The following is a 57,346-nucleotide window of genomic DNA, read 5'->3' as shown; positions in this document are numbered from 1 at the left end:
CAGCGTCGCCAGCGGGTCGCGGTCGAACACCGAGAAGTGGTCCTCGGGCAGGTCGAGCGACAGCGCGACGCCGCGCATCAGCCGTGCCCCGAGATCCAGCATGGCGGCGAAATAGGCCTGCATGGTCGGGCGGAAGCCGGGCAGGTCGGTCGGCCACTGGTTGGGGCCGCGGTTGAACCGCCGCGCCACGACGCGCGGATCGTCGAGCGGCAGGTCGGGGCCGATGTAGAAGCCTTCCTTGAGGTCGGGCGGGGCGCCGGGCTCGAGCGTCTGCCCCTTCAGCGGCTCGTAGCCGCGGTTGCAGAAGGAGAGCGCCTTGTCGATCGCCTGCTTGCGCGCCATCGGCTGGTCGAAGAACGCCTTGGATTCGGCCAGCACGGCGGTGATCAGGCCCTGCGGCACGCCGTGGCCGGTCACGTAGAAGAACCCCTTGTCGAGGCAGGCGGCCCGCAGCGCCGCGCCGACGGCGGCGCGGGCTTCCGGCCGCGATGCGCTGAGACCGGAGACGTCGATGATCGGCAGGTGCGCTTCGGCGATGCGCACGGCGTCGAGGGTAGCCGCCATGGTCAGGTCCTCCGTGACTATGGAAAAAACCCTAGGCAGCGGTGCCGTGTTCGCGAAAGAAGAGAATATGGCTCGGGCCGATGCCGAAACGGCATCAGTCTCGCGCGTTCTCCAGCTGCTCGCGGTCGGCGAGCGCCGCGGCGAGGATCTGGAGGAACACGTCGAGCACGGCCGGCAGCGACCGGCCGGCCCGCACATAGACGCCGAGGTCGCTCCACACCGGCCCGCCGCTGTCGAGCGGCACATGGACGAGCCGGCCCTCGTCGAGCTGGCGCTCCAGGCCGACCCGGGTCTGGAACGCGATGCCGGCGCCGCGCTCGGCGAGCTCGCGCATCAGCTCGATCGACGAGGCGGTGACCGACGGCTCGAACGAGCGCGGCAGGCGGGCGAGCGCCGGCCCGAGGAGCTGGTTGATCGAGAGGTCGGGCGTCGCCAGGATGATCGGGTGGTCGAGGCAGGCGGCGAGGCTGACGGTCTTTCGCCCCGCCAGCGGATGGCCCGGCGGCATGATGGCGCCGAGCTTGAAGCGGCTCACCGCCACCTGGCGCAGCTCCGGCGACCGGCGCAGCGCGAAGGCGACCCCGACATCGGCGTCGCCGGCCGCGATCGCGTCGGGAATCGCGAACGACCCCATGGTCGACACCGCGACCGTGACGCGCGGGGCGCGCGCCCTCAGCGTGCCGATCACCTCCGGCAGCAGCGCGCCGCAGACGCCCTCCACGGTGCTGATCTTGACGTGGCCGGCGCGGGCGCCGCGCAGCCCCTCGATGTCGGAGCGGGCGCGCTCCAGGTCCTGCAGCACCACGAGGGCGTGGCGGGCGATCGCCTCGCCGGCCGCCGTGAGCTTGAGGCCGGCCGGCAGCCGCTCGAACAGCGGCGCGCCGATCTCCGCCTCGAGCTTGAGGATCTGCCGGTTGACGGCCGAGGACGCGACGTTCAGGCGGCGCGCCGCCTCGCGGATCGAGCCGGCCCGCCGGACGGCGTCGAAATACACGATGGCGGCCGAATGGATGCGCACGCGGTCCTCTCGCGACCCGGAACGGCCCGGATCTTACCGCGCGAGAACGCCAGTTTCGAACGATTCCGCGCCGCCCGGGCGCCGCGGCGCCCCACGGTGCAACGGCCGGACGAGCCGCCGTGCCACAGTATCGAAACGGTAAGCATGTCTCGGGTTCGTCGAGTTTATCGGTGTCTCCTAACCGCTCGTTAACCGCTTCGGCGAAATCATGGTCCCGCCGCGCCACCGACGAGGATCGCATGTTCTTCCAGCGCACGACCGCGAAGTCCGTCGCCGTGATCGATGCGTTCCACGCCGCCGCGCCCGGGCTTCGAACCCCCGAGCACACGGTGGCGCAGGCGGCCTTCGCCGGCATCGCCCAGTCGGTGCTCGAGCGCCACCGCACCCGCAGCTACCGCTCGCTGCCGCGCCGGACGATCCGCGACCTCGCCCTGATCCTCGTCCTGGTGCACGACGACCAGCCGTCGTTCGACCGCGCCCTGGTGGCGACCGGAGTGCCGGTCGCCGACATCGTGGCCTTGCGCGAGCGCGCCACCCGTCGCGACGACCTGATCGAGCGCAGCCGGCTCGCCATGCGGATGGCGCTGGCCGAGGCCCGCGCGGTGCGCCGCGCCGCCCGCGCCGCGGCGCTCGCCGCCGCGGCGCCGCTCGACGACCCGCTCGAGGATATCCTCATGGCACCCGAGCCGCAGGCCCTGCGATCCGGCCACGGCCGTCTGGCCGCCTGATCCCGCATCACGAGGAACAACGCCGGACGGGCACGGTTGGCCGACGGGGGCAACCGGAGACCGTGATGTTCCTGCGCATTGATCGCCTGCAGACCGAGCTGCCGATGCCGAAGGAGGCCGACCCGAACGCGGCGGCCGCGCTGCAAGAGTTGCTCGGGGGGAAGTACGGCGAGATGTCCACGCTCGGGAACTACCTGTTCCAGAGCTTCAACTTTCGCAGCAAGTCCAAGCTCAAGCCGTTCTACAGCCTGGTCGCCAACATCACGGCCGAGGAGCTCGGTCATGTCGAGCTCGTCTCCACCGGTGTCGCGATGCTCAACAACGGCCCCGGCGACCCGGAGGAGTACGACATCGGTGCGGCGCCGTTCGAGGACATGAAGGACATCCGGCTCGCCGCCTCCTTCCTGTCCAACGGCGGCGGCGCCATGCCGATGAACTCCAACGGCGCCTCGTGGAACATGGACTTCGTCACCACCACGGGGAACGTGATCTTCGACCTCCTGCACAACTTCCATCTCGAATGCGGGGCGCGACTGCACAAGCTGCGCGTCTACGAGACGCTGACCGACCCGACCGGCCGCGAGGTCTGTGGCTACCTGCTGGTGCGCGGCGGCGTCCACGCGCACGCCTATGCGCTGGCGCTCAAGAAGCTGACCGGCGTCGAGATCGAGAAGATGCTGCCGACCCCGAACATCCCGACCGACCGGATCCCGGAGTCCGCCAAGTATCTGGAGGAGGGGTCCCACCGCCGGCTCTACCGCTTCAGCCCGGACGACTACAAGGAGATGGCCGGCATCTGGGGTGGCGGCGAGAAGGCGCTGCCCGACGATCCGAAGGGCACGCTCGAGGTGGTCGACGGGCCGCCCGAGGGCGGCAAGATCCCGGAGCTGGAGGGAACCCCGTCGGCTTTCGCGCCCGACTACGCGCCCGAGGAGATGTACGAGATCGCCACCAAGCTCTGGAAGAAGTCCCGATAGAGCCGGGCAGACAGGCCGGCTTCATGGGGCGGTCGGGACGGAAGTCCCGGCCGCCCCGTTGCATTTTGGGGCCCGCGCCCCTATAAGCGCGCCATCTCACACGCGGATTCCGTAGGCTTCGTGCCGTCCGGTGGCGTCGGGCGACCCTTTCGCGTTCACGCGAAAATCGTCCGGGCTACATGATCCGCGGAGGAAAAACCGGAGAAGACTCAATGGCGCTGCCTGATTACAGCATGCGCCAGCTGCTCGAAGCTGGCGTGCATTTCGGCCACCAGGCCCATCGCTGGAACCCGAAGATGAAGGATTACATCTTCGGCGCCCGCAACAACATCCACATCATCGACCTCGCCCAGACGGTGCCGCTGCTGCACCAGGCGCTGAAGACGATCTCGGACACGGTCGCCCGCGGCGGCCGCATCCTGTTCGTCGGCACCAAGCGCCAGGCCCAGGACATCGTCGCCGACAGCGCCAAGCGCTGCGCCCAGTACTACGTCAACTCGCGCTGGCTCGGCGGCACGCTGACCAACTGGAAGACCATCTCGGAGTCGATCAAGCGGCTGCGCAAGCTCGAAGAGATGCTGTCCTCCGGCGAGGCCCAGGCCTACACGAAGAAGGAGCGGCTGACGCTCACCCGCGAGCGCGACAAGCTCGACCGGGCGCTCGGTGGCATCAAGGACATGGGCGGCCTGCCCGACCTTCTGTTCGTGATCGACACGAACAAGGAGGACATCGCGATCAAGGAGGCCAAGCGCCTCGGCATCCCGGTCGCCGCGATCGTCGACACCAACTGCAACCCGGACGGCATCACCTACATCGTCCCGGGCAACGACGACGCCGGTCGGGCGATCAGCCTGTACTGCGATCTCGTGTCGCGCGCCGCCATCGACGGCATCTCGCGCGCCCACGGCGAGGCCGGCATCGACATCGGCGAGGCCGAGGCTCCGATCGTCGAGGATCTGCCCGGCGAGGCCGCCCCCGGCGGCGTCGGCTACGAGCAGCTCTCCGGGCCGCGCGGCGTCGCCGACGACCTCAAGAAGCTGACCGGCGTGTCGCCGGCGATCGAGCGCAAGCTCAACGACCTCGGCATCTTCCACTACTGGCAGATCGCCGCCTTCGGCCCCGACGCGGCGAGCCATGTCGGCGACGCGGTCGGCCTGCCGGGCCGGGTCGAGAAGTGGATCGCCAAGGCCAAGGAGCTGAGCGCCGAGGCCGAGTGACGACAAGGGCGGCGCCGGGCAGGGGTCCGCGCCGCCTTCGACCCGCGAATGCAGCCGCCGGTCCGCCGGTCGGCGGCATCGTCACGGGGACGTCAAGTTAGTCGTGGATGCCCGGGGCCGGCGCGGCCGGACGGGTCCGGCTTCGACCGGACGGTCCGGTCACCGACCGGACGATCCGGTCCTTCGACCGGACCCGCGAGCGTCCCGTCCAGAGGACAATTCGAGATGGCGAACATCAGCGCTTCCTTGGTGAAAGAGCTCCGCGACAAGACCGGCGCGGGCATGATGGACTGCAAGGCCGCCCTCGGCGAGACCAACGGCGACCTCGAGGCGGCGGTCGACTGGCTGCGCAAGAAGGGCCTCGCCAAGGCTGCCAAGAAGGCCGGCCGCATCGCCGCCGAGGGCCTGATTGGCGTCGCCGTCAAGGACAAGAAGGGGGTCGTCGTCGAGGTCAACTCGGAGACCGACTTCGTCGCCCGCAACGACCTGTTCCAGGGTCTCGTCCGCATGGTCGCCCAGGTGGCGCTCGACGTCGGCACCGACATCGAGAAAATCGCCGCCGCCAAGGTCGGTGACACGACGATCGCCGAGGCGCTGTCCTCGGCCATCGCGACGATCGGCGAGAACATGACGCTGCGCCGCGCCGCCGGCCTCGAGGTGTCGCAGGGCGCCATCGGCCAGTACGTGCATTCGTCGGTCGGCGAGGGCCTCGGCAAGATCGGCGTGATCGTCGCGCTGGAGTCGCCCGGCAAGGCCGACGAGCTGGTCGCGCTCGGCCGTCTCGTCGCCATGCACATCGCCGCGTCGAACCCGCTGGCGGTCGACGAGTCCGGCGTCGATCCGGCCGTGGTGGCGCGCGAGAAGGAAGTGCTGGCCGACAAGGCGCGGCAGCAGGGCAAGCCCGACAAGGTGATCGAGAAGATCGCCGAGTCCGGCATCAAGACCTTCTACAAGGAAGTCTGCCTGCTCGATCAGCCCTACATCCACGACACCGGCAAGACCGTCGCCCAGGCCCTCAAGGAGGCCGAGGGCAAGGTCGGCGGCGCCATCAAGGTGACGGGCTTCGTGCGCTACGCCCTCGGCGAGGGCATCGAGCGCAAGGAGTCGGACTTCGCCGCCGAGGTCGCGGCCGCGGCCGGGCAGGGCTGATCTCCTCGATCGTGATCGCGGCGCGGCCTACGGGCCGCGTCGTCACATGAGGTCGCGGCTCGACACCACCGGACGAACTCGTCTCACCCGAGATCGTCACGCGAGGTCGAGCGGCTGCGCGGGGGAGGTCACATGTCGTCGGCGCCGTATCGTCGGGTCATCGTCAAGCTCTCGGGCGAGGCGCTCGCCGGCACCGAGCCGCACGGCATCGATCTCGACACGGTCGATCGCTTCGCCGCCGACCTGATCGCCGCCCAGGCGCTCGGCGTCACGCTCGGCGTCGTCGTCGGCGGCGGCAATCTTCTGCGCGGCGCCACCGCCGCCTCGCACGGCGCCGACCGCACCATCGCCGACGTGATGGGGATGCTGGCGACCGTGATGAACGCGCTGGCGCTCGAGTCGGCGATCGAGCGGCTCGGCGGGCGCGCCCGCACCGTCTCGGCGATCGCCATGCCGCAGGTCTGCGAGACCTACGAGCGTCGCGCCGCGCGCCGCCATCTCGACGACGGCCGCATCGTCCTGTTCGCCGCCGGCACCGGCAATCCGTTCTTCACGACCGACACCACGGCGGTGCTGCGCGCCGCCGAGATGGGCGCCGAGGCGGTGCTCAAGGCGACCAATGTGGACGGCGTCTACAGCGCCGATCCCAAGCGTGATCCGACCGCGGTGCGCTACGACCGTCTCGGCCTCGACGAGGCGATCGAGAAGCGCCTCGGGGTCATGGATCTGACCGCGTTTTCCCTTGCCCGGGACCATCGCATCCCTATCATCGTGTTCTCGATCCGCGAGCCGGGGGCCGTCGAGTCGGTCTTGCGAGGAGCCGGTCGCGCCACCATCGTCGGCGGCTGACGTGCGGGCGCACGCGATCCCGACGACGGCGGGGCCACCGGCGAGACCGCGATGCCTTCCGGGTTCGCAGCGTCCCTAGCGTTCATAGCGAGCGGCGCGCCCGAAGAATCCGAGTCCCGCTCGGATCCGGCGGCATCGCTTCTGGAGAAGTGTCGATGAGCGAGACCTACGACATCAACGAGCTGAAGCGCCGCATGCAGGGCGCCATCGGGGTGCTCAAGCAGGAGCTCGGCGGCCTGCGCACCGGCCGCGCCTCGACGGCTCTCCTCGATCACGTCCAGGCCGAGGTCTACGGCAGCCACATGCCGCTCAACCAGCTCGCCTCGATCAGCGTGCCGGAGCCCCGGCTGATCAGCGTGCAGGTGTGGGACAAGTCGGCCGTCCACGCGGTCGAGAAGGCGATCGTCGCCGCCAATATCGGCTTGACGCCGAACACCGAAGGCCAGGTGATCCGCCTGCGCGTGCCGGAGCTCAACGAGGAGCGCCGCAAGGAGCTGGTCAAGGTCGCCCACAAGTACGCGGAGACGGCCCGTGTCGCGGTGCGTCACGTCCGGCGCGACGGCATGGAGGTCCTGAAGAAGCTCGACAAGGACGGCAAGATCGGTCGCGACGATCACGAGCGCATGTCCGAGGAGGTCCAGAAGGCCACCGACCAGGCGATCGCCGACATCGACCACGCGCTCGCCACCAAGGAAAAAGAGGTCATGACGGTCTAGCCCGGCGCGCGGGGTGAGGGGGTGGATGACGTTGTGATCGGGGCGCCCGGAGCCGAGCCATGTCCACGGCCGTGACGACGTCGGAGGCGGCACGCGGCGGGCCCGGACCGGGCTGTGCCGCGCCGCGGCACGTCGCAGTGATCATGGACGGCAACGGACGGTGGGCGGCGCAGCGCGGCCTGCCGCGCCGCGAAGGTCATCGCCGCGGCGTCGAGGCGCTGCGGCGCACCGTGCGGGCGGCCGGTGCGCTGGGCATCGGCATCCTCACCATCTTCTCGTTCTCGTCGGAGAACTGGTCGCGGCCGCCGTCCGAGATCAGCGACCTGATGGGTCTCCTGCGGCGCTTCATCCGCAACGACCTCGTCGACCTGCACAAGAGCAACGTGAAGGTGCGGGTGATCGGCGAGCGCACGACGCTCTCGCCCGACATCGCCGGCCTGCTGCGCGAGGCCGAGGACCTGACCCGCGCCAACACCGGCCTCGTCCTCGTCGTCGCCTTCAACTACGGCTCGCGCCAGGAGATCGCCCGCGCGGCGCAGCGCCTCGCGGCCGAGGTCGCGGCCGGCCGCCTCGCCCCGGAGGCGATCACGGCCGAGCTGATCTCCTCGCGCCTCGACGCCCCCGACATCCCCGATCCCGACCTCATCATCCGCACCAGCGGCGAGCAGCGCCTGTCCAACTTCCTCCTGTGGCAGGCCGCCTACAGCGAGCTGGTGTTCGTGCCCCTCTACTGGCCCGAGTTCGACCAGGCCGCCCTCGAGGGCGCGATCGCCGAGTACCGGCGACGCGAACGTCGGTTCGGCGGCCTGGCGGCGGCGGGCGCCGGAACGTGACCGTGCCCGATGACGCGAACTCGACTGCCATCCCCGATTCATCTGCCAAGAAACGCAGCGACACGCTGATCCGCGTCGTCTCCGCCGTGGTGCTGGCGCCGCTGGCGATCGGCGCCGTGCTGGTCGGCGGCTGGCCGTTCGTCCTGTTCTGGACCGTGGCGGCGATCGGCGTGCACTGGGAGTGGGCGTCCGAGATCCTCGGCCTGCCGCGGAACCCGCAGGCGGTCGGAGCCGGGACGCTGGCCTTCGCCGGGCTGGTGGCCGGCCTGGGGCATCCGGGCCTCGCCGTGCTGGTTCTCGCGGGTGGTCTCGTCGCCATGGCCGTGTGGTTCGCCGAGCGGCGCGCCTGGTGCGTCGGCGGGCTCGCCTATGCGGGCCTGGTGCTGGCCGGCCCGGTGGTGCTGCGGGCCGATGCCGTGTGGGGCGTGACGGCCATCTTCTTCCTGTTCGCCGTGGTGTGGGCGACCGACGTGCTCGCCTATTTCGGCGGCCGCACCTTCGGCGGTCCGAAGCTCGCCCCCTCGATCAGCCCGGGCAAGACCTGGTCGGGCGGCATCACCGGGGCGGCCGGCGGCGTGGTCGCCGGACTTCTCGTCGCGGCGCTCGCCGGGGTTCCGAATCTCCTCGCCGTGGCGGCCCTCGCCTTGGTACTGTCCGCCGTCTCGCAGGCCGGCGACCTCTTCGAGTCGGCCGTCAAGCGGCGCTTCGGGGTCAAGGATTCCAGCCGGATCATTCCGGGACACGGGGGCCTGATGGACCGGCTCGACGGCTTCCTGGCCGCCGCCGGGACGGCCGCCCTGCTCGGGGCGATGCGCGGCGGCCTCGACGGCGCGGCGCAGGGACTGCTGGTCTGGTGAGGGCAACTCTCGTAATGGCCCTTGCGGTCACCGATGGTTGCGGTGACCACCGCTCGCGTGATTGCTCGTCTGGTGATTGTTCTGGTGTATCGACATGAGCCCCGTTCCCTATGACATGACGCCGGCCGTCGCCCCCGTGGAGCGCAGCGTGACGCTGCTCGGGGCGACCGGCTCGATCGGATCGTCGACCGTCGACCTGATCCGTCGCGCCCGCGACCGCTACCGGGTCGAGGCCGTGACGGCCGCGAGGAACGCCGCGGCGCTCGCCGCGCTCGCCCGCGAGCTCGGGGCGAGGTTCGCCGCCGTCGCCGATCCGGCCCTCTACGAAGACCTCAAGCGCGAGCTGTCCGGCAGCGGCATCGAGGCGGGGGCGGGGCCCGAGGCGCTGGTCGAGGCGGCGCGCCGGCCCGCCGACTGGGTGATGGCCGCCATCACGGGCGCCGCCAGCCTGAAGCCGACCCTCGCCGCCGCCGACCGCGGCGCCATCGTGGCGCTCGCCAACAAGGAGTGCCTGGTCTGCGCCGGCACCCTGTTCATGCGGCGGGCCGCGGCGGCCGGCGCCACCGTGCTGCCGGTCGATTCCGAGCACAACGCGGTGTTCCAGTCGCTCGCCTCCGGCCGCCGCGCCGAGGTCGCCCGCATCATCATCACGGCTTCGGGCGGACCGTTCCGCACCTGGCCGATCGAGCGAATCCGCCAGGCGACCGTCGAGGAGGCGCTCAAGCACCCGAACTGGTCGATGGGGCCGAAGATCACCATCGACTCGGCCTCGATGATGAACAAGGGCCTCGAGATCATCGAGGCACACCACCTGTTCGCGGCCTCCGCCGACGAGATCGACGTGCTGGTGCATCCGCAGTCGATCGTCCACGGCGGCATCGAGTTCGTCGACGGGTCGATGGTGGCCCAGATCGGCCCGCCCGACATGCGGGTGCCGATCGCCCATTGCCTCGCCTGGCCGGCCCGGATGGCGGGGGCGACCCGGCTGTCCTTCGACAAGCTCGCCAACCTGACCTTCGAGGCGCCCGACGAGGTGCGGTTCCCGGCGTTGCGGCTCGCCAAGGCGGCGCTGACGACCGGGCAGGGGGCGCCGACCGTGCTGAACGCCGCCAACGAGATCGCGGTCGCGGCGTTCCTCGACCGCAAGATCGGCTTTCCGCACATCGCCGCCCTGGTCGAGGCGACGCTCGACGCGAGCGCCGCCCGCGGCGTGCTGCGCGAGCCGGCCGATCCCGACGAGGCGGTGGCCGTTGACCATACGGCCAGATCGCTCGCCCGCGACCTCTTGCCGGAAATCGCCGCAAAGGCATTCTAGCAAGATTAACAAATGGTGGACGGTCGTGTCCGTCCCACAACCCCCGACGAGGTCGTGATGGGATCCAATCTGCTCGCGTCGATCAACGATCTCGGCCTCGGCTTCCTCGGCTACCTGATCCCGTTCCTGTTCGTGCTCACCATCGTGGTGTTTTTCCACGAGCTCGGGCACTACCTGATCGCCAAGTGGAACGGTATTAAGGTGCTGACATTCTCGATCGGATTCGGTCCCGAGATCGTCGGCTTCGACGACCGCAGCGGCACCCGCTGGAAGCTCTCGGCGATCCCGCTCGGCGGCTACGTCAAGTTCTTCGGCGACGAGAACGCGGCGAGCGTGCCCGACCAGGATGCCCTGTCGGGCCTCTCCGAGGCCGAGAAGCGGCAGACCTTCCCGGGCCAGTCGGTGGGCGCGCGGGCGGCCGTCGTGGTCGCCGGTCCGCTGGCGAATTTCCTTCTCGCCATCGTCATCTTCGCCGGCATCTTCATGTTCCACGGCAAGCAGGTCACGAGCCCGCGCGTGGATACGATCCAGACCGGGAGCGCCGCCGAGGCGGCCGGCTTCGCGGTCGGCGACGTGGTCCGCGCGATCGACGGCCGGCGGATCGAGAGCTTCTCCGACATGCAGCGCATCGTCGGCGGCTCGGCCGGCCAGACGCTGCGCGTCGAGGTCGACCGCGGCGGCGCGCCCGTGACCCTGTCGGTCGTGCCGACGCTGCGGGAGATCAAGGATAATTTCGGCAACACCCATCGCCAGGGCGTGCTCGGAATCACCCGCTCGATGGCCGCCGAGGACGTCAAGCTGGAGACTGCCGGCCCGCTCCGGGCGGCGTGGATGGGTGTCGGGGAGACCTGGTTCATCGTCGAGCGGACGCTCGGCTACATCGGCGGCATCGTCGTCGGCCGGGAGAGCGCCGACCAGCTCGGTGGCCCGATTCGCATCGCCCAGGTCTCGGGTCAGGTGGCGTCGGTGGGATTCGTCGCCCTGATGCATCTGGCGGCGGTGCTGTCGGTGTCGATCGGTCTCCTCAACCTGTTCCCGGTGCCGCTGCTCGACGGCGGGCACCTCGTGTTCTACGCGATCGAGGCGGTGCGTGGCCGGCCCCTGTCCGAGCGCGCCCAGGAGGTCGGCTTCCGCATCGGCTTCGCTCTCGTGATCATGCTCATGATCTTCGCAACCTTTAACGATATCCTGCACTTGGCCTCGTCATAATGTGCGCACAAGTCTGCCATAATGTGTGACGTGACGGCCACTGGGGGCGCCCAAATGGAGGGTCTGGGGGGACTCTCTGTTCCCAGCGGTGGCTAAAGCCGATACAAGCGGAGGCGGAATCGTTCGCGACGGGCGGTGGTGGGGATTCTTTTGGGGGCCCATAGCGTATGGCACTGGGGTTGAAGGCAAATCGGACGTTTTTCGCGATCGCCTTGATGGTCGCTCAGACGTTCACGGCGGGGGTCGTCGCGACCGTGTCGGTCACGCCGGTCCAAGCGCAGTCGGCGTCGCAGATCGTCGTCGAGGGCAATCGGCGCGTCGAGGCCGATACGATCCGGTCCTACTTCAGGACCGGACCGGGCGAGCGTCTCGATGCCGCGAAGATCGACGAGGCCCTCAAGTCGCTCTACGCGACGGGCCTCTTCCAGGATGTGCGGATCACCCCGTCGGGCGGACGCATCGTGGTCACCGTGGTGGAGAACCAGGTTCTCAATCGCGTGGCCTTCGAAGGCAACCGCAAGATCAAGGACGAGCAGCTCTCGACCGAGGTGCAGTCGAAGCCGCGCGGCACCTTCTCGCGCGCCATCGTCCAGGCCGACACCCAGCGCATCGTCGACATCTATCAGCGCGCCGGCCGGTACGACGTCCGGGTCGAGCCGAAGGTCATCGAGCTGCCCAACGGCCGCGTCGATCTGGTCTTCGAGGTCGACGAGGGCGGCAAGACCGGCGTCGCCAAGATCGTCTTCGTCGGCAACAAGGCGTTCTCCGACTGGCGCCTCAAGGACGTCGTCAAGACCGGCGAGACCAATTGGCTGTCGTGGCTGAAGAGCAACGACATCTTCGATCCGGACCGGGTCGAGGTCGACCGCGACCTGATCCGCCGCTTCTACCTGCGCAGCGGCTTCGCCGACGTGCGCGTGGTCTCGGCGATCTCCGAGTACGACCCGTCCCGCAAGGGCTTCATCATCACCTTCACGATCGACGAGGGCGACCGCTACAAGTTCGGCTCGGTCGAGATCCAGTCGTCGGTCCGCAACATCAACGTCGATCAGCTCCGCGCGCGGCTGCGGACCAAGCCGGGCGGCGTCTACAACGCCGACGCGGTCGAGAAGACGGTCGAGGATCTCACCGTCGAGGTCGCCAAGCTCGGCTATCCGTTCGCCAACATCCGGCCGCGCGGCGACCGTGACTTCAATGCCCGCCTCGTCAACGTCGTCTACGTGATGGAGGAGGGGCAGCGGGCCTATATCGAGCGGATCAACATCCGCGGCAACACCCGCACCCGCGACTACGTGATCCGACGCGAGTTCGACATCGTCGAGGGCGACGCCTACAACCGGGCGCTCATCGACCGGGCCGAGCGGCGCATCAAGAACCTCAACTACTTCAAGAGCGTCCGCATCACCAACGAGCCGGGCTCGGCGCCCGACCGGGTGATCGTGAACGTCGACGTGGAAGAGCAGGCGACCGGCGAATTCTCGGTCTCCGGCGGCTACTCGACCGCGGACGGCTTCATCGGCGAGGTGAGCGTCGGCGAGCGCAACCTGCTCGGCCGCGGCCACGTGGCCCGCGCCTCGCTCACCTACGGGCAGCGCTCGCGCGGCTTCGAGCTGTCCTTCGTCGAGCCCTATCTGATGGGGCAGCGGCTGGCCTTCGGTGTCGACGTGTTCGGCAAGGAGACCACCTCGACGAGCTACTACTCCTACACGTCGAGCACCCTCGGCGGTAACCTGAAGCTCGGCATTCCGATCACCGACAACCTGTCGATCCAGCCGCGCTACACCGGCTACCGTCAGGAGATCGAGCTCTCCAACGCCTACAACAACTGTAACAACCTCAATCCGAACTGGATCGACTCGTTCCCGACCACTCTGTTCTATGGCCAGAGCCCGGCGACGACGTACCAGGGCGTCGGAACGAACATGAACTGCTACGCCGACGGCGAGGCTTCGCTGGCGGTGCGGCGCGAGCTCGCCAACGGCCCGGTCTTCGTCTCGGCCCTGGGCGCGACGCTGAGCTACAACACGCTCGACAACAACAAGAACCCGGCCAACGGCCTGCTCGTCACCGTGTCCGAGGACTTCGCCGGCGTCGGCGGCGACGTGAACTACTCGAAGACCACCATCGACACCCGCCTCTACAACGAGATCCTGCCCGACGTCGTCGGCTCGGTCCGGGTGCAGGGCGGCTTCGCGACCGGCTGGGGCGGCGAGAGCCTGCGCATGCTCGACCACTTCCAGGGCGGTCCGAACCTGGTGCGTGGCTTCCAGACGGCCGGCTGGGGTCCGCGCGACATCACGCCGGGCACCAACCAGGACGCGCTGGGCGGCTCGATGTACTGGGCCGTCAACCTCGAGGTCCAGACGCCCCTGTTCTTCGCGCCGAAGGACTTCGGCATGAAGCTCGCGGTGTTCGCGGATGCCGGCCAGCTCACCAACTACGAGGGGCCGACCTCCTGGGCCGCGCGTGGCCTGGTGATGACCTGCCCGGGCCAGGCCATCAACACGCAGAATCCGATGGCCAACGTGCCCTGCTATGGCGACGACAACATGATCCGCTCGTCGGTCGGTGTCGGCCTGATCTGGGCCTCGCCGTTCGGTCCGCTGCGCTTCGACCTCGCCTATCCGATCTCCTACGCGGATTACGACAAGAAGCAGATCTTCCGGTTCGGCGGCGGCACCAAGTTCTGACGCTGCGCCGATCCCGCGCCGCCCAGGGATCCACCGGCCGGCGCCCGAAACACCCGCCCGGGGCCTCGTGCCCCGGGCGTCGCATTTCGGCCACCCGCAAAAACCGGGGTGCGAGGGCCATCGGGGCGTTGTCAGCCCCGGCCGAAACTGGCAACCCTCTCGCCATGTTTCATCAGGCCGATCGCCGCATTCATCCCATCGCGCCCCGTCGCCGGCATCGCCACCCCGGGGCTGTGTCGCCGTCATGAGCGAACCGTTCTTCTTCACGCCCGCGACCACGCTGTCGCTCGCCGAGATCGCCCGCCTGACCGGCGCCGAGCCGGCGGCCGGGGCGCCGCTCGACCGCGTGATCCGCGACGTCGCGACCCTCGACCAGGCCGGTCCGTCCGACCTCGCCTTCCTGGAGAACCCGCGCTATCTCGACGAGCTTTCGCGCAGCCGCGCCGGCGCCTGCCTGATCGCGCCACGGCTCGCCGCCGCCGTGCCCGAGCATCTGCCGGCCCTGGTCGTCAAGGACCCGCACCGGGCCTTCGTCGCGGTCGCCCGCGCCCTCTATCCGGCCGCCCTGAAGCCCGCCTCGCTGTTCGGCGGCCAGGGCGTCGCACCCGGCGCCTCGGTGCATCCGGCGGCCCGCCTCGAGAGCGGCGTCACGGTCGATCCCGGCGCCGTCGTCGGGCCGGGGGCCGAGATCGGCGCCGGCACCGTGATCGGGCCGACCGCCGTGATCGGGCCGGGCGTGCGGATCGGCCGCGACTGCGCCATCGGGGCGGGCGTGACGCTCACCCATTCGCTGGTCGGCGACCGCGTGATCATCCATCCGGGCTGCCGCATCGGCCAGGACGGCTTCGGCTTCGTCATGGGGCCGGGCGGCCACCAGAAGGTGCCGCAGCTGCGCCGCGTGATAATCCAGAACGACGTCGAGATCGGCGCCGGCACGACGATCGACCGCGGCGGCACCCGCGACACCGTGATCGGCGAAGGCACCAAGATCGACAACCTCGTGCAGATCGGCCACAACGTGCTGATCGGCCGCCACTGCGTGATCGTCGCCCAGGTCGGCATCTCGGGCAGCACCGTGCTCGAGGACTACGTCGTCCTCGGCGCCCGCTCCGGCACCAACAACCACGTGGTGATCGGGCAGGGCGCCCAGGTCGCGGCGCTCAGCGGGGTCAATTCCGACATCCCGCCGGGCCAGCGCTGGGGCGGCTTCCCGGCCAAGCCGGCCAAGGCCTGGATGCGCGAATTGCGCGCCATCAACCGCCTCTCCCAGGGCAAGGGCGGCGGCGACAAACCCGAACGATCAGATGACGAAAAGCATTGAGGATGCCGCGATGACGGAGGCTGTCACGAAGCTGGAGGCGGCCGACATCTCGGCCATCATGAAGTCCCTGCCGCACCGTTACCCGTTCCTGCTGGTGGACCGGGTGATCAACATCCGCGGCGCCGAGTTCGGCATCGGCATCAAGAACGTCACCTTCAACGAGCCGCAGTTCATGGGGCACTTCCCCGAGATGCCGGTGTTTCCCGGCGTCCTGATGATCGAGGGGATGGCGCAGACCGCAGGCGTCCTCTGCGTGCTCTCCGGCGAGATCGGCCGGCCGCCCTACACGGTGTTCTTCACCACCATCGACAAGGTGAAGTTCCGCAAGCCGGTGACCCCCGGCGACACCATCGAGTACCACATGACCAAGATGTCGCGGCGGCGCAACATGTGGTGGTTCCGCGGCGAGGCGAAGGTCGCCGGCCAGCTGGTCGCGGAGGCCGAGGTCAGCGCCGTCTTGTCCGGAGTGTGAAGCGCATGCCCATCATCGATCCGAGCGCCCGCGTCGCGGACGGAGCCCGTCTCGCCGACGACGTCGAGGTCGGCCCGTTCTGCACGATCGGGCCGAACGTCGAGATCGGCGCCGGAACGAGGCTGATCTCGCATGTCGCGATCACGGGCCACACCGTGATCGGCGCGCGCAACACCATCCACCCCTTCGCGTCGCTCGGTACGCCGCCGCAGTCGACCAAGTATCGCGGCGGCCCGACCCGTCTCGTCGTCGGCTCCGACAACGACATCCGCGAAGGCGTCACGATGAACACCGGGACCGAGGACGACCACGGCCTCACCCGGGTCGGCAGCCACTGCTTCTTCATGGTCGGCTCGCATGTCGGCCACGACTGCACGGTCGGCGATCACGTCACCTTCGCCAACAACGCCGTGCTGGGCGGCCACGTCCAGGTCGGCAGCTACGTGGTGTTCGGCGGCCAGGCGGCGGTGCGCCAGTTCGTGCGCATCGGCGACTTCGCCATGATCGTCGGCCTCTCCGGGGTGCGAGCCGACGTGATCCCGTTCGGCCTGGTGCACGGCCAGTCGGCCGAGCTGATCGGCCTCAACGTCGTCGGCATGAAGCGGCGCGGCCTCACCAAGGCCGACATCCACAAGGTGCATCGCGGCTTCGAGGCGCTGTTCTTCGGCGAGGGCACGTTCCGCGAGCGGCTCGATGTCGTCGAGGCCGACCTCGGCGACGACCCGCTGATCGGCCAGATCGTCGCCTTCATCCGCGCCGGCTCGCGGCCGCTCACCATGGGCGTGAAGCGCGCCGCGTTGCGCGCCGCGACGTGACCATGGTGGCGGCGCCGTCCGCGTGGCGTGCGGAGGAGCCGCTCGCGATCGTGTGTGGCGGCGGCCGGCTGCCCGGCGACATCGCCGCCAAGGTCACGGCGACGGGCCGGCCCGTCGTCCTGTTCGCCCTGACCGGCTGGGCCGATCCGGCCGTGGTCGCAAATTTCCGCCATCACTGGGTGCCGCTCGCTCGCTACGGCGCGTTCCGCCGTCTGATGCGCCAGGAGGGTTGCCGCGACGTCGTGGTGATCGGCGGCCTGACGCGGCCGTCGCCGTTCGGGCTGCGCCTCGACTGGGGCACGGTTCAGGTGCTACCCAAGGTTGTTCGCGCGTTTCGGGGCGGCGACGATCATCTGCTCTCCAGCGTCGGCAAGATCCTGGAGGCGGACGGCTTCCGGCTCCTCGGCGCGCACGAGGTGGCGCCCGACATCCTGGCGCCGGCGGGCCTGTTCGGCACCCGGGCCCCGACCGCCCGCGACGACGCGGACATCGCGCTCGGCCTTCGACTGCTGGCGGCGACGAGCCCGTTCGACGTCGGCCAGGCCGTCGTGGTGGGGGACCGCTACGTGTTCGCCGTCGAGGCGGCCGAGGGCACCGACCGCATGCTGGCCCGTGTCGCCGAGCTGCGCGAGGCCGGGCGGCTGAAGATGCCGCGCGGCGTCGGCGTGCTGGTGAAGGCGCCGAAAATCGGCCAGGACCGCCGCTTCGACCTGCCGACCATCGGGCCGCAGACGGTCGACGGCGTCGCCCGCGCCGGGCTCGCCGGCCTCGCGGTCGCGGCCGGCGGCGTCATCCTGGCGGAGCCGCAGGAGATCGCGCGGCGCGCCGAGGCGGCCGGCGTTTTCGCGATGGGTGTCTCGGCCCCGGAGGCGTCGCCATGACGGCGGCGCGGTGTCCGACCATCGCCGTGGTGGCGACCGAGGCGTCGGGCGACCGGCTCGGCGCCGGCCTTCTGCAGGCGCTGCGCGCCCGCGTGCCGGGGGCGCGTTTCGTCGGCCTCGGCGGTCCCGAGATGGCCGGGCAGGGGCTGAAGAGCCTGTTTCCGATCGACGAGCTCGCCATCATCGGCATCACGGCGATTCTTTCGCGGTTGCCGGAGCTGCTCGGACGAATTCGGGCCGCGGCCGAGGCCATCGTGGCCGAGGCGCCCGATGTGCTGGTCATCATCGACAGCCCGGAGTTCACCCACCGGGTGGCGCGCCGTGTGCGAAAGGCGATGCCGGGGTTGCCGGTCGTCGACTACGTGTCGCCGTCCGTCTGGGCGTGGCGGCCGGGGCGGGCGCGCGCCATGACCGCCTATGTCGACCACGTGCTGGCGCTGCTGCCGTTCGAGCCGGCGGCCCACCAAAGGCTCGGCGGGCCGGCCTGCACCTATGTGGGGCATCCGCTCGCGGCGGAGACGGCGCTGCTGCGTCCGGGCCCGGCGGAGGCCGAGCGGCGCGCGAAAAAGCCGCCCGTCGTGCTGGTGCTGCCGGGCAGCCGCCGCGGCGAGCTCGCGCGCCACACGGCCGTGTTCGGCGAAGCCCTTGCGGAATTGGTGGAACGAGCCGGCCTCGTCGAGGCCGTGCTGCCGACCCCGGCGCATCACCTCGCGCGGGTGCGCGAGGCGACAGCCGGCTGGGCGGTCCAGCCCCGGATCGTCGCGACGCCGGAGGAGAAATGGGCGGCGTTCCGGCAGGCGCGCGCCGCGCTCGCGGCGTCCGGCACCGTGACGCTCGAGCTGGCCGTCGCCGGCGTGCCGACCGTCGTCGCCTACAAGCTCTCGGTGATCGAGGAGATGATCGGCCGGCTGATGATCAAGGTGCCGTCGATCGTGCTGGCGAACCTGGTGATCGGCGACAACGTGATGCCCGAGCTGATCCAGCGCGCCGCGACGCCGGACGCGCTCGCCGCCGCGCTCGCGCCCCTCCTCGGCGACACCCCGGAGCGCCGCCGCCAGACCGAGGCTTTCGCGAGGCTCGACGCCATCATGGAGATCGGCACCGCCCAGCCGAGCGAGCGCGCCGCCGACGTGGTGCTGGCCGAGATGGGGCGGTGAGGGAACGACGCGGTCCTCGACAACGAGGGGCTCGATTACTCCCGCTCTGGCGCCCACTCCATTTTAGTCAGGTCACAAGTCCCGTCCATGACCCGGACCACCTGAACGCCGCCGCCGAGCTCACGGTAGAATGCGATCCACTTGCCGATGATCAAGGCCCGCGCTCCGTCGCCGATCTCCGGCCGAGCCGGCCCGAGCTGCGGATGGTCGCGGAGCAGTCCGCAGTTTCGTTCGATCTGATCGTACACCCGGTCGGCTGCATCGATGTTGTGCGGCGCGATGCGGAGCCAGAGCTGAAGCAGGTCTTCGCGGGCGCGGTGGGTGAAGGTGACCTTCCCCACGGGCGCTCACGCTTTCGACTTGCCGAGCCGGGCGCGGCCTTGCTTCTTCAAAGCGGTAAAATCCATTTCTCCGGCATCGCCGCTGTCGAGGCCGGCCTTCCATGCAGCGCGGAGCAGCTTCAGCTTCTCGACTTCCTGGCGCTCCATCTTCTCCATCAGCCGCAGCGCCTCGCGCACGACCTCGCTCGACGACGTGTAGCGACCGGCGGCGACCTTGGCCTTGACGAACTCTGCCAGCTCGTCGGTCAGCGAAACGTTCATGTTCATGGGGCGGGCCTCCTGCTGCCATTGTGAGGCCGATGCCTAGGAATAGCAATCTTTGCCATTGCTGGGCGGGTCCCGGTCCCGACGCCATCGCCGGACTTCGACCCGGCGATCCGTCTCCTCCGTCTCCTCGTCACAACGCGCCTTTGATGGCGATGGATGCGCGGGTCTACGCCGCCGCCGTCCCCGGCTGCGGGCCGGCGAGGCGGGTAACCTCGTCGGCGCTCAGCATCGTGCCGTCGAGGCCGAGGCCGGTGAACTCGGTGTTGACCCAGATCACCCTGGCGCGCAGGCGCCGGCCGTCCAACTCGACCTCGCAGACGCCGTTCGGGGCGAGCCCCGGCACGTTGCGGATGCGCACCCCCGTGGTGCCGAGATCGACCATCCGGGTCGGGTGCGACCGCCCGTCCACCGTCACAGAGATGGCGCGGTCGCATTTCGAGCGCACCTCGGCGCGCCGCTCCAGCACCTCCTTGGCGAGCGCGACCAGCAGCGTCTCGACCGCCTGCCGCAGCGTTCCGGTGGAGCCGACCAGATCCGAGGACGTGCTGTTGACCATCGCGGCCTCGGTGTTGGTGCGCGAGATCGCGTCGGCGACGCCGGTGACGTTGCGGTCGACGTCGCTGAAGTCGACGTTCTTGGAGATCTGGCCGGTCGCGGCGTCCTGCTGCTCGACCGCGGCGGCGATCGAGGTGGTGAGGCCGGCGATCTCGTTCATCCGCACCGCCATGTCACCGATCGCCCCGACCGCCTGCTGCGACGAGTGCTGGATCTCGGCGATCTGGCGGGAGATGTCCTCGGTCGCCTTGGAGGTCTGAGAGGCGAGCGCCTTGACCTCCTGGGCGACCACCGCGAAGCCCCTGCCGGCCTCGCCGGCGCGCGCCGCCTCGATGGTGGCGTTGAGCGCCAGGAGGTTGGTCTGCCCGGCGATCGTGGTGATCAGCGCCACGACGTCGCCGATGCGGGCGGCCGCCTCGGCGAGGCCGGAGACCTCGGTGTTGGCGCGCGCCGCGACGGCGGCCGCGTCGTTGACGATGCTGCTCGCCCGCGCGGTCTGGCCGGCGACCTCGCGGATCGAGGTGCCGAGCTCACCGGTCGCCCCGGCGATCACCTGAACGGCCTCGGAGGCGTGACTGGAGGCGGCGACCGCGTCACCGGCCCGGCGCGCCGCGACGGCGGCGATCTCGCCGAGTGCGGCGCCCGTCGAGGTCATGCGCGCAGCGCCTGCGTCGACCACGGCGAGCGCCTCGCCGACCTGGTCGCGGAACGTGTGGATCATGGTCTCGAGCTGGCGCTGGTGGGTGCGCTTCTGCTCCTCGTCGGCCATCGCCTCGGCCTCCAGGCGCAGCCGCTGCAGCGCGGTCTCGCGGAACACCGCGACGGCCCGGAACATCTCGCCGATCTCGTCGGTCCGGTCGACGCCGCCCAGGGCGACCGAGGTGTCGCCCTGGGCGAGCCGCAGCATGTCGTCGGTGAGGGCGTGGACATCGCGACGGATGGCGCGGCCGAGCACCAACAGGAGCCCGATGGCGAGGAGGGCGATGCTGCCGCCGAGCAGGGCCGACCACAGCAGGCTGTTGCGCGCCTCGGTCGACACCGCGGCCGTGACGTCGCGCAGGCCGGCCCCGAACGTCTCCTCGATGCTCTTCAGCGCGTCGATGCGGGCCGTCGACACCGCCCACCAGGCCTTCGGGTCGGCGCCGGCCACGGCGCCCGAGGCGAGGCTGTCCTTGGCGGCGCGGCGGAAATCGTCGACCGCCGTGTTGGTCGGCGAGCCATCGAAGGCGGCGAGCGGCGCGACCGCGGCCGGCCCGCCCGCCATGCGGGCGACGCCGAGCCAGTCGCCCTGGCGCCCGCCCAGCCGGGCGTAGAGCGTGTAGTCGTCGGGCGTGAAGCGGCCGGCCGAGAAGCCGCGCGATCCGGTCGCCCGCTCCAGGCCGGCGAGCTCCTTGGCGGCGACGATCGCCTTGTAGGACAGCGCCGCGCGGGCGATGCGGGCCTCGTCGGCGAGGGTGCCGAGGCGATCCAGCACGGCGATCAGGCGCTCGATCGTCTCGGTGTAGCTGCGCGCCACCTCGACCCCGCCGATCGAGAATCCGTCGATCGCTGTGCGCAGCGGCGGCACGCGGTCGAGCGCGCCGTCGGCGTCTCGCAGCGCGGCGGCGAGCCCGGGATCGGCGCCGGCGACGTCCGTCACCGCGGCCCGAAAGCCAGTCGCGGCCGCGTCGGTGTCGCGCCGCTGGCGCGGCACGATGTCGGCGAACACGGCGCCCTTCGACGCCGCGTAGGTGGAGGAGGCCCCGCGCTCCTTCTGCAGCTCGTGGACGAGGCCGCCGATGGTCGGCGCGATCGTCACCAGCTCGGCGACGCGCCGCGCCTCGTCGAGCCGCGTCCAGGCGCCGTGCACCTGCACGGCGGCGAACACGCCGAGCCCGGCGACCGGCAACAGCGACAGGATGGCGACCTTCACCGAAAGCTTCATGAGACGACGTCGCGGCGACCGGCCGCCTCCCGTGCGGACAGGATCGATCAGGATGGCTGGATGAACGGAATCGCGGACCGACGTCGGTGTCGCCCGGCAGAGCAGGGGCACGGCGCGCCGTGGCCTCGCAACAAAGCTATGGTGGCTTGATTAATGGAGAGTAACGGACGGTAATTTCATGGTGTCTGGAGAAACACCAAGGTGTTTCGGGTTTTCTCCTATTACCATTTGGCTATTTATACGCTGATACCTCTTTCGGGTGATCGACGGGTGGCGGGCCGGATCTGGTGGGTGATGGGCCGGCGACAGAACGCCACGCCGAAAACGAGACGGGGCGCCCGAAGGCGCCCCGTGTGTCGTGATCGGACCGAAGAGACCGCAGGGAGAGGCGTCCGCCTCACACCCGGCGGGCGATGTCGGTGTACTCGCGGCGCGCGGCGCCGGTGTAGAGCTGACGGGGACGGCCAATCTTCTGGCTCGGATCCTCGATCATCTCCTTCCACTGGGCGATCCAGCCGACCGTGCGGGCCAGCGCGAACAGCACCGTGAACATCGAGGTCGGGAAGCCCATCGCCTTGAGCGTGATGCCCGAATAGAAGTCGATGTTCGGGTAGAGCTTCTTTTCGATGAAGTACTCGTCGTGCAGGGCGACTCGCTCGAGCTCCATCGCGACCTCGAGCAGGTCGTCGTTGACGCCGGTCTCGGCCAGCACCTTGTGGCAGGTCGTCTGCATGATCTTGGCGCGCGGGTCGTAGTTCTTGTAGACCCGGTGGCCGAAGCCCATCAGGCGGAACGAGTCGTTCGGGTCCTTGGCGCGGCGGATGAACTCCGGGATGCGCTCCGGCTTGCCGATCTCGGCGAGCATCTTCAGCGCCGCCTCGTTGGCGCCGCCGTGCGCCGGCCCCCACAGGCAGGCGATGCCGGCCGCGATGCAGGCGAACGGGTTGGCGCCCGACGAGCCGGCGAGCCGCACCGTCGAGGTCGAGGCGTTCTGCTCGTGGTCGGCGTGCAGGATGAAGATGCGGTCCATGGCGCGGGCCAGGACCGGGTTCACCTTGTACTCCTCGGCCGGCACCGCGAAGCACATGCGCAGGAAGTTCGCCGAGTAGTCGAGCTCGTTCTTCGGATAGATGAACGGCTGGCCGATCGTGTACTTGTAGGCCATCGCCGCGATGGTCGGCATCTTGGCGATCATGCGGATCGAGGCGACCATCCGCTGGTGCGGATCGGAGATGTCGATCGAGTCGTGATAGAACGCCGACAGCGCGCCGACGCAGCCCACCATGACGGCCATCGGATGCGCGTCGCGGCGGAAGCCCTGGTAGAAGCGGGCCATCTGCTCGTGCACCATGGTGTGGCGGGTGACGCGCAGGTCGAAGTCCTTCTTCTCGGCGGCGGTCGGCAGCTCGCCGTAGAGGAGCAGGTAGCAGGTCTCGAGGAAGTCGCCGTGCTCGGCCAGCTGCTCGATCGGGTAGCCGCGGTAGAGCAGGACGCCTTCGTCACCGTCGATATAGGTGATCTTCGACTCGCAGCTCGCGGTCGACGTGAAGCCGGGATCGTAGGTGAAGATGCCGGCCTTGCTGTAGAGCTTGCTGATGTCGAGGACATCAGGGCCGATGGTCCCTTGGTGGATCGGGAACGTACAGCTCTCGCTGCCGATCGTGAGGGTCCCGGTCTTCGTGTTGGCGCCCGATTTAGCGTCCATAGGCTCCTCGGATGTCAGGGGTCGAGCGAGCACACGCGGGCTCGCGCCGGCGGGCGGTCCACGGGGTACTTCTGCGCCCAGCCGAGCCCTGCGTACCGCATCTCGTGCAGTGCGGCAAGGTGACGCCACGGGCGCCGCGGACACGTGGCGAAACGCTCGACATACAAGGCGATATGGGTGCGAAATCGCGCCGCCGGAAGCGCCCGGGGCGGGCGCCGGCCGGTTCGGGTCATTGACCGCGATCAAACATCCGGCATCGGGGCGGCCGGACCGCCGGCCGTTCAGGCCTCGGACGCGACCGTCGCCAGGCCGGCCTGGTCGGTGAGGCGGCCGAGGCACTCCTCGCGGCCGAGCGTCGCCAGCACCTCGAAGATGCCGGGCGAGGTCGCGCGGCCGGTGAGGGCCGCGCGCAGCGGCTGCGCCACGGCGCCGAGCTTCAGGCCCTGCTCCTCGGCGAAGGTGCGCACGGCAGCCTCGGTCGCCTCGGCGGTCCACGGCTCGACCGGCGCCAGCGCCGCCGCGAGCCGCCCGAGCACGCCGCGCGCCTCCGCGGTCAGCAGCGCCTTGGCCTTGTCGTCGAGCGCGATCGGCCGGTCGGCATAGACGAAGCGCGCCTGCTCGATCAGGTCCACCAGCGTCTTGGCGCGCTCCTTCAGGCCCGGCAGCGCCAGCAGCAGCTTGTCGCGCAAGGCCGGCGTCAGCTTGCGGGCGAGCTCGTCGCCCTGCGCCATGTGGGGCAGGAGCTTCTCGATCTCGGCCAGGAGCGCCGGCGCATCGAGCTGGCGGATGTAGTGCCCGTTGAGGCTCTCCAGCTTGGCGAAGTCGAAGCGGGCCGGCGAGCGGCCGATCTGGGGCAGGTCGAACGCCGCGACCATCTCCTCGGTCGAGAAGATCTCCTGGTCGCCGTGGCTCCAGCCGAGCCGGACCAGATAGTTGCGCATCGCCGCCGGCAGGTAGCCCATGGCCCGGTAGGCGTCGACGCCGAGCGCCCCGTGGCGCTTCGACATCTTCGAGCCGTCGGGCCCGTGGATCAGCGGGATGTGGGCGAAGGTCGGCACCGACCAGCCGAGCGCGTCGTAGATCTGCTTCTGGCGTGCCGCGTTGGTGAGGTGGTCGTCGCCCCGGATCACGTGGGTGACGCCCATGTCGTGGTCGTCCACCACCACGGCCAGCATGTAGGTCGGCGTGCCGTCGGAGCGCAGCAGCACGAGATCGTCGAGGTTCTCGTTCTGCCAGACGACGCGACCCTGCACCTGGTCCTCGATCGCCGTCTCGCCTTCGAGCGGCGCCTTGAGGCGGATCACCGGCTTGACGCCGGCGGGCGCCAGCGACGGGTCGCGGTCGCGCCAGGTGCCGTCGTAGAGGCGGGTACGGCCCTCGGCCCGCGCTTTTTCCCGCATGGCGTCGAGCTCGGCCTGGGAGGCGTAGCAGCGGTAGGCGCCGCCGGACGCGAGCAGGCTCTCGACGACCTCTCGATGCCGTGCCGCGCGGGAAAACTGGTAGACGGTGTCGCCGTCCCAATCGAGGCCGATCCAGTTCAAGCCGTCCAGGATGGCGTCGATCGCCGCTTGCGTGGAGCGCTCGCGGTCGGTGTCCTCGATGCGCAGCAGCATCTTGCCGCCGCGGGCGCGGGCATAGAGCCAGTTGAACAGCGCCGTGCGCGCCCCGCCGATATGGAGGAAGCCGGTCGGGGAGGGGGCAAATCGCGTGACGACGGTATCTTGCGTCACGGTGTCTTGCGTCGAGGTGTCTTGCACGGCGGTCTCGGACACGAGGCTCTCGGGAGGCTGTCGGCCGCGCGCGGCCGGAAAAACGGGCGCGCCCCTTTAGCACAGAAGTGCGGGCGCGCAATCGACGCTTCGGGCGAGGGGCGGGCGAGGGGCGGGCAAGGACCGGCGAACCTCGGCGGCCGCCGGCGCCGCGGCGGGCGATCGCCCTTGGCGCCCCTGCCCGAATTTGGCACAAGACCCGGATGTGTGCCGCTGCGCGCGACTCGTGCGGCGGCACGGGACCACGGGACACCGACGTCCACAGGACAGCGACAATGACGGCAGTCGAACCGGTCGCCGCCGAAGCCGGCCGCGACTTCATCCGCGACATCATCCAGGCCGATCTCGAATCCGGCCGCCGGAGCGAGGTCGTCACCCGCTTCCCGCCGGAGCCGAACGGCTATCTGCATATCGGCCACGCCAAGTCGATCTGCCTCAATTTCGGTGTCGCGGCCGAGTTCGGCGGCCGCTGCCACCTGCGCTTCGACGACACCAACCCGGTGAAGGAGGAGCAGGAGTACATCGACTCGATCGAGCGCGATGTGCGCTGGCTCGGCTTCGACTGGGGCGAGCACCTCTACTACGCCTCGGACTATTTCGAGCAGCTCTACGGCTGGGCCGAGCACCTGATCCAGGCCGGCAAGGCCTATGTCGACGACCAGACCCAGGAGGAGATCCGCGTTACCCGCGGCACCCTCACCGAGCCCGGCACCGACAGCCCGTATCGCGATCGCAGCGTCGCCGAGAGCCTCGACCTGTTCCGCCGCATGCGGGCCGGCGAGTTCCCGAACGGCGCCCGCGTGCTGCGGGCCAAGATCGACATGGCGTCCGGCAACATCAACCTGCGCGACCCGGTGCTCTACCGGATCCTCCACGCCCATCATCCGCGCACCGGCAACGCCTGGTGCATCTATCCGAGCTACGACTTCGCGCACGGCCAGTCGGACGCGATCGAGCACATCACGCACTCGATCTGCACGCTGGAGTTCGAGGACCATCGGCCGCTGTACGACTGGTTCATCGAGAACCTGCCGGTGCCGTCGAAGCCGCGGCAGTACGAGTTCGCGCGGCTCAACATCACCTATCTGGTGCTGTCGAAGCGCGTGCTGACCACGCTGGTGCGCGAGAAGTACGTCACCGGCTGGACCGACCCGCGCATGCCGACGATCTCGGGCCTGCGCCGGCGCGGCGTGCCGGCCGAGGCGCTGCGCGACTTCGCCAAGCGCATCGGCGTCGCCAAGGCCAACAGCGTCGTCGACATGCAGATGCTCGATTTCTCCATTCGCGAGGTCTTGAACCGCACGGCCGAGCGCCGCATGGCGGTGCTCAAGCCGCTCAAGGTGGTGATCGAGAACTATCCGGAAGGGCAGAGCGAGACGCTGGAGGCCGTCAATCATCCCGACGACCCGAGCAAGGGGACGCGAAAGCTCACCTTCTCGCGCGAGATCTATGTCGAGCGCGAGGACTTTCAGGAAAGCCCGGTGAAGGGCTTCTTCCGCCTCTCGCCGGGCCGCGAGGTGCGGCTGCGCTGGGCCTATTTCATCACCTGCAAGGAGGTGGTGAAGGACGCCTCGGGCGAGGTGGTCGAGCTGCGCTGCACCTACGATCCGACGACCAAGGGCGGCAACGCGCCGGACGGCCGCAAGGTGAAGGCGACGATCCACTGGGTTTCGGCCATCGACTCGATCCCGGCCGAGGTGCGCGTCTACAACAACCTGTTCAAGAACCCGGCGCCGACGCCGGCGACCTTCGCCGAGGACCTCAACCCGCAGTCGCTCGAGGTCCTGACCGGCGCCCGGCTGGAGCCGTCGCTCGCCGACGTCCCGGTCGCGCAGGCGGTGCAGTTCGAGCGCCAGGGCTATTTCTGCCCGGACGAGGACTCGCGCCCCGGCGCGCTCGTCTTCAACCGCACCATCGGCCTGCGCGACACCTGGGCCAAGGTGCAGAGCGGCGGGTGAGGGGGACTTCAACCCTCTCGCTTTGACTCCTCTGCATTGCGCCGTCGGAGGTCTCGTGTCCCGGGCGCGGCGCAACGCGCCGCGAACCGGGACCCAGGGGCCACGGACGAGGGCTCGCCGTGCCGGTCGGCGTTCTGCGTCGTGCGGCCCGTCGTGCCGCCCTGGGCCCCGGCTCTGCGGCGCATCAGGCCTGCGGCCTGCCGCGCCTTGTCCGGGGCACGAAGCTATCCGTTCCCGCAGGAGAACGGTGACGGACTATCTGTTTTCGTTGTGTTCATCCTGAGTTTCCCGAAAAACTAGAATACGCTGCGGGCTCCAGCCAACCGCGGAGTGCCGCATGGCGGAGCCGGGCAGGGCGCCCGATTGGGCGCGCGAACGGGCGCGCGGGCGCGTCGGCGTCCTTCCGGTCGGCCCGCGGCCGCAGCCGGGGGCCGGGGCGGCGGGCGGCCGCGCCCTCCCCATGCCGCTGCCGGTGCGGCTGGGCGATCTCGCTCATGCGGCGGGCCGACGAATCGCCGGGTGGGCGGCCGTCGAGGTCGAGCCCGGGCGGCTGTTCCCGTGGCTGGCGATCGGCGTTGCCGCCGGCATCGTCCTCTATTTCGCCGCCGAGACCGAGCCGGCCTCGTGGGCGGCCGCGACGGCGCTCGCCGCCGCGCTCGGGCTCGTCGTCGCGACCCGCCGGCGCGCCGCCGTGTTCGCGGCCATCGGGATCGCTGCGGTCGCGACCGGCTTCCTCGCTGCGACCGTGCGGGGCCGCGTCGTCGACGCGCCGGTGCTGCGCCAGCCCGCTTTTGGGGCGAAGCTCACCGGCTTCGTGGAGAAGCGGGAGGAGCGTGAGAGGAGCGACCGCATCGTGCTGCGGGTCGGCTCGTTCGAGATGCCGCGCGGCGGACCGGTCGCCGCGGACGCGCGGCCGCAGCGCGTGCGGGTGTCGGTGCGCAAGGGCACGGCGCCGCCGGTCGGCGCCCATGTGGCGCTGACGGCGCGGCTGTCGCCCCCGCTCGCGCCCCTGCGGCCCGGCGGCTACGATTTTTCCCGCGATCTCTGGTTCCACGGCATCGGCGCGTCCGGCTTCGCGCTCGGTGCCGTGCGGCCGACGCCGGCCCCGGGCCCGCCGGACCTCGGCCTGCGAGCGGCCGCCGCGATCGATGATTTGCGCGAAAGCATCGACGCGCGAATCCGCGCGGCGCTGCCGGGCGACGCCGGCGCCATCGCCTCGGCCCTGATCACCGGCAAGCGCGACGCCATCTCGGCCTCGGTCAACGACGCCATGTACGTGTCGAGCCTCGCCCATGTGCTGTCGATCTCGGGCTATCACATGGCCGTGGTCGCCGGCCTCGTCTTCGTGGTGCTGCGGGCCGGGCTCGCGCTGGTGCCGCGGCTCGCCCTGACGCGGCCGATCAAGAAATGGGCGGCCGGCGCCGCGCTCGTCGCGGCGGCCTTCTACCTGATCCTGTCGGGCGCCGAGGTCGCGACCCAGCGCGCCTTCGTGATGACGGCGATCGTGCTGTTCGGTGTGATGCTCGACCGCCGCGCCGTCACGCTGCGCACCCTCGCCGTCGCGGCCCTCGCCGTGATGCTGCTCACCCCCGAGGCGGTCGTGCATCCGAGCTTCCAGATGAGCTTTGCCGCGACGCTGGCGCTCGTCGCCGTCTACGAGAAGGGGCTGCCGTGGCTCGCCGCGGCGCCGCGAAGCCGGCTCGCCGCGCGGCTGGCGCTGTGGGGCGCCCGCGAGGTGGTCGCCTTGCTCGTCGCCTCCCTGGTCGCCGGGCTCGCGACCACGATCTTCGCGGCCTATCACTTCCACCGCGTCGCGCCCTACGGCGTGCTCGCCAATCTCGGCGCCATGCCGGTGGTCTCCGGCTTCGTGATGCCGGTCGGGATCGTCGCGCTCGTCGCCATGCCGTTCGGCTTCGACGGTCCGCTGTGGCGCCTGATGGGCGCCGGCATCGACTGGATGACGGTCGTGGCCCAGTGGGTCGCGGCGCTGCCGGGCGCGGTCGGCCGCGTGCCGGCCTTCGGGGCCGACGCGCTCCTCGTCGCGACCGCCGGCCTCGTCGTCGTGGCGCTGCTGCGCACGCCACTGCGGTGGACGGGCGCAGTCCTGCTCGGCGTCGCCATGCTGCTCGCCGGTGCTTCGGAAAAGCCCGACGTGCTGATCGCGCCGAGCGGCGAGGCGGTGGCGGTGCGCGGCGCCGACGGCCGACTTACGGTGCTGCGCATCGGCAGCCTGAACTTCGCGGCGCGCGACTGGCTCTCCGGCGACGCCGACGCGCGCCCGCCCGATGGACCCGACGTCGCGGCGGGCTTCGCCTGCGATCCGTCCGGCTGCGTCGCCCGCCTGTCCGATGGCGCGGCCGTCGCGGTGGCCCGCACGGCCGAGAGCTTCGCCGACGACTGCGCCCGCGCGGCCCTGATCGTCGCGCTGCGCGATCCGCCGGAGGGCTGTCGGGCGACCGTGATCGACCGCGCCATGCTGAAGGACACGGGCGCGCTGGCGCTGCGGCGGACCGGGGATGGCTTCGCGGTCACCCGCGCCCGCGCGCCGGGCTACGACCGTCCGTGGTCGCCGACGCCGACCGCCGCGGCTCGGCCCGCTGTTCCTTCTGCCGGCGGCACGGCCGCAGGCGCGTCCCGCTCGGCTCCTCCGCCCGATGCCACCCCGGCGATCGAGGACATCGAGCCGGACTGAGCGTTGCTCCGCCGCTCAGTACCGCCGCATCAGGCCGACCAGCTTGCCCTGGATGCGCACCCGGTTGGGGGGGAGGATGCGCACCTCGTAGGAGGCGTTGGCGGGCTCCAGCGCGATCGAGGCGCCGCGGCGGCGGAAGCGCTTGAGCGTCGCCTCCTCCTCGTCGACCAGGGCGACGACGATGTCGCCCGTGTCGGCGTTCTCGGAGCGGCGGATCAGCGCGATGTCGCCGTCGAGGATGCCGGCGTCGATCATCGAGTCGCCGCGCACCTCGAGGGCAAAATGGTCGCCGGCGCTCAGAAGCTCGGGCGGGACGTTGATGATCGAGCTCTTGGTCTGGATCGCCTCGATCGGGGTGCCGGCGGCGATCCGGCCCATCACCGGCACGGCGACGGGGCGCGCCGTGTCCTCGTCCTGCGGCTGCGGGGCGGGCGGCCGGACCCGGCCGAGATTGCCCTCGATGACGCTCGGCGTGAAGCCGCGGGCGCGCCCGCCCGCCATGACGCCGTGGCCGACCGACTCGGGCAGCTTGATCACCTCGATGGCACGCGCCCGGTTGGGCAGGCGGCGGATGAAGCCGCGCTCCTCCAGCGCCGTGATCAGGCGGTGGATGCCGGACTTGGAGCGCAGGTCGAGCGCGTCCTTCATCTCGTCGAAGGAGGGCGGCACGCCGCTTTCCTTCAGGCGTTCGTGGATGAACCGCAACAGCTCGAACTGCTTCCGCGTCAACATGCGTCGTCCCCCGGGGCTTGCTCGGGCAGTGCATCGCAGCCGCCTAAACAAATCATGAACATACCCTATATGTTCGGCATGTGTTCTGCAACCTTTTAATGGTGGCCGGGGGAATCGACGGGTCGCGGCGAATGTTGGTTAGCCCTAAGGAGCGGTTCGCGCGAGCAAAACCGGCGCGGGCCGCTCCCGCCGCCGCGCCGCACGGACGCGCAGCGCGGCCCGGCCGCTCAGGCCGGCAGCCGAATCACGCGGCACGGTCCGCCGGCCGCGACGGCCGGCGCGTGCGGCGGCCGCATCAAGAGGCCGTCGGCGAGGCCGAGCGGGGCGAGCAGCGAGGAGTCCTGATCCGTCACCGGCGTCGCGACGAGTCGCCCCTCGGCATCGCTCGACAGCGTCGCGCGCAAGAAATCGGCGCGCTCGTCGTTGGCTTTCAGGTCGGCGCCGGCGATCGCCGGCTCGTCTGCGATCGTGAGATCGGCGCGGCCCTGCAGGCGGCGCAGCAGCGGCACCAGGAACAGCACCGCGGTGACGAAGGACGACACCGGATTGCCGGGCAGGCCGAGCACGTGGATGTCGCCGAGGCGGCCGCTCATCAGCGGCCGGCCGGGCCGCATGGCGATCTTCCAGAACGCGAGCTGCATCCCCTCGGCCGCCAGCGCCTTCTGCACCAGATCGTAGTCGCCGACCGAGGCGCCGCCGGTGGTCACCAGCACGTCGACGCCTTCTTGGCGGGCGCGCCGGATCGCCGCGACGGTGTCGTCCAGCCGGTCCGGCGCGATGCCGAGATCGATCGTGGCGGCGCCCTCGTGGCGGGCCAGCGCCGCGATGGCGAAGCCGTTCGAATACACGATCTGGCCCGGGGCGGGCGAAGTGCCGGGCGGCACCAGCTCGTCGCCGGTGGCGAGCAGGCCGACGCGCGGCCGGCGATGCACCGGCACGGCCGCGTGGTTCATGGCGGCGGCGAGTGCGAGGTCGCGCATCGAGAGGCGGCGGCCGGCGCGCAGCAGCACGGTGCCGGTCGAAAAGTCGCGGCCGCGGTTGCGGACGTGACGGCCCAAGAATCCGGCGGCGGCCGAGACGGTCACGGTGTCGCCGTCGCGGGTGGCGTTCTCCTGGACCACCACGGTATCGGCGCCCGCCGGCATCACGCCGCCGGTGAAGATGCGGGCCGCTTCGCCTTGGCCGACCGCACCGTCGAACGGCCGCCCGGCCGGCACCTCGCCGATCACCCGCAGCCGGGCGCCGGGCGCCGTCACGTCGGCGAACCGCACCGCGTAGCCGTCCATGGCGGAGACGTCGTCGGGCGGCTGGGTGCGCAGCGCCGTGAGATCCGCGGCGAGCACGCGGCCGTGCGCGTCGCCGACCGGCACGCTCTCGGCCGGCAGCGGCACGGCGCGCTCCAGCACCCGCGCGAGGGCCTCGGTGACCGACAGGGGAGCGGCCATCAGGCGTCTCCGCCGCCGCCGGCGGCCTGGCCGGTGCCGGGCTGGTCGGCGCGGTAGTGGCCGGACTTGCCGCCCTGCTTCTCGAGGAGGCGCACGCCCTCGATGCGCATGCCGCGCTCCACCGCCTTGACCATGTCGTAGATGGTCAGGCACGCGACCGACACGGCGGTCAGCGCCTCCATCTCGACGCCGGTCTGGCCACCGACCTGGACGGTCGCGGTCACGCGCAGGCCGGGTAGCGCGGGCTCGGGCGTGATCTCCACCTCGGCCTTGGTGATCATCAGCGGATGGCAGAGCGGGATCAGCTCGTGCGTCCTCTTCGCCGCCATGATGCCGGCGACGCGGGCGACGCCGAGCACGTCGCCCTTCTTGGCGTCGCCGCGCAGCACGAGGTCGAGCGTCGCGGCCGTCATCACGACGCGACCTTCGGCGACGGCGACGCGCTTGGTCGAGGCCTTGTCGGAGACGTCGACCATGCGGGCCTCGCCGCGCGCGCCGATATGGGTGAGCTGCGGCTCGTCGGTCATGCGGGGGGTCCGGGTTGGTTCGCCGAGCAGTGTCGTTGCGGGGCGGGGGATCACTCGGCGGCCGGCGCGGCGGCGCCGCGGCCGAGCAGGGTGCGGGTCGCCGCCGTCACGTCGTCCTGGCGCATCAGGCTCTCGCCGATCAGATAGGTCGAGATGCCGACGCGCGCGAGCCGCGCGAGATCGGCGGGCGTGAAGATTCCGCTCTCGCCGACCAGCACGCGGTCCTTCGGCACCAGCGGCGCGAGGCGCTCGGAGACCTCGAGCTTCGTCTCGAAGGTCTTGAGGTCGCGGTTGTTGATGCCGACGAGCCGGGACTTCAAGCGCAGGGCGCGCTCCAGCTCGGCCTCGTCGTGCACCTCGATCAGCGCGTCCATGCCGTGCTCGGCCGCGGTCTCCTCGAGGTCGCGGGCGGTGCGGTCGTCGACGGCCGCCATGATGATCAGGATGCAGTCGGCGCCGAGCGCCCGCGCCTCCACGACTTGATAGGGGTCGTAGAGGAAGTCCTTGCGGATCACCGGCAGGGCCGTCGCGGCGCGGGCCGCGATCAGGTGGTCGGGGCGGCCCTGGAAGCTCGGGCCGTCGGTGAGCACCGAGAGGCAGGTCGCGCCGCCCGCCTCGTAGGCGCGGGCGAGCGCCGGCGGGTCGAAGTCGGCGCGGATCAGCCCGCGCGACGGGCTCGCCTTCTTGATCTCGGCGATGAGCGCCGGCTGGTGGCGCGCCAGCCGCCGCTCGATGTCGCGCAAAAAGCCGCGCGGCGGCGTCGCCGCCTTTGCCACCTCGGCCACGGCCGGCCAGGGATGCGCCTTCTTGGCGGCGGCGATCTCGGTGCGCTTGTAGGCTTCGATCTTCTGCAGGATGTCGGCCATCGGGCTCACGCGTCCCCTTCGGTCATTCCGGGGCGCGGGCAGAGCCCGCGAACCCGGAATCCAGACACGACCAGACAGGCCCGTTTCCGGGCTGGATTCCGGGTCTCGGCGGCTGGCGCCGCCGCGCCCGGAATGACGGAACCGAATGCCATCGGGCTCACGCGTTCGACACGGCGATCAGCCGGCCGAGGCTGCCCTCGGCGGCGCCGGTGTCGATCGACTGGGCCGCGAGCGCGACGCCGCTGGCGAGATCGGCGGCCTTGCCGGCGACGACGAGCGCGGCGGCCGCATTGAAGATCGCGACGTCTCGGTACGGCCCCTTGCGGCCCTCCAGCACGCCCTTGAGCGCGACCGCGTTGGCGGCGGCGTCGCCGCCGCGCAGCGCCTCCGGGGCGGCGCGGGCTAGGCCGACCTCCTCGGGCGTGATCTCGAAGGTCGTGACCGTGCCGGTCTCCAGCGAGGCGACCGCGGTCGGCCCCGCGATGGTGATCTCGTCGAGCCCGTCGGAGCCGTGCACGACGAGGGCGCGCTCGGAGCCGAGATTCTTCAAAACATGGGCGAGCGGCTCGACCCACTGGCGCGAGAACACGCCGACCATCTGTCGCTTCACGCCGGCCGGGTTCGACAGCGGCCCGAGCAGGTTGAAGATCGTGCGGGTGCCGAGCTCCACCCGGGTCGGCCCGACATGCTTCATCGCGGGATGGTGCACGGGCGCGAACATGAAGCCGATGCCGGCCTCGCGAATGCAGCGGCCGATCTGCTCCGGGGAGAGCTCGATGCGCACCCCGAGTGCGGCGAGCACATCGGCGGCGCCCGACTTGGAGGAGAGCGCGCGGTTGCCGTGCTTGGCCACCGGCACGCCGGCGCCCGCGACGATGAAGGCCGCGCAGGTCGAGATGTTGAACGAGCCCGAGGCGTCGCCGCCGGTTCCGACCACGTCGACGGCGTTCGGCGGCGCCTCGACCTTCAGCATCTTGGCCCGCATCGCCGAGACTGCGCCGGTGATCTCCTCGACGGTCTCGCCGCGCACCCGCAGCGCCATCAGGAGGGCGCCCATCTGCGACGGCGTCGCCTCGCCCGACATCATCCGGGCGAACACCGCGGCGGCCTGCTCGCGGGTCAGCGGCGCGCCCGTGGCGACCTGCGCGATCAGCGTCTTCAGCTCGACCATTGGAAGCCTCACTGCGGCCGGGACGCCGGGCGCCCGTCGGTCCGGCCCGCCGCCTCGTTGAAGGCGCGGGCGATGTCGAGGAAATTCTTCAGGATCAGATGGCCGTGCTCGGACTTGATGCTTTCGGGGTGGAACTGCACCCCGTGCACGGGCCGCGTCTTGTGCTGCATGGCCATGATCAGCCCGTCGGTCTCGGCCGTCACGGCGAGGTCGTCGGGCAGGGTGGTGCGCTCGACCACCAGCGAGTGGTAGCGGGTCGCTCGGAACGGGCCGTTGATGCCGCGGAACAGGCCCTGGCCCTCGTGCGACATCTCCGAGAGCTTGCCGTGCACCGGCACGGGCGCGCGCACGACGGTTCCGCCGAAGGCCTGGCCCATCGCCTGATGGCCGAGGCAGACGCCGAGCATCGGCACGCTGGCCGAGGCCTTGTCGATCAGCTCCAGGCAGATGCCGGCCTCGTTGGGCGTGCACGGACCCGGCGACAGCACGATCGCCTCCGGCGCCGCCGCCAGCACCGCGTCGGCCGTCACCTTGTCGTTGCGGTGGACGACCACGTCCGCCCCCAGCCCGCCGAGATAATGGACGAGGTTGAAGGTGAAGCTGTCGTAGTTGTCGATCAGGACGATCATGGCGCCCGCCGCCCCCCTCTCGGGGTCTTAGACCGCGCGAGCAAAGGGGGTCAAGGCGGGGCGGGCACGGTTGCGCGTCGCCTCGTCGCCGAAGCGATTACCGCGGCCATGCGGCGCGACCGCTCCACGCGGTCGTTCGCCGGCCACTGCGGCTGCCGCGCCGTGCATCCCGGCCATTCCAAACGACGGTACGATGTTCAGGAGAAATTATGAAACGTGGGCTAATTCGAAAGTCGAGGTTTCGAATGGGTGACTGGAAATGCGTATTAGGACTATGTTCCTCATCTGCTTGGCCGGAGCGTCCGTGCCGGGCCTGGTGACCGCCGGAATGCTGGTTCAGGACGGCCTCGCGCGGGTGTCTCGCGCCCGTGTCTCGGGGGACGCCGTCGCCGTCGTGACGACGGCGATGCGGATCCCGGAGAGCCTCGCCGCCGAGCGCGGCCACTACAACCTCGGCCTCTCCGCCGATGCGGCCATGGACGCGGCCACGCGGTCGACGATCGCTAAGCAGCGCGAGGAGACCGACGCGCGCCTCGCGGCGACCGTCGACCTCCTGCGCGGCTCCTCGCTCGACGCGCGCGGGCCGATCGAGACGCTCGGCCGGGTCGCCGCCGACCTGAAGAGCCTGCGGCAGGGCGTCGACGCGGCCGTGGCCCGGCCGAAGAAGGAGCGTGATCCGCAGGCCTTCACGGCCTCTGTCGTCCTGTCCGACAAGGCTTACGCGACGCTCGACTCCCTGATCGACGCGGTCGACGCCGCGGCGGCCGGCCAGATCCGCGGCGTCGCGACCTATATCGACATCGCGCGCAAGAGCGCGGCGATGCGGCTCAACGGCGGCGATCGCGGCACCGTCCTGATCCAGGCGATGAATTCCGGCGCGCCGATGACCCGCGCACAGCTCGACCGCATCGCCGAGATGCGCGGGCGCATGGAGCAGGACTGGCTCAGCATCGTCGCGGCGTCGCGCCGGCTCGGCGATCCGCCCCGGGTGGTGGAGGCGATGGCGGCGGTGAAGCAGCGCTTCTTCGGCGAGATCGGCGCCCTCTACGAGCAGATCATGTCGGCCGGGCTGAGCGACGGAAAGTACCCGATCTCGATCCCCGACTATCGGCGCCGTCACCTTCCCGGGCTGCAGAGCATCCTGCTGCCGCGCGACGCGGCGCTCGCCACCGCGGCCGAGGTGGTGGCGGCCGAGCGGCACGACGCCCTCGTCCAACTCGTCCTCGCGCTCGCCCTGATGGCATTCGCCGTCGGGGCGGTGGCGGCGGCCGCCGTCGCCTTCGCGCGCCGGGTGCTGCGACCGGTCGCCGACCTCACCGGCGTGATCGGCCGGCTGGCCGAGAAGCAGAACGACGTCGCGGTGCCGGGCCGCGACCGCTCCGACGAGCTCGGCCAGATGGCGCAGGCGCTCGAGGTCCTGCGCGAGAACGCCATCGCGGCCGATCGGATGAGCGCGGCCCAGGACACCGAGCGCCGCGCCAAGGACGAGCGGGCGCAACGCGTCGACGCGCTGACCAACCGCTTCCAGACCGAGATCGGTGAGCTCGTGCGCAGCCTGTCGGCGGCCGCCGCCGGCATGGAGGCGACGGCGCAGTCACTGAGCGCGACGGCCCGCGACAGCACCAGCAAGGCGACCGCCGTTGCGGCGGCGGCCGAGCAGACCTCGGTCAACGTCCAGACCGTCGCGACGGCGGCCGAGGAGCTGTCCGTCACCACCCAGGAGATCGGCCGGCAGGTGGCGCAGTCGTCGTCGATCGCCGACCGGGCCGTGGAGGCGGCGCGGCACACCGACGCCACGGTGCAGCGGCTCGCCGAGGGCGCCCACAAGATCGGCGAGGTGGTCGGGCTGATCCAGACCATCGCGTCGCAGACGAACCTCTTGGCGCTGAACGCCACCATCGAGGCGGCGCGGGCCGGCGAGGCCGGCAAAGGGTTTGCCGTGGTCGCCTCGGAGGTGAAGTCGCTCGCCAACCAGACCGCCACGGCGACCGAGGAGATCGCCGCCCAGATCACCGACATCCAGGACGCCACCAGCGATGCCGTCGACGCGATCCGCGGCATCGCCGGCACGATCGACGAGGTGAGCCGCATCTCGACCACGATCGCCTCCGCGATCGAGGAGCAGGCGGCGGCGACCCGCGAGATCGCCCGCAACGTCCAGGAGGCGGCGCGCGGCACCCAGCAGGTGTCGGGCAACATCGTCGGCGTCACCCAGGCGGCCACGGAGGTCGGCGGGGTGGCCGGCGAGGTTTTGGACGCGGCGGGCGCGCTCGCGCGTCAGTCCGATCGCTTGAAGCAGGGCGTCGACGGCTTCCTGGAGGAGGTCCGCGCCGCCTGAGCCCGTGGCGCGCGGGAGACGATCGCCGCATGGCGGCACCGACCGTCTCCCCGCGGCGTTCCGGGCGCGCGGTGCTTTCGAGGGGGAATTAGAAAAGGCGGCCCTGGCGGTCGTCGACCTGCTCGACGAAGCGACCGGCGTCCGCGAGGTCGGCGCGCAGCCGCAGCGCGCGGGCGAGAATCTCCTCGACGGTCGGGGCGGAGGCGATCTCGAAGGTCGACGGGCCGGCGACGCGCAGCTCGACGGTCGAGCCTTCTTGCAGGCCGAGCACCTCTACGACCTCCTTGGGCAGCCGCACCGCCAGACTGTCACCCCACTTCGCGACCTGCACCTCGGCCTCCGCAATTCGACGTCTCGAGAACGGCGGGTGTCCTACCGAGCCGGCCGCGGCCGCGCAACCCGAAACCCGCCATGACGGCCATGAACCGAAAACGGGAGGTGGGCTAGTTCAACGGGTTAGGTGTCTTTCGGAGACTTCGGTCCGCAACCAGGGCCGCCATCGCCGTCCGGGAGCCGGCGGTGCGCCGCCAATCTCTTCCCCGCTACTGCCCGCGCTTCGCCGCGCTGGCGAAGCGGCGGGCCTCCTCGGCGGCGCGGAACAAGGCCTTGGCCTTGTTGACGCATTCCTGCTGCTCGGCGGCCGGGTTCGAGTCCGCGACGATGCCGGCGCCGGCCTGGACATACATGGTGCCGTCCTTCACCAGCGCGGTGCGCAGCACGATGCACGAGTCCATCTCGCCGGCCGCCGAGAAGTAGCCGACGCAGCCGGCATAGAGGCCGCGCTTCTCCTTCTCCAGCTCGTCGATGATCTGCATGGCCCGCACCTTCGGCGCACCCGAGACCGTGCCGGCCGGGAATCCCGCCGCCAGGGCGTCGAGCGCGTCGTGCGAGGCGGCGAGCCGCCCCTCGACGTTCGAGACGATGTGCATCACCTGGCTGTAGCGCTCGATGAAGAACTGGTCCGTCACCGTCACGCTGCCGATCTCGGCGACCCGGCCGACATCGTTGCGGCCGAGGTCGAGCAGCATCAAGTGCTCGGCGCACTCCTTCGGGTCGGCGAGCAACTCCTCCTCCAGCGCCTTGTCCTCGTGCGGGGTGGCGCCCCGCGGTCGCGTCCCGGCGATCGGCCGGATCGTCACGGTGCTTTCGCGCACGCGGACGAGGATTTCCGGGCTGGAGCCGACCACGGCGTAGCCGCCGAGATCGACGAAGAACAGGAACGGCGCCGGATTCACGCGGCGCAGCGCGCGATAGAGCGCGAAGGGCGGCAGCGCGAACGGTGTGGAGAACCGCTGCGCCAGCACGACCTGGAAGATGTCGCCGGCCGCGATGTACTCCTTGGCCCGCCGCACCATCGCGGCGTACTCGTCCGGCGTGGTGTTGGAGACGGGCGCGGCGTCCGGCAGCTCGGCGACGGTCGACGCCTGCTCCTTGAGGAGCGGGCGGTCGAGCGCGTCGACCACGGCGGTGAGCCGCTCGACCGCCCGCGCATAGGCGAGGCGGGCCGGCACTGCGGGATCGGGCCGCACCGGCGTCACCACCGTGATGGTGTCCTTCACGGCGTCGAACACGATGACGATCGTCGGCCGCAGCAGCACGGCGTCCGGGATGCCGATCGGGTCGGGGTTGGCGGCCCCGATCTCCTCCATCTGCCGCACCATGTCGTAGCCGAGATAGCCGAAGACGCCGGCCGCCATCGGCGGCAGCGCGTCGGGCAGCACGATGCGGCTGTCGGCGATCAGCTTGCGCAGCGCCGCGAGCGGCGGCTCGGGGCAGGGCGTGATCGTGTCGGGACCCCCGTGCCCCGGTCGCGCGAGCTCGGCCTTGCCGTCGCGCACCCGGAAGACGAGGTCCGGATCGAGCCCGATGATCGAGTAGCGGCCGCGCACCGCGCCGCCTTCGACGGACTCCAGGAGGAAGCTCGCCGGCTTGCCGTCCGCCACCTTGATGAAGGCGGAGACCGGCGTCTCCAGGTCGGCCACCAGGGTCGTGGAGACGACCTGGGCGAGGCCGCGCCCATAGGCGTCGACGAAGGCGTCCGCCTGCGGTTCGATCTGCATGCTACGCCACGCTCGCGTCGGCCGTCTTACTGCTCGGCCGAGCCCCGTCCGACGGCCTGCGCCAGCGCCGTCTGGTTGATCTTCACGTTCAGCTCGTTCTGCAGCTGGGCGACGTACTGCGCCATCACGTCGTCCGCATAGGCGTTGCGGAGCTGCTCGACGAGCTTCTTGACGTCGGCACTGCCGGCGTCGAAGGGCGGCGGCTTGATGTCCGTCACCTTGAAGACGATGCGCTCGGTCGGGCCGGAGCCCGCCGCCGTGCCGACGCCGTCCTTCGGCGTCTTGAACACCAGCTCGACCACGTCGGTCGGCAACGGCCCGCGGGCGCGCCGCTTCAGCGCCGGGGCGGTCTCGACCTTGAGGCCGTCCTTGGTCGCGACCTCGGCGAACCAGCCGCCGGCCTTGAGCGCGTCGACCATCTGGTTGGCCTTGGCGGTCAGGCGCTTGCCGATCTCGTCGGTGCGCCAGCGCTCGGCGACCCGGTCCTTGACCTCGTCGAACGGCCGCTCGCGCGACGGCGTGATGCCGGCGACCTCGTACCACAGCGAGCCGCCGCCCGGGATCGACAGTGCCTCGTTCTCGAGGCCGACCTGGGTCGCGAAGGCGGGACCGAGCACGTCGACATTGGCGGGCAGCGTCACGGTCTGGCCGTCCGGCGTGCGGCCGGAGCGGTCGACCGCCTCGATGGTGCGCACCGGCAGCTTGAGCTTGGCGCCGATCTCGTCGAGGCGGCTGCCGGCGGCGAGCTCGTCCTCGACCTTGTCGCGCAGATCGTTGAGCGACGCGCGGGCGCGGTCGACCGCGAGGTCCTTCTTGATCTGCGCCTCGACCTCGGCGAACGGCTGGGTGTGGCCCGGCTCGATCTTGGTCACGCGCAGGATCGCGGTGGTGAAGCGGCCGGTGACCGGGGCGCTGATGCCGCCGTCGGGCAGGCCGAAGGCGGCCTCGGCGATCGCCGGGTCGAGCATGTCGGCCTTCGCCACCAGGCCGAGATCGAGATCGGCGGGGGCGACGTTGCGCTCGGCGGCGAGCGCCTCGAACGTGGTGCCGGCGGCGAGCTTCTCCTGCGCGGCCTTCGCCTCCTCGGGCGTCGGGAAGGCGATCTGCTGCACCTGCCGCTTCTCCGGCACGGTGAAGCGGGTCTGCGCCGCCTCGTAGGCTTGCTTGGCGTCGGCGTCGCTGACCTCGATGGTGCCGGCGATCTGCTCCGGCGTCAGCTCGAGCAGCATCACCTTGCGGTACTCGGGCGCGCGGAACAGGAACTTGCGCTGGTCGTAATAGGCCTGAAGCTCCTCCGGGGTCGGAACCGGGAGGTCGCCCGCCTGGGCGGCGCCGAGCACCACGTAGTCGACGAAGCGCTCCTCGTTCTCGTAGCGGGCCATCGCCTCGGCCGTCGTCACCGGCGCCGCGACGTCGCCGCCGATCGAGCCGGCGAGCTGGCGGCGCAGCGACATGCGGCGCTGTTCGGCGATGAAGCGCTGCTCGTTGTAGCCGGCCTGGCGGATCAGATAGGCGAAGCGCTGCTGGTCGAACTTCCCGTCGATGCCGCGGAACACCGGATCCTGCATGATCTGCCGCACCACCTCCTCGTCCGACACGGCGAGGCCGAGCTGGCGGGCGCGCTCGTCGAGCACGGCCTCGGCGATCAGCGTGGTGAGGATCTGGCGGTCGAGCCCGGCGGCGCGCGCCTGGTCGGGCGTGATCGGCCGGCCGATCTGGCGGCCGTACTGCTGCAGCCGGTCGTTGTAGGTCTGCCGGAACTGCTCGATGGTGATCTCGCTGTTGCCGATGGTCGCGACCGTCGACACGCCGAAGCCGCGGAAGATGTCGCCGATCCCCCAGATCGCGAAGCTGATGACCAGGAAGCCGACGACGGCCGCCATGACGATCTTGCCGAGCCAGTTGGATGAGGCTTTGCGGATTCCGCGGAGCATGAGTCCTGTTCGCAATGGTTGGGGGCGCCTTCACGCGACATCCGTGGGTCGGGTCGAGGAAGCGGGCCCCGTCGATCGGTCGCGCTGCCCGCCGGCCCGGCCGGCGGCGCGCGTGGGGGAACGCCGTCGCGGACGATCATCGTCGGCCGGTCGGCGGCGGCGCGCATCATAGGGGGGGCGCCGCACCCCCGCAACTTCGCCGAAAGGCCTGAGGCGCGACGGATTTTGTCGCACCGCCGGTACGATCGTGGCATAACCCGGGCGACCCTGAGAGGCCCCCGGTCGGGCCGGCCGGCGCGCGGCGCCGCGCCTTCGATTCGGGCCTTCGAGCATCGCGAGGACGAGATGGCGGCTGAGCGACGCCCGCTGGTGGCGGGCAACTGGAAGATGAACGGGCTGAAGGCCTCCCTGAACGAGATCAGCCTGATCTCGCAAGGGCTCGACGGGCTGTGGCGGACCACGGACATCCTGATCTGCCCGCCCGCCACCCTGATCTACACGGCGGCCGCGGTGGCGATCGGCACCAAGGTCGCGATCGGGGCGCAGGACTGCCACGCCGAGCCGTCGGGCGCCTTCACGGGCGACATCGCGGCCGAGATGCTGGCCGAGGCCGGGGCGACCGCCGTGATCGTCGGCCACTCGGAGCGCCGCACCTACCACAAGGAGAGCGACGCCGAGGTGCGCGCCAAGGCGCTGGCCGCCTGGCGGGCCGGGCTCGTCGCGATCGTCTGCATCGGCGAGACCAAGGACGAGCGCGTCGCCGGCAAGACGCTGGAGGTGCTCGGTGTCCAGCTCGCCGGCTCGCTGCCCGACGGGTCGACGGCGGCGAATCTCGTGGTCGCCTACGAGCCGGTCTGGGCGATCGGCACCGGCCTCACCCCGACCGTCGCCGACGTCGCCGAGGCGCACGGCTTCATCCGCGACCGCCTGGTGGCGCGCTTCGGCGCCGAGGGGGAGGGCGTGCGGGTCCTCTACGGCGGCTCGGTGAAGCCCTCCAACGCCGCCGAGTTGATGGCGGTCGCCAATGTCGACGGCGCCCTGGTCGGCGGCGCCAGCCTCAAGGCGACGGACTTCTTGGGGATCGCGGGGGCGTATCGCTGAGCGCGACCTGTCATTCCGGGGCGGCGCGCAGCGCCGAACCCGGAATCCAGCCCAGACTGTCGTGTTTGCCGCTGGATTCCGGGTTCGCGCCTTCGGCGCGCCCCGGAATGACCGCGTCATGAACGCCCTCACGGTGGCGGACGACGGCACGGCCCTGAAGCGACGCGTCGGAACGCCCGACCACGGCGCGACCCGCTCGGATTTCTTCTCCGCTTTTACCGGACCTTACGAATTCCGTGAGATGATTCGCCTCGGCCGCGACCCCGGCCGTTGCCCCGGCCTGCGGCGCCGGAGGCGTGCCATGAAGACCCCCGTGACCCCCGACCCCTTCTCTCGATTCCTCGACATCGCCGGACTCTCCTTCAGCGCCCAGGCCGTCATCGCGATGCGCACCATGACGCTCGCCCGCGGCGGTCCGGCCGCGTTCCGCGAGGCGCACCGCATGGTCGCCGAGAAGGTCGTCGCCGGCCTCGAGGCCGAGGCGGCGGCGATGCGCACGCTGCTGACCGGCGGCAGCTTCGACGACGCCGCCCAGCAGGCGCTCGTCCCGGTGCGCCGCTGCGTCGAGGACAACATCCGCCGCCTGTCCCGACCGCCGTACTGAGTTGCGTCGAACGCGCGTGCCCGTGCCGCGTTGGTCCGCAGCGAGGCGGGCGACGGGCGGTCCATCCATGACGGACGAGACGGCGGACTGCGTGATCGTCGGCGGCGGGCCGGCCGGGCTCACTGCGGCGATCTACCTGGCGCGCTTCCGCCGCCGCGTGGTGCTCTATGACGCCGGCGAAAGCCGCGCCGCGTGGATCCCCGAATCCCACAACTATCCGGGCTTCGCCGGCATCGCCGGCCCGGCGCTCCTGATGCGGCTGCGCGACCAGGCGGAGCGTTACGGCGCCGACCTGCGCCACGGCGAGGTCGAGCGGCTGGTGAAGCCGGACGGCCTGTTCGAGGCGTCCGTCGGGACCGCGGTGGTGCGGGCCCGCGCCGCCCTGATCGCCACCGGCATCGTCGACGAGAGCCCGGCGATGCCCGCCCTGCAGGCGCTGGTGAAGGCGGCGCGGGTGCGCTACTGCCCGGTCTGCGACGCCTACGAGGCGATCGACCAGACGATCGGCGTCGTCGGGCCGATCCGGCGCGCCACCGCGAAGGCGCTGTTCCTGCGCACCTTCAGCCGGTCCGTCGTGGTGCTGCCGCTCGACGACGAGCGGCTTCCGGAGAACGAGGCCCGCGAGGCCGCGGCGGCCGGCCTGACGATCGCGCCGGGGCCGATCGGCGACCTCGCGCCCGACGGCGACCGGATCGTCGCCACGGCGGCGGACGGCGCCCGCATCGGGCTCGACGTGCTCTATCCGGCGATGGGCGCGCAGGCGCGCTCCGATCTCGCCATTTCGCTCGGCGCCCATGCGACCGACGGCGGCTGCCTCACCGCGGACGGCAAGCAGCAGACCGCCGTGCCGCTTCTCTTCGCCGCCGGCGACGTGACGACCGACCTCCACCAGATCAGCGTCGCCACCGGCCACGCGGCCATCGCCGCGACCGCGATCCACAACGCCCTGGAGCGGAACTTCTGCTGAGCGGGATCAGCCGGCCGCGCTAGATCACCTCGCTGGTCATTCCGGGGCGGCGCGTAGCGCCGAACCCGGAATCCAGCCCGGATCCACGAGTTCGCCGCTGGATTCCGGGTTCGCGCCTCCGGCGCGCCCCGGAATGACCGAGAGCTGATCCATCGGAATCAGGATCAGCGGTCGGTGCCGAACCGGAACAGCGTCGCCCCGGCCCGTAGCGCGTCGGCGGCGGCGCCGGTGGCGCGGGCGAGGGCGGGATCGTCGGCGGTCGTCGCCAGCGGCTCCAGCCGGTCGGCGATGCCCGAAGGATCGTCGGAGAAGCCGGCGAGCGTCGTCAGCGCGCTCTCGGCGCGCGACCGCATCGCCGGCGTGCGCGTCTCGTCGCGGGCGAGCATCTGAAGATCCATCACGGCATGGCCGAGGTTTAGGGCCGCGAGCAGGCCCTGCGGGGCGGCGGCGCCGAGATCGCCGGCGCGGCGCAGATGCAGGAGGAGCCGCAGCATGCGGAGCGAGGCGTGCGGGTTCCAGCCGGCCCGCGCGCTCGGCGCGAAGCGGGCGATCATGGCCGCGATGTCGGAGCGGATGGAGCCCGCCGCCGCGGCGGCGTGGATCTCGGACTGGCGCGGCATCAGCAGATGCCCGCCGCTGGCGAGCCCCGCAGCGACCACCAGGGCGAGCGAGTCGATCAGCACGGTGCCGACCGCGGCGGTGCCCGGCAGGCCGGCCTGGCTCGCCAGCAGGAAGCACATGTTGAAGTCCATGGCCGGGATCGCGGTCCGCGGGCTCGCCCGCAGGAGCGCGCCGGCCACGATGAAGGGCAGCACCGAGAGCACGACGGCCGGCACGCTCGGCACCGTGGGCTGGACCGCGAGCCGATAGAGGATCGCGGCGAGCACGCCGGCCACCACGCCACCGAACAGCAGCGGCGCGATCTTCTGCGGCGCCGGCATCGAGCCGAGCACCATGGAGAAGATGCAGATGCCGAGTGCCGTCAGCTCGGCCGCCGGGAAGGCGGTCCACCAGCCGATCAGGCCGGCCGCGAAGGTGGCGGAGCCGGCGGCGAGCCCGGTGTCGCGGGCGAGGATCCAGTCGCGATAGGGCGCGAGATAGCGGGCCTTGGGACCGAACGAGGTGGCGTCGGCCGCCCCCGGCTCGGCGAACAGGGCGCGGCCGGCGGCGAGGATCTGGTCGAGCGCGGCGGCGATGCGAACGACCTCGGGCGGGCCTGCCGAGAGCTCTGGCCCGAGCGACAGCACGGCCGTGCCGCCCGGCGGCCCGCGCAGCACCGCAGCGACCGCGTGCAGCCGCTCCGCCAGCCCGGCCGGCAGCGTCTCGCCGCGGCGGACCCGGGCGCCAGCGCCGCGACCGGCCGCCATGATCTCGATCGCGCCCGACACCAGCGCGTTGACGTGGCGCAGCCGGCGATAGCCCTCGACCGAGCCGGCCGAGACCATCACGGCGAGCGCGTCGACGTCGGCGATCTCGGCCAGCGCGGCGCGCTCGTCGTCGGCCGACGGCCGTCCTGCCTGTCCCTCGATCGCAGTGGCGGCGAAGCTCACCGCCTCGGCCGCGAGCTTGCGGGCGCGCCGGTAGAAGGCGTCGCGGCGCGAGCCCGGCGTGATCAACCCCATCACCAGCGTGACGACCACGACGCCGATGAACGTGCATTCGACGCGGGCGACGGCGATCTCGGTGGCGTGCTGAGGCGCCAGCACCGACGGGAACACGACGACGGCGGCCGTCATGCCGACCATGAAGGTGCCGTAGGAATGCACGCCGCGCAGGATGTGGGTGAGCCCGGCCCCGATCGCGACCACGACGGCGAGCAGGGCGAGCTCCGCAACCGGCTGGCCGAGGCGCACGATGGCGAAGCCGAGCGCGGCGCCGAGCCCGGTGCCGACGAGACGGTAGAAGGCGCGCTCGATCAGCAGGCCGCGCGAGGCCTGCGCCACCACGAAGACCGGCATGGCGGCCCAGTAGGCGTTCTGGATGTGCAGGCTGGCGGCGATCGCGAAGGCGAGCCAGGCGGAGCCGGCGAGGCCGGCGGCATGGAGGAGGGCGGCGCGGTCGAGGCCCGACCAGCGTTTCAGGGTCGCGAGCATGAGGATCCGGGGGTGGCAGGCGGCGGCAATGCTGCACTGCGGCGCCGTTCTGCCCCGGACGGTGCCGCATGGCAACCCGCGGAGGCGGCAACTCCGGAGTGCTCGCCCGACCGCCGACGCCCTGGCCGCGCGGCAATGGAGGCTCGCGGTGGTGGACCGAGCGTCGGGTGCGCGGCTTATCCGGTATAAGGCGAGGTATTAAAAGGGATCTTTATTGCACAAAGAAGCGGCATTTTTTGGATTCGTCATGAAAAAGGGTTGAAGGTGGTTTTGAAAGACGTATCTCGAAGGAGGCATGGATTGCATGTCGTGATCAGAAGGCACTTTGAGATGACCATCACTGTCTCGCTCGAGGCGCTGATCGAGCTGTGCAGGCTGACGGATCGCCGTCCGCTGCTCGCCAGGGCACAGGCGAACACCGAGATGCCGAGCGATGTTCTGCTCAATCATTCAGTTGTTTACGCCCTGTGGCCCGACGCCGCCGAGCCGGCCGGCCACGGTCTCCTGATGGTCGAGGGCTTCGACCGCTACGTCCCGGGCGCCATGGAGAACGTCGGCGTGTTCATGTGCCGCGACCGCGCCGAGGCCGCCGCCTGGTTCGATCTCGCACATCCTGCCAAAACACCCGAGAAAGCCCAGGCACTCGCAGCGTAATAACTATATCCGCGCCGTCACGAGTGTCGTGAAAGAGGATCAAGAAAGCTTCGGCCGGCACGCTCGCGCAGGGCGTCCGCCGCGAACCGGAGGGCCTCCGTGATGTCCTCCGGCTCGAGATCCGGTAACGCGGCCAGGATCTCGGCGTGGCTCATGCCGTCGGCCAGCATGCCGACCACGGTCGCGGCCGGAATCCGGAGGCCTCGGATGCATGGGACGCCACCCATCTGGGCCGGATCGACGGTGTGCGCGTCGTCATGAGAGACCTCGCTGGCGACTGCATTGTCGCTCCGGTCGGGCTCGGCGGCAACTCGACCGGACAAGGGCACCCCTCGCGCCTCACTTCCCCTTCTGGGTCTCCTTCACGTCCGTGAAGGTGATGCCGGGGGCGCGGTCGCGGGTGTAGCCGAGATAGAACTCGTTGCGGGCCAGGTAGACGAGGTCGCCGTCGAGGTCCTCGGCGATGCCGGAGCGGTTCGCCGCCACGAAGGTGTCGAACGCCGTCTTGTCGTCCGACGCGATCCAGCGGGCCAGCTGGAACTCGGCCGGCTCGAACTCGACCGGCAGGCCGTACTCGGCGGCGAGCCGGGCCTTCAGCACGTCGAGCTGCAGCGGGCCGACGACGCCGACCAGCGCCGGCGACCCGTCGGTCGGGCGGAACACCTGGACGACGCCTTCCTCTGCCAGTTCTTGCAGGGCTTGCTTCAGCTTCTTGGCCTTCATCGCATCGGAAAGACGGACTCTCCGGAGGATTTCAGGAGCGAAGCTCGGCACGCCGACGAAGGTGATGTCGCGGCCCTCGGTGAGCGTGTCGCCGATGCGCAGCGTGCCGTGGTTCGGGATGCCGACCACGTCACCGGCGAAGGCTTCGTCGGCGAGCGAGCGGTCCTGGGCGAAGAAGAAGTGCGGCGTCGACAGCGTCACCGGCTTACCGGTGCGCACCAGCTTCGCCTTCATGCCGCGGGTGAGCTTGCCCGAGCACAGGCGCGCGAAGGCGATGCGGTCGCGGTGGTTCGGATCCATGTTCGCCTGGATCTTGAACACGAAGGCCGACATGCGCGGGTCGGCGGCGTCGATCGGCCCGGCGTCCGAGTTCTGCGCCCGCGGGGGCGGGGCGAAGCGGTGCAGGCCGTCGAGCAGGTCGCGGACGCCGAAGTTCTTCAGCGCGCTGCCGAAATAGACCGGGGTGAGGTGGCCCTCGAGGAACGCGGCGAGGTCGAAGCGCGGGCACGCCTCGGTGACCAGCTCCATCTCGGCCGCGATCGCGTCGGCGTCGAGCGTCGCGTTGAGGGCGGCGATCTCGGCCATCGTCATCGCCGCGGGCGGACCGGAGTCGTCCTTGGCGTCGAGGAGCCGCACGCCGCCGCGCTCGATGTCGAAGGTGCCGACGAAGTCGCGGCCGCGGCCGATCGGCCAGGTCATCGGCGTGGTGTCGAGCGCCAGCGTCTTCTCGATCTCGTCGAGGATCTCGAAGGGATCGCGGCTCTCGCGGTCCATCTTGTTGATGAAGGTGACGATCGGGATGTCGCGCAGCCGGCACACCTCGAACAGTTTTCGGGTGCGCGCCTCGATGCCTTTCGCCGCGTCGATCACCATGACGGCCGAGTCCACGGCCGTCAGGGTCCGGTAGGTGTCCTCGGAAAAGTCCTCGTGGCCGGGGGTGTCGAGGAGATTGAAGACGCGGTCGCGGTAGTCGAACGTCATCACCGAGGTGACGACCGAGATGCCGCGCTCGCGCTCGATCGACATCCAGTCCGAGCGGGTGTCGCGCCGGTTCTTCTTGGCCTTGACCTCGCCGGCTAGGTTGATGGCGCCGCCGAACAGCAGGAGCTTCTCGGTTAGCGTCGTCTTGCCGGCGTCCGGATGCGAGATGATGGCGAAGGTGCGCCGGCGCTCGACCTCGCCCGCCAGCGGCGAGGCGGCGGCGGTTACGGCGGCGGCTGCCGGGGCCGCGGCGGTCACGGCGTCGGACAGGGCGGACGAATCGGCGGCGGGCTCGGCGAGGGCCGGGTCCGGGTCACGAAGCGGCTGGGTCATGCCGCGCCATGTGGCAGGGAATTGGCGCAGGGGCAAGGGGTACGAGCCTCTCCCCGCTTGCGGGGAGAGGTCGACGCGCGCAGCGCGGCGGGTCCACGACGCAGAGACTCGCGGCGGCGCCCCCCCACCCGGACTTCGCGCCTGCGGCGCGAACCCCGACCTCTCCCGGCACGCGGGGAGTGGTGAGCCGGGCGGTGAGTCTCTACTGCTTCGCCAGCGCGTCGATCGCCTGGGAAAAGCCCTTGAACGACACCGGGATGCCGACGTCGCGCTGGATCGCGTCCTTGTATTCGAGGCGGCCCGGCTCGGCCCGCGCCTTCAGGCGGCGCAGGAGGTCGTCGGGGATGTCGGCGTCGGCGAAGCAGCCGCCCGGCACGCAGCGCTTGAAGCCGAGCGCGATCGGTGCCTGCTTGTCGTCCAGCAGGAGGCGGGGCGCGGTGGCGAGCCAGACGTTCACGGGGATCTGCGCGACCAGCTTGTGCGGCCCGGTCTTGCCGGCGCGGCCGATGGCGATCTGCGACACCGGGCCGGCCTGCCCCTGCTGCTGCTGGGCCTGGAACACCTCGCAGGTCTTCTGCTGGGCGCCGGGCGGCGTCTCGCAGCGCACCGTCCAATCCTCGTAGGTGGCCGTGGTGCGGGTCGGCGCGCCGCTGCTCGGCGAATTCTGCGTCGGAGCCTGGGCGAGAGCAGGCGAGGCGGCCAAAACGGCCGTGACGGTCGCCATGGTGACGAGCGACGAGGCGAGGCTGAGCAGGGGGCTGCGGGGCATCGGTCCTTCCAGGGAGCAGGGTCAGTAGGTGGCGGTCACGCGCGCATGGATGCGCCAGGTGCCGGCCGGGGTGTGGGGGCCGTCCAGCAGCGCGTAGCCGGCCGCGATGTTGGCCCGGAACGGGCCGACCGTGTCGTCGATGCCGGCGCCGACCGAGGCGAGCGTCGTCTCGTGCCCGAAGAAGATGTCGCGGCCCCAGCCGACGTCGGAGAACACGTAGGGCACCAGCTTGTCGTTCAGCCCTTTGATCTTGAGCGCCTCGCCGAACGAGTAGCCCGGCAGGAAGAGCGTGTTGCGCGAGATCACGGCCTGGTCGACGGTGCGGTCCTCGGTCATGTAGCCGCGCACCGTGAAGGCGCCGCCGAGCGAGATGCGCTCGGTGTCGGGCAGCGGCTCGCCGGAGATCAGGGCGAACAGCTCGTTGGTCAGCACGAAGTCCTTGGGCAGGGGCGTCGTGTGGACATAGGCGAGCGTACCGTAGGCGTAGTGGATGTCGTCGACGCGGCCGTTGGTGAACACCTGCCAGGCCGCCGAGGTGTTGCCCGGCAGCATGTGGCCCGGATTGACCTTCAGCCGGACGTCGAGGTCGTTGACGCCCCACGGGTCGCGGAAGCGGCCGGCCCAGCCGCCGACCATCTGGAACACGTCGGTCGAGAAGTCGGCGATCGGAATGCCGACGAAGAACAATTCGCGGGTCTGGTGCTTGGTCTCGACGCCGAGCAGCAGGTCGCCGAACGCCCACGGCAGGACGTTCTGCACGGCACTGCGGTGGAGCGCCGTGAGCTCGGTCGTGCGGGTGCGGTAGCGCAGGAAGAGGTTCGGCTCCTCGTTGCTCTGCACGTAGTTGGCGATCAGCTCGAGGCTCGACCGCGGCCACAGCGGCACGATCGCGCGGCCGGCGTGGCTCTGGTACTTGGCCGTCTCGGGATCGTTGATCGGGTGGCCGTCCTCGACCCAGAAGTCGCGACTGCCGGTCGCCTGGTAGGAGGCGAGGACGTCGCCGGGCAGCCCGACATTGGTGCCGACGAACCAGCGGTCGCGGCTGGTGTAGAGCGTGCCGGTGTTGGCGTAGCCGGCATAGACCTGCCAGGGGCGGGCCTGCTCGGTGGTGCGCAGGCTCAGATCCGCCTCGGCGAGGTCGCGGCCGGGGCCGAACACCGCCTCGACCCGGCGGAACGGGTTGCGGTTCAGCCAGTCGAGGTCGGTCTCGAGGTGGCGGCTGTCGATCGCCGCGCCCGGCGTCACCCGCACCCGGGTGCGGATGTGGTCGTGGCCGGTGCGCTCCGCCCCCGTCACCGTGACGCGGCCGGTCTTGTACTCGATCACCCGCACCTGGAGGGTGCCGCCGGTGATCTCCTGCGGCGGGATCGTCACCGAGACGAAGGCGCGGCCGGCGTCCTTGTAGACGGCCGAGATGGTCTTCTGCACCTCGGCGATCGACTTGCGGCTGATCGGCTTGCCGAGCAGGGCGGAGAGGCGGGTGCGCAAGCCCGCCGGATCGATCGCCGGGATGCGCTCGACCTCGACGCCCTTGCGATTGGGGGCGGCGAGCGGCTGGTCCTTGGCGCCGAGGAGGACGATGCCCGAGAGGGTGGCGCCGAGCGGCGTGTCGTCCTCGCCCTTGAGGAGGTCGGGGGTGATGTAGCCGACGGCGGGCGCCGTCCCGCGCGGCGGGGCGGGCGGCAGGTTGCGTTCGACGAACTGGGCGGCGGCCGGCGTGGCCGCGGCGAGGACCGCGAGGCCGGCGGCCGAAAAGCCGCTGGTCGCCAGGCCGGCGCCCGGCAGGACGCGCGCGACACCGCCCGGCCGCCCGGCCGGGTGTCGTCGCGACGGCGGCCGCGCGGTCCCCCGCGACGGCTCGATCGCCGGCCAGACGCCGGCTCGCGTTCCAGTCCCCATTCCCGCCTGCCCTTACGCGACAACAATTTTTGTTAGATGAGGCCGAGGTTTATTCTCGGGCCTTGAAGTCTCTCGTCAAGTCGCCACCGCGCGGACGCGGCGGGTCTCGGGCCGCCTCAGCGCAGCGGCATCGCCGGCATCACGCCCGGCCGCAACGGCGGCGGGGCGATCTGCGAGGTCGCTGCCGGCGCGACGCCGGCGAGCGAGCGGATCGGATCGATCAGGCCGGCGCCGACCTGCACGTCCTTGCCGGGTCCGAGCGGCTTGGCCGTGCGCGTGAGAATGCCGCGGACGTCGGCCGGCGTCAGGCTCGGCCGCGCCTCGATCAGCAGGGCCGCGACGCCGCTGACATGGGCGGCGGCGACCGAGGTGCCCGTGGTGAGCTGGTAGGCGCCCTCGGGCGAGGGCACCAGCACGTCGACGCCGGGCGCCGCGACCGCGATGTGCTTGCCGCGATTGGCCTGGACGAAGGGCTTGTCGTCGTTGTCGGTCGCCGAGACGGCGATGACGTTCGGGTCGGCGGCCGGATAGAGCGGCGGCGACTTCGGCCCGGCATTGCCGGCCGCGGCGACCAGCACGATGCCCTTCTTGCTGGCCGCCTCGAGCAGCCGCTCGGTCATCAGGTCGCGCGGGCCGGCGAAGCTCATGTTGATGATGCGCGGGTTCTTGGCGATCGCCCAGTCGAGCCCCTTCATCACCTGGGTCGTGGTCGCCTCGGCGCTCTTGTCGTTCTCCGAGAAGGCCCGCACGGCGAGGAGCCGGATGCCCGGCGCGACGCCGAGCAGCCGGGTGCGCGACGCGATGGCGCCGGCCATGCCGGTGCCGTGGGTGTGCGGCCGGCTCGGTGCGCCCGTCGCGTCGAAGTGCTCGACCGGGACGCCCTGCAGGTCGGGGTGGCGCAGGTCGATCTCGGAGTCGATCACCGCCACGGTCACGTTGGCGCCGCGGACGCGCTTGTGGACGGCGCCGAGGCCGAGCTTCTGGATGACGTACTGGGCCGGGTCGCCGGTCGGCAGGGTGGTGCGGGCGGCGAGGTCGCTGGCGAGATCGCTCGACCCGGAGGCGGCCGTCTCGGGGCCGCCGGGGTTCGGCGGGATCGAGCCGGTGCCGGTGTCGGCGGCCGGGTCGCTCGCCGGCGTGCCGGTCGCGGGCGCGCCGGCCGGGACCCCCGCTTGCGCCAGGTTGTAGACGTAGTTCGGCTGCGCCGAGGAGACGATGCGGTTCTGCTCGAGCTGGCGGATCAGGGCGCGGATGTCCTGACCCGCCTTCATCTGGAACGTGTAGACGGTGCGGCCGGTGAGCCCGATCGTCTCGGTCGCGGCGATGTCGACGCCGAGCGCGCGAGCGATCGCCTCGACCTGGCTGCGCGACACGCTGGCCGGGATCTGCAGCACGATCTCGTTGGGGATGAACCGGGTCTCGCCGATCGGCGGCACGCCGCTCATCTGCTGCTCGCTCGGGGTCCGGTCGAGCCCGGGGCCGGGGGGCGGTCCGCCGCCCGGATTGTTGCCGCCGGGGCCGCCGGCGCCGCGGTTGCCGCGGCCGCCGCCCGCGCCGTTGCCGCCGGTCGTCGTCGGCGGGGCCGGCGGCGTGATGTTGGTCTGGTTCGGATCGGGCGGGCCGAGGACCGTGTTGGTCGGGTTGAGCGACACTAGGCTGACGAGCAGGCCGGGGTCGTAGATCTGGGGCGGGGTCGGGTCGGTGCCGGGACCGGGATTGTAGGTCGGGCCGCCGAAGATGAACGGGTAGGACTGCCCGGGGACCGAGCTCCACACGTCCGGATCGAAGCCGGCCGGCAGGCCGGAGGTGAGCTGCGCCGTGGTCAGCCCGGTGCCGGCCGCGCTGCTGCTCTGGCCGCTGGTCTGGGTGTCCCAGTAGGAGGCGACGACCGTGCCGGTGACGGTGGAGTAGAGCGGCGGATCGTAGGACACTTGCGCTTGGTTGACGCCGACCAGGCCCCCCACGATGCCGCCCGAACCCGTCGTCACGGCGCCGGTCGCGTAGGTCTGCTCCACATAGCCCGCATTGATGCCGATCAGGCCGCCGGCGATCGCCGTGCCGGTGCCGGTGACGGCTCCGGTCGCGTAGGATTGGTAGACGATGGCGTCGTCCCAGGTGCTGCTCGGAACATTCGCCCCGATCAGCCCGCCGATCGCGGTGCCGCTGTCGCCCGAGACAGCGCCGCTGGCGAAGGACTGCAGCACGGCGCCTTCGTTGTAGCCGACCAGACCGCCGGCCGTTCCGCCGACGCCGGTGGTCGCGGCCGCGCCGCCGGCGGACACTCGGTAGAGCACGCCGTCGGTGTGGTTCAAGCCGACGGCACCGCCGACATCGCTGCCGGTGCCGCCCGACACGCCGCCGGAGGCGGCCGAGAACGCGAGCAGCCCGACATTCTCGCCGATCAGCCCGCCGACCGAGCTGTCGGCACCGCCGATGACCGAGCCGGTGGCCGACGAGGAGACGACCGCGCCGTGGTTATCGCCGATCAGGCCACCGACGATCGAGTTGGCGCCGGCCGAGACGGTGCCGGTGGCGATCGATCCATAGATTGTCCCGGTCCCGCCGTAGGGGAAGGCGCCGTAATAGGCGTCGTAGTAGCTGTAGAAGTAGCTGTAGTAGGAGCCGTAATACGGGCTGTAGCTGAAGTAATAGGAGTCGTCGGCATTATAGCCGACCAGTCCGCCGACCGTGGAGTGGTCGCCGCCGGTGACGTCGCCTGCGGCGCCGCTGTAGAGGATCGAGCCTTCGTTCTTGCCGACGAGACCGCCATAGATGCCATACGACGCGTTCGGGCCTGCCGTGACGTTGCCGAAGGCGAAGGAGGCGTAGATGTCGCCGCTGCCGGCATTGGAGCCGACGAGGCCGCCGAGCCAAGCCTCCCCGTCGGTCGTCACGTCGACATCGGCGACGGCCCCGATGATCAGGCCGTAGTTCCTGCCGACGAGGCCACCGGCCCGAACGTTGTCGTAGGCGCCGCCGTCGACCTTGCCGGTCACCAGCACATTCTGGATGAGGCCGAAGTTTTCCTCGGCCAGGACGCCGATCGAGGCCCCGTAATAGCCGGCGGCGATCTCCGCCTCGGCCACGACGAGATTGCGGACGATTCCGTACGATCCGATCGACCGGAAGAGGCCGCTGCTCGAGGTGTGCTTGCCGAGATTGGAGATCGTCCGGTTCGCGCCGATACCGCCCCAGCCGTCGAACACTCCATTGAAGGTCACCGGGACACCCGCGAAATACGTCGCGTCGATGTCGCGGCCGAGCGCGTAGGTGCCCGAGGGATTGTCCTCGATGGCGGCCAGATCGGCGACGCTGTTCACCAGCATGTAGCTGGTGAGGGTGGCGTTCGACCCGACATTCACGGCAGAGGTGAAGCCGGCGAGTTCGATGGTGGAGGTGTAGCTGCTCGGGTTGAAGTAGATGGACACCGAGCCGGTGCTGTTTGCGAAGTCGACCGCGGTCCCGGTCAGCGGAAACACCACGGTGCCGATGCCGGTGCCGGTGTTGTCGGCGCGCAGAATCAATTTTCCAGCGCCCGTGTTGGTGATCACGGCGCCGGACTGGAACACGATGTTCCGGTAAGCGCTCAGCGTCAGCGTCGCGCTGGTGCTCCAGGCGATGTTCGTCGCGACCGTGATGTCGCCATAACCGCCGGTTCCGCTCTGCGTGGTTTCCTGAATTACGTTCGTGCCGGCGTTCAGGGCCGTGACGATGGCGCCGACATTGTTCGTGTCGATGATCAGATCGTCCGGATCCAAGAGCCACGTGCCGCCCTGGCCGGCGTTGATCGAGGCGCCGGCGAAGTTCAGGGTCTTGCCCGAGGTCTCGATGAAGCCGCCGGCCGTGGTGCCGACCGCCGAGATCGTGCCGGCGACCGTGGTCGTGCCTTCCGACCACACCACGATGTTGCCGCCCGCGCCCGCGGTGCCGTCGGCCCGGATGGTCGCGCCGCTCTCGATCGTCACCTGGTCGGCGTTGCGCACCGGCGTGTCGGAGTACTTGATCGTGCCGCGGCCGCCGGCGCGGTCGCCGCCGACCAGCACGGTGCCGCCCGCGGTGCCGGAGGCGTCGAGGAGCGCGCCGGCCGCGAGCGTCACCGTGCCGCCCGTCACCACGATGCGGCCGCCCGCCGCGCCGTCGCCGGTCGCGTCGAGGTGGCCGGCGATCGAGACGGCGTCGGCCTCGATCAGGATGTCGCCGCCCCGGCTGGTCGACCCGGTGACGCCGGCCGTCGTCGTGGTCGTCGGGGCACGGCGCGCCACCATGCGCTGGGTCGCCGTGACCGTGCCGCCCTGGGCGGTGAGGAAGATGCGGCCGCCTTTGTTGGCGATGCCGGTCGCCTTGATGACGCCGTCGGTGTTGCCGGCGAGCGCGTAGACGTTGCCGCCGTTGGCGCGCAGCTCGACGTCGGCGGCCCGGATGGTGCCGCGGTTGATCACCTTGCCGTCGCCGCCCGGCGCCCGGACATGGACCTTGCCGTTGCCGAGGCTGCCGTCGGAGAGCACCACCTCGCGGCCCGAGGCCATGGCGGCGGTGCCCTGCGGCGCCTCGATGACGCCGTCGTTCTGCACGGTGCGGGCGATCAGCACGACGTCGCCTGTCGACGAGCCGATGCGGCCGAGATTGACCACGGCGGCGGTCGACGTCCCGTCGAACGTCATGGTGCCGCGGGCCAGGAACTCCGAGTCCTTCACGTCGAGCGTCGAGGCGACGAAGCTGCCGCCGGTCTGGACGACGCCGTTCGGCCCGACCGCGATGCCGGCCGGGTTCACCAGGAACACGCTGCCGGTGCCGGTCAAAAGCCCGTCGATCGAGGAGGGGACGTTGCCGGTGACCCGGTTGAGCGTCGCGCCGGAGCCGTTGTTGAAATTGACCGTGCCGCCGGTGCCGATCGAGAAGGTCGACCAGTGGACGATGCCGGTCGGGCTCGTCTGGTTGATCACCAGGGTGGAGCCGTTCGGCTGGGTGATGCCGACCGTGCCGCTGGTGACGGTGCCGCCGGTCGGCAGCGCCTGCGCGAGCGCCCGGTCGGGCGTGCCGACGGCGGCGAGCAGCGCGATGCCGACGAGCGCGGCTTCGATCAGCGCGACGCCGAGCAGCGCGTGGAACGGGCCTAGGCGGAGGCGTCGGCTCATGCGGTCTTCCTGACGTCCATGGTCGGCGGTGAGGGCGCCCGCCCCGGCCTCCCCGGGCGCCTTCGGTCCGGGAAAGTAGCAGACACGACTTTGGCGGAACAAGGAAACGGGTGAAGAACTGGTTAACACCCCGCGCGAATCCCCCGCCGCGTGGCGGAATTGCCGCATCGTTGCTGCACTGCAACGATTCGGCACGCGACAGGGGAAGTCCTGCGCCCGCGGATGGTCGAAACCGTCGTCAACGGGCCAGCACCACGTCGCCCATCAGCGAGGAATGGTCCCACGGAAGCTGGCGGTGCCGGGTGGCCTGGTAGACATCGGCCCGCACCCGCTTCATCAGTGCCCCGATCTCCAGCCCGGGGGTGGCGATGTGCTTGAGGAGGGCGGCCGTGAACGGGCTGTTGCG

General features: G+C 70.9%; 47 protein-coding genes (1 of these 47 cut by a window edge). 23 read left to right on the top strand and 24 right to left on the bottom strand.

Annotation, left to right across the window (positions count from 1 at the left end; genetic code table 11):
• Positions 1 to 564, bottom strand: the 5' portion of a protein-coding gene (locus ABTU92_RS08495) for an isopenicillin N synthase family dioxygenase (RefSeq protein ID WP_408089567.1). The gene continues 417 nt to the left of window position 1, outside the view; only the first 564 of its 981 coding nucleotides appear in the window; it begins with the start codon at positions 562 to 564; its stop codon lies beyond the left edge, outside the window.
• Between the two features lie 94 nt (positions 565 to 658).
• On the bottom strand, positions 659 to 1,582 hold the full coding sequence (locus tag ABTU92_RS08490; RefSeq protein ID WP_408089565.1) for a LysR family transcriptional regulator: 924 nt from the start codon (positions 1,580 to 1,582) through the stop codon (positions 659 to 661).
• A gap of 239 nt (positions 1,583 to 1,821) precedes the next feature.
• Between ABTU92_RS08490 and ABTU92_RS08485 the strand changes: the two genes are divergently transcribed.
• From ABTU92_RS08485 to lpxB, 16 genes are all read left to right on the top strand, one after another.
• Entirely contained in the window at positions 1,822 to 2,310 is a 489-nt protein-coding gene (locus ABTU92_RS08485; RefSeq protein WP_408089563.1) for a hypothetical protein, read from the top strand.
• A gap of 65 nt (positions 2,311 to 2,375) precedes the next feature.
• Complete coding sequence (locus ABTU92_RS08480; protein ID WP_408089561.1) at positions 2,376 to 3,287, top strand: manganese catalase family protein; 912 nt, start codon at positions 2,376 to 2,378, stop codon at positions 3,285 to 3,287.
• 212 nt (positions 3,288 to 3,499) lie between these two features.
• Positions 3,500 to 4,504: a 30S ribosomal protein S2 gene (locus ABTU92_RS08475; protein WP_408089560.1), complete on the top strand. Its 1,005-nt coding sequence runs from the start codon at positions 3,500 to 3,502 to the stop codon at positions 4,502 to 4,504.
• Between the two features lie 225 nt (positions 4,505 to 4,729).
• Positions 4,730 to 5,653: a translation elongation factor Ts gene (gene tsf, locus ABTU92_RS08470; protein WP_408089558.1), complete on the top strand. Its 924-nt coding sequence runs from the start codon at positions 4,730 to 4,732 to the stop codon at positions 5,651 to 5,653.
• A gap of 132 nt (positions 5,654 to 5,785) precedes the next feature.
• Complete coding sequence (gene pyrH / locus ABTU92_RS08465) at positions 5,786 to 6,502, top strand: UMP kinase (RefSeq protein WP_408089556.1); 717 nt, start codon at positions 5,786 to 5,788, stop codon at positions 6,500 to 6,502.
• A 155-nt stretch (positions 6,503 to 6,657) separates the two neighbouring features.
• Positions 6,658 to 7,218 carry a ribosome recycling factor gene (frr, locus tag ABTU92_RS08460; protein ID WP_408089554.1) on the top strand — a complete coding sequence of 187 codons (561 nt, stop codon included), beginning with the start codon at positions 6,658 to 6,660 and terminating at the stop codon, positions 7,216 to 7,218.
• A 59-nt stretch (positions 7,219 to 7,277) separates the two neighbouring features.
• Positions 7,278 to 8,051, top strand: coding sequence for an isoprenyl transferase (locus tag ABTU92_RS08455; protein WP_408089552.1), 774 nt, complete (start codon positions 7,278 to 7,280; stop codon positions 8,049 to 8,051).
• A gap of 2 nt (positions 8,052 to 8,053) precedes the next feature.
• Positions 8,054 to 8,908 (top strand): phosphatidate cytidylyltransferase, encoded by an 855-nt coding sequence (locus tag ABTU92_RS08450; RefSeq protein ID WP_408089550.1) that lies wholly within the window; start codon positions 8,054 to 8,056, stop codon positions 8,906 to 8,908.
• A 94-nt stretch (positions 8,909 to 9,002) separates the two neighbouring features.
• Positions 9,003 to 10,223, top strand: coding sequence for a 1-deoxy-D-xylulose-5-phosphate reductoisomerase (dxr, locus tag ABTU92_RS08445; protein ID WP_408089548.1), 1,221 nt, complete (start codon positions 9,003 to 9,005; stop codon positions 10,221 to 10,223).
• 57 nt (positions 10,224 to 10,280) lie between these two features.
• A complete protein-coding gene (gene rseP / locus ABTU92_RS08440; RefSeq protein ID WP_408089546.1) occupies positions 10,281 to 11,432 on the top strand; it encodes an RIP metalloprotease RseP in 1,152 nt (383 codons plus the stop codon).
• Positions 11,433 to 11,599: 167 nt separating this feature from the next.
• A complete protein-coding gene (bamA, locus tag ABTU92_RS08435) occupies positions 11,600 to 14,122 on the top strand; it encodes an outer membrane protein assembly factor BamA (protein WP_408089544.1) in 2,523 nt (840 codons plus the stop codon).
• 244 nt (positions 14,123 to 14,366) lie between these two features.
• Positions 14,367 to 15,443: a UDP-3-O-(3-hydroxymyristoyl)glucosamine N-acyltransferase gene (lpxD, locus tag ABTU92_RS08430; protein ID WP_408089542.1), complete on the top strand. Its 1,077-nt coding sequence runs from the start codon at positions 14,367 to 14,369 to the stop codon at positions 15,441 to 15,443.
• A 10-nt stretch (positions 15,444 to 15,453) separates the two neighbouring features.
• Positions 15,454 to 15,915: a 3-hydroxyacyl-ACP dehydratase FabZ gene (gene fabZ / locus ABTU92_RS08425; protein WP_111355699.1), complete on the top strand. Its 462-nt coding sequence runs from the start codon at positions 15,454 to 15,456 to the stop codon at positions 15,913 to 15,915.
• A 5-nt stretch (positions 15,916 to 15,920) separates the two neighbouring features.
• A complete protein-coding gene (gene lpxA / locus ABTU92_RS08420; RefSeq protein WP_408089540.1) occupies positions 15,921 to 16,730 on the top strand; it encodes an acyl-ACP--UDP-N-acetylglucosamine O-acyltransferase in 810 nt (269 codons plus the stop codon).
• 2 nt (positions 16,731 to 16,732) lie between these two features.
• Positions 16,733 to 17,611, top strand: a complete 879-nt coding sequence (locus ABTU92_RS08415) for an LpxI family protein (protein ID WP_408089538.1) — start codon at positions 16,733 to 16,735, stop codon at positions 17,609 to 17,611.
• A complete protein-coding gene (gene lpxB, locus ABTU92_RS08410; protein WP_408089536.1) occupies positions 17,608 to 18,768 on the top strand; it encodes a lipid-A-disaccharide synthase in 1,161 nt (386 codons plus the stop codon). The genes ABTU92_RS08415 and lpxB overlap by 4 nt, the downstream gene beginning before the upstream one ends.
• 35 nt (positions 18,769 to 18,803) lie before the next feature.
• Here the strand turns inward: lpxB and ABTU92_RS08405 are convergent, their stop codons facing one another.
• The 5 genes from ABTU92_RS08405 to gltX form a co-directional block, all read right to left on the bottom strand.
• A complete protein-coding gene (locus tag ABTU92_RS08405; RefSeq protein ID WP_408089534.1) occupies positions 18,804 to 19,109 on the bottom strand; it encodes a type II toxin-antitoxin system RelE/ParE family toxin in 306 nt (101 codons plus the stop codon).
• A gap of 6 nt (positions 19,110 to 19,115) precedes the next feature.
• Positions 19,116 to 19,370 carry a type II toxin-antitoxin system ParD family antitoxin gene (locus tag ABTU92_RS08400; protein WP_408089532.1) on the bottom strand — a complete coding sequence of 85 codons (255 nt, stop codon included), beginning with the start codon at positions 19,368 to 19,370 and terminating at the stop codon, positions 19,116 to 19,118.
• 172 nt (positions 19,371 to 19,542) lie between these two features.
• Positions 19,543 to 21,855: a methyl-accepting chemotaxis protein gene (locus ABTU92_RS08395; RefSeq protein WP_408089530.1), complete on the bottom strand. Its 2,313-nt coding sequence runs from the start codon at positions 21,853 to 21,855 to the stop codon at positions 19,543 to 19,545.
• A 397-nt stretch (positions 21,856 to 22,252) separates the two neighbouring features.
• Complete coding sequence (gltA, locus tag ABTU92_RS08390) at positions 22,253 to 23,560, bottom strand: citrate synthase (protein ID WP_408089528.1); 1,308 nt, start codon at positions 23,558 to 23,560, stop codon at positions 22,253 to 22,255.
• A gap of 281 nt (positions 23,561 to 23,841) precedes the next feature.
• Positions 23,842 to 25,290 carry a glutamate--tRNA ligase gene (gene gltX, locus ABTU92_RS08385; protein WP_408089648.1) on the bottom strand — a complete coding sequence of 483 codons (1,449 nt, stop codon included), beginning with the start codon at positions 25,288 to 25,290 and terminating at the stop codon, positions 23,842 to 23,844.
• Between the two features lie 314 nt (positions 25,291 to 25,604).
• On the opposite strand from gltX, the gene ABTU92_RS08380 reads away from it, so the two are divergent.
• Positions 25,605 to 27,287, top strand: a complete 1,683-nt coding sequence (locus tag ABTU92_RS08380; protein ID WP_408089526.1) for a glutamine--tRNA ligase/YqeY domain fusion protein — start codon at positions 25,605 to 25,607, stop codon at positions 27,285 to 27,287.
• 337 nt (positions 27,288 to 27,624) lie between these two features.
• Positions 27,625 to 29,979, top strand: coding sequence for a ComEC/Rec2 family competence protein (locus ABTU92_RS08375; RefSeq protein ID WP_408089524.1), 2,355 nt, complete (start codon positions 27,625 to 27,627; stop codon positions 29,977 to 29,979).
• A 15-nt stretch (positions 29,980 to 29,994) separates the two neighbouring features.
• Here the strand turns inward: ABTU92_RS08375 and lexA are convergent, their stop codons facing one another.
• The 6 genes from lexA to ABTU92_RS08345 all read right to left on the bottom strand — a co-directional run bounded on the left by lexA (position 29,995) and on the right by ABTU92_RS08345 (position 35,349).
• Complete coding sequence (lexA, locus tag ABTU92_RS08370) at positions 29,995 to 30,711, bottom strand: transcriptional repressor LexA (protein WP_408089522.1); 717 nt, start codon at positions 30,709 to 30,711, stop codon at positions 29,995 to 29,997.
• A 227-nt stretch (positions 30,712 to 30,938) separates the two neighbouring features.
• Entirely contained in the window at positions 30,939 to 32,156 is a 1,218-nt protein-coding gene (gene glp / locus ABTU92_RS08365; RefSeq protein ID WP_408089520.1) for a gephyrin-like molybdotransferase Glp, read from the bottom strand.
• Positions 32,156 to 32,683 (bottom strand): cyclic pyranopterin monophosphate synthase MoaC, encoded by a 528-nt coding sequence (moaC, locus tag ABTU92_RS08360; protein ID WP_408089518.1) that lies wholly within the window; start codon positions 32,681 to 32,683, stop codon positions 32,156 to 32,158. Before moaC ends, glp begins: the two co-directional genes overlap by 1 nt.
• A 50-nt stretch (positions 32,684 to 32,733) precedes the next feature.
• Positions 32,734 to 33,549, bottom strand: coding sequence for an indole-3-glycerol phosphate synthase TrpC (gene trpC, locus ABTU92_RS08355; protein WP_408089646.1), 816 nt, complete (start codon positions 33,547 to 33,549; stop codon positions 32,734 to 32,736).
• A gap of 157 nt (positions 33,550 to 33,706) precedes the next feature.
• Positions 33,707 to 34,720, bottom strand: a complete 1,014-nt coding sequence (trpD, locus tag ABTU92_RS08350; RefSeq protein WP_408089516.1) for an anthranilate phosphoribosyltransferase — start codon at positions 34,718 to 34,720, stop codon at positions 33,707 to 33,709.
• A gap of 8 nt (positions 34,721 to 34,728) precedes the next feature.
• Complete coding sequence (locus tag ABTU92_RS08345; RefSeq protein ID WP_408089514.1) at positions 34,729 to 35,349, bottom strand: anthranilate synthase component II; 621 nt, start codon at positions 35,347 to 35,349, stop codon at positions 34,729 to 34,731.
• 304 nt (positions 35,350 to 35,653) lie between these two features.
• Here ABTU92_RS08345 and ABTU92_RS08340 point away from each other — a divergent pair, with 304 nt between their 5' ends.
• A complete protein-coding gene (locus ABTU92_RS08340) occupies positions 35,654 to 37,687 on the top strand; it encodes a methyl-accepting chemotaxis protein (RefSeq protein WP_408089512.1) in 2,034 nt (677 codons plus the stop codon).
• Positions 37,688 to 37,775: 88 nt separating this feature from the next.
• On the opposite strand, the gene ABTU92_RS08335 is transcribed toward ABTU92_RS08340, so the two are convergent.
• The 3 genes from ABTU92_RS08335 to ABTU92_RS08325 form a co-directional block, all read right to left on the bottom strand.
• The gene (locus tag ABTU92_RS08335; protein WP_408089510.1) at positions 37,776 to 38,018 is read right to left on the bottom strand and encodes an AbrB/MazE/SpoVT family DNA-binding domain-containing protein; all 243 of its coding nucleotides are present in this window, start codon (positions 38,016 to 38,018) and stop codon (positions 37,776 to 37,778) included.
• 211 nt (positions 38,019 to 38,229) lie between these two features.
• Positions 38,230 to 39,747 (bottom strand): anthranilate synthase component I, encoded by a 1,518-nt coding sequence (gene trpE / locus ABTU92_RS08330; protein ID WP_408089508.1) that lies wholly within the window; start codon positions 39,745 to 39,747, stop codon positions 38,230 to 38,232.
• Between the two features lie 26 nt (positions 39,748 to 39,773).
• On the bottom strand, positions 39,774 to 41,681 hold the full coding sequence (locus ABTU92_RS08325) for a SurA N-terminal domain-containing protein (RefSeq protein WP_408089506.1): 1,908 nt from the start codon (positions 41,679 to 41,681) through the stop codon (positions 39,774 to 39,776).
• A 345-nt stretch (positions 41,682 to 42,026) separates the two neighbouring features.
• On the opposite strand from ABTU92_RS08325, the gene tpiA reads away from it, so the two are divergent.
• Positions 42,027 to 42,782 (top strand): triose-phosphate isomerase, encoded by a 756-nt coding sequence (gene tpiA, locus ABTU92_RS08320; RefSeq protein WP_408089504.1) that lies wholly within the window; start codon positions 42,027 to 42,029, stop codon positions 42,780 to 42,782.
• Between the two features lie 10 nt (positions 42,783 to 42,792).
• Here the strand turns inward: tpiA and ABTU92_RS08315 are convergent, their stop codons facing one another.
• Complete coding sequence (locus ABTU92_RS08315; RefSeq protein ID WP_408089502.1) at positions 42,793 to 42,966, bottom strand: hypothetical protein; 174 nt, start codon at positions 42,964 to 42,966, stop codon at positions 42,793 to 42,795.
• A 117-nt stretch (positions 42,967 to 43,083) separates the two neighbouring features.
• Here ABTU92_RS08315 and ABTU92_RS08310 point away from each other — a divergent pair, with 117 nt between their 5' ends.
• A complete protein-coding gene (locus ABTU92_RS08310; RefSeq protein ID WP_408089500.1) occupies positions 43,084 to 43,386 on the top strand; it encodes a hypothetical protein in 303 nt (100 codons plus the stop codon).
• Positions 43,387 to 43,453: 67 nt separating this feature from the next.
• On the top strand, positions 43,454 to 44,353 hold the full coding sequence (locus tag ABTU92_RS08305; RefSeq protein ID WP_408089498.1) for an NAD(P)/FAD-dependent oxidoreductase: 900 nt from the start codon (positions 43,454 to 43,456) through the stop codon (positions 44,351 to 44,353).
• A 164-nt stretch (positions 44,354 to 44,517) separates the two neighbouring features.
• Here ABTU92_RS08305 and ABTU92_RS08300 read toward each other — a convergent pair whose 3' ends face one another.
• Positions 44,518 to 46,446 carry an FUSC family protein gene (locus tag ABTU92_RS08300; RefSeq protein WP_408089496.1) on the bottom strand — a complete coding sequence of 643 codons (1,929 nt, stop codon included), beginning with the start codon at positions 46,444 to 46,446 and terminating at the stop codon, positions 44,518 to 44,520.
• A gap of 330 nt (positions 46,447 to 46,776) precedes the next feature.
• On the opposite strand from ABTU92_RS08300, the gene ABTU92_RS08295 reads away from it, so the two are divergent.
• Complete coding sequence (locus tag ABTU92_RS08295) at positions 46,777 to 47,100, top strand: hypothetical protein (protein ID WP_408089494.1); 324 nt, start codon at positions 46,777 to 46,779, stop codon at positions 47,098 to 47,100.
• Between the two features lie 17 nt (positions 47,101 to 47,117).
• Here ABTU92_RS08295 and ABTU92_RS08290 read toward each other — a convergent pair whose 3' ends face one another.
• The 6 genes from ABTU92_RS08290 to ABTU92_RS08265 form a co-directional block, all read right to left on the bottom strand.
• Positions 47,118 to 47,423: a DUF433 domain-containing protein gene (locus tag ABTU92_RS08290; protein WP_408089492.1), complete on the bottom strand. Its 306-nt coding sequence runs from the start codon at positions 47,421 to 47,423 to the stop codon at positions 47,118 to 47,120.
• Positions 47,424 to 47,439: 16 nt separating this feature from the next.
• Positions 47,440 to 49,137 (bottom strand): peptide chain release factor 3, encoded by a 1,698-nt coding sequence (locus tag ABTU92_RS08285; RefSeq protein WP_408089490.1) that lies wholly within the window; start codon positions 49,135 to 49,137, stop codon positions 47,440 to 47,442.
• Between the two features lie 202 nt (positions 49,138 to 49,339).
• Positions 49,340 to 49,906, bottom strand: a complete 567-nt coding sequence (locus tag ABTU92_RS08280) for an invasion associated locus B family protein (protein ID WP_408089488.1) — start codon at positions 49,904 to 49,906, stop codon at positions 49,340 to 49,342.
• Between the two features lie 21 nt (positions 49,907 to 49,927).
• The gene (locus tag ABTU92_RS08275) at positions 49,928 to 51,805 is read right to left on the bottom strand and encodes a ShlB/FhaC/HecB family hemolysin secretion/activation protein (protein ID WP_408089486.1); all 1,878 of its coding nucleotides are present in this window, start codon (positions 51,803 to 51,805) and stop codon (positions 49,928 to 49,930) included.
• Positions 51,806 to 51,921: 116 nt separating this feature from the next.
• Positions 51,922 to 56,940, bottom strand: coding sequence for a S8 family serine peptidase (locus ABTU92_RS08270; protein ID WP_408089484.1), 5,019 nt, complete (start codon positions 56,938 to 56,940; stop codon positions 51,922 to 51,924).
• Between the two features lie 238 nt (positions 56,941 to 57,178).
• On the bottom strand, positions 57,179 to 57,346 hold a 168-nt coding region (locus ABTU92_RS08265), incomplete at its 5' end, for a caspase family protein (protein WP_408089644.1).

The organism is Rhodoplanes sp. SY1 (assembly GCF_046000175.1).
Lineage (GTDB): Bacteria > Pseudomonadota > Alphaproteobacteria > Rhizobiales > Xanthobacteraceae > Rhodoplanes.
This window is presented reverse-complemented; position numbering and strand designations above follow the sequence as displayed.

What these genes read in the sequence shown, in the direction of transcription:
- ABTU92_RS08275 (WP_408089486.1), bottom strand. Translation starts at nt 51,805, where the DNA reads ATGGGGACTGGAACGCGAGCCGGCGTCTGGCCGGCGATCGAGCCGTCG.
- ABTU92_RS08270 (WP_408089484.1), bottom strand. Translation starts at nt 56,940, where the DNA reads ATGAGCCGACGCCTCCGCCTAGGCCCGTTCCACGCGCTGCTCGGCGTC.
- tpiA (WP_408089504.1), top strand. Translation starts at nt 42,027, where the DNA reads ATGGCGGCTGAGCGACGCCCGCTGGTGGCGGGCAACTGGAAGATGAAC.
- tsf (WP_408089558.1), top strand. Translation starts at nt 4,730, where the DNA reads ATGGCGAACATCAGCGCTTCCTTGGTGAAAGAGCTCCGCGACAAGACC.
- ABTU92_RS08485 (WP_408089563.1), top strand. Translation starts at nt 1,822, where the DNA reads ATGTTCTTCCAGCGCACGACCGCGAAGTCCGTCGCCGTGATCGATGCG.
- ABTU92_RS08345 (WP_408089514.1), bottom strand. Translation starts at nt 35,349, where the DNA reads ATGATCGTCCTGATCGACAACTACGACAGCTTCACCTTCAACCTCGTC.
- rseP (WP_408089546.1), top strand. Translation starts at nt 10,281, where the DNA reads ATGGGATCCAATCTGCTCGCGTCGATCAACGATCTCGGCCTCGGCTTC.
- trpE (WP_408089508.1), bottom strand. Translation starts at nt 39,747, where the DNA reads ATGCAGATCGAACCGCAGGCGGACGCCTTCGTCGACGCCTATGGGCGC.
- ABTU92_RS08380 (WP_408089526.1), top strand. Translation starts at nt 25,605, where the DNA reads ATGACGGCAGTCGAACCGGTCGCCGCCGAAGCCGGCCGCGACTTCATC.
- ABTU92_RS08480 (WP_408089561.1), top strand. Translation starts at nt 2,376, where the DNA reads ATGTTCCTGCGCATTGATCGCCTGCAGACCGAGCTGCCGATGCCGAAG.
- bamA (WP_408089544.1), top strand. Translation starts at nt 11,600, where the DNA reads ATGGCACTGGGGTTGAAGGCAAATCGGACGTTTTTCGCGATCGCCTTG.
- lpxA (WP_408089540.1), top strand. Translation starts at nt 15,921, where the DNA reads ATGCCCATCATCGATCCGAGCGCCCGCGTCGCGGACGGAGCCCGTCTC.
- ABTU92_RS08455 (WP_408089552.1), top strand. Translation starts at nt 7,278, where the DNA reads ATGTCCACGGCCGTGACGACGTCGGAGGCGGCACGCGGCGGGCCCGGA.
- ABTU92_RS08400 (WP_408089532.1), bottom strand. Translation starts at nt 19,370, where the DNA reads ATGAACGTTTCGCTGACCGACGAGCTGGCAGAGTTCGTCAAGGCCAAG.
- ABTU92_RS08305 (WP_408089498.1), top strand. Translation starts at nt 43,454, where the DNA reads ATGACGGACGAGACGGCGGACTGCGTGATCGTCGGCGGCGGGCCGGCC.
- lexA (WP_408089522.1), bottom strand. Translation starts at nt 30,711, where the DNA reads ATGTTGACGCGGAAGCAGTTCGAGCTGTTGCGGTTCATCCACGAACGC.
- fabZ (WP_111355699.1), top strand. Translation starts at nt 15,454, where the DNA reads ATGACGGAGGCTGTCACGAAGCTGGAGGCGGCCGACATCTCGGCCATC.
- frr (WP_408089554.1), top strand. Translation starts at nt 6,658, where the DNA reads ATGAGCGAGACCTACGACATCAACGAGCTGAAGCGCCGCATGCAGGGC.
- ABTU92_RS08310 (WP_408089500.1), top strand. Translation starts at nt 43,084, where the DNA reads ATGAAGACCCCCGTGACCCCCGACCCCTTCTCTCGATTCCTCGACATC.
- ABTU92_RS08375 (WP_408089524.1), top strand. Translation starts at nt 27,625, where the DNA reads ATGGCGGAGCCGGGCAGGGCGCCCGATTGGGCGCGCGAACGGGCGCGC.
- lpxD (WP_408089542.1), top strand. Translation starts at nt 14,367, where the DNA reads ATGAGCGAACCGTTCTTCTTCACGCCCGCGACCACGCTGTCGCTCGCC.
- ABTU92_RS08325 (WP_408089506.1), bottom strand. Translation starts at nt 41,681, where the DNA reads ATGCTCCGCGGAATCCGCAAAGCCTCATCCAACTGGCTCGGCAAGATC.
- trpD (WP_408089516.1), bottom strand. Translation starts at nt 34,720, where the DNA reads ATGGTCGAGCTGAAGACGCTGATCGCGCAGGTCGCCACGGGCGCGCCG.
- ABTU92_RS08395 (WP_408089530.1), bottom strand. Translation starts at nt 21,855, where the DNA reads ATGAAGCTTTCGGTGAAGGTCGCCATCCTGTCGCTGTTGCCGGTCGCC.
- gltA (WP_408089528.1), bottom strand. Translation starts at nt 23,560, where the DNA reads ATGGACGCTAAATCGGGCGCCAACACGAAGACCGGGACCCTCACGATC.
- ABTU92_RS08300 (WP_408089496.1), bottom strand. Translation starts at nt 46,446, where the DNA reads ATGCTCGCGACCCTGAAACGCTGGTCGGGCCTCGACCGCGCCGCCCTC.
- lpxB (WP_408089536.1), top strand. Translation starts at nt 17,608, where the DNA reads ATGACGGCGGCGCGGTGTCCGACCATCGCCGTGGTGGCGACCGAGGCG.
- ABTU92_RS08295 (WP_408089494.1), top strand. Translation starts at nt 46,777, where the DNA reads ATGACCATCACTGTCTCGCTCGAGGCGCTGATCGAGCTGTGCAGGCTG.
- ABTU92_RS08280 (WP_408089488.1), bottom strand. Translation starts at nt 49,906, where the DNA reads ATGCCCCGCAGCCCCCTGCTCAGCCTCGCCTCGTCGCTCGTCACCATG.
- moaC (WP_408089518.1), bottom strand. Translation starts at nt 32,683, where the DNA reads ATGACCGACGAGCCGCAGCTCACCCATATCGGCGCGCGCGGCGAGGCC.
- ABTU92_RS08415 (WP_408089538.1), top strand. Translation starts at nt 16,733, where the DNA reads ATGGTGGCGGCGCCGTCCGCGTGGCGTGCGGAGGAGCCGCTCGCGATC.
- trpC (WP_408089646.1), bottom strand. Translation starts at nt 33,549, where the DNA reads ATGGCCGACATCCTGCAGAAGATCGAAGCCTACAAGCGCACCGAGATC.
- ABTU92_RS08285 (WP_408089490.1), bottom strand. Translation starts at nt 49,137, where the DNA reads ATGACCCAGCCGCTTCGTGACCCGGACCCGGCCCTCGCCGAGCCCGCC.
- dxr (WP_408089548.1), top strand. Translation starts at nt 9,003, where the DNA reads ATGAGCCCCGTTCCCTATGACATGACGCCGGCCGTCGCCCCCGTGGAG.
- ABTU92_RS08475 (WP_408089560.1), top strand. Translation starts at nt 3,500, where the DNA reads ATGGCGCTGCCTGATTACAGCATGCGCCAGCTGCTCGAAGCTGGCGTG.
- pyrH (WP_408089556.1), top strand. Translation starts at nt 5,786, where the DNA reads ATGTCGTCGGCGCCGTATCGTCGGGTCATCGTCAAGCTCTCGGGCGAG.
- glp (WP_408089520.1), bottom strand. Translation starts at nt 32,156, where the DNA reads ATGGCCGCTCCCCTGTCGGTCACCGAGGCCCTCGCGCGGGTGCTGGAG.